The 55913-nt window shown below is 60.6% G+C and carries 57 protein-coding genes and 1 pseudogene (1 of these 58 running past the window's edge); 38 read left to right on the top strand and 20 right to left on the bottom strand.

Annotated elements, in window-relative coordinates:
* Together NJC38_RS18245 and NJC38_RS18240 are read left to right on the top strand one after the other, a co-directional pair.
* On the top strand, positions 1–1378 hold the 3' portion of the coding sequence (locus NJC38_RS18245; protein ID WP_045487825.1) for a PTS fructose-like transporter subunit IIB. Its footprint begins 359 nt before the window's first position; the window shows 1378 of its 1737 coding nt (coding positions 360–1737); its start codon lies beyond the left edge, outside the window; the stop codon is at positions 1376–1378.
* A gap of 124 nt (positions 1379–1502) precedes the next feature.
* Positions 1503–2444 (top strand): AEC family transporter, encoded by a 942-nt coding sequence (locus NJC38_RS18240; RefSeq protein ID WP_045487827.1) that lies wholly within the window; start codon positions 1503–1505, stop codon positions 2442–2444.
* A 29-nt stretch (positions 2445–2473) separates the two neighbouring features.
* Here NJC38_RS18240 and NJC38_RS18235 read toward each other — a convergent pair whose 3' ends face one another.
* The 5 genes from NJC38_RS18235 to gatC form a co-directional block, all read right to left on the bottom strand.
* Positions 2474–3520 carry a calcium/sodium antiporter gene (locus NJC38_RS18235; RefSeq protein WP_045487830.1) on the bottom strand — a complete coding sequence of 349 codons (1047 nt, stop codon included), beginning with the start codon at positions 3518–3520 and terminating at the stop codon, positions 2474–2476.
* 52 nt (positions 3521–3572) lie between these two features.
* Positions 3573–3941 carry a septal ring lytic transglycosylase RlpA family protein gene (locus NJC38_RS18230; protein ID WP_045487833.1) on the bottom strand — a complete coding sequence of 123 codons (369 nt, stop codon included), beginning with the start codon at positions 3939–3941 and terminating at the stop codon, positions 3573–3575.
* Between the two features lie 164 nt (positions 3942–4105).
* Positions 4106–5551: an Asp-tRNA(Asn)/Glu-tRNA(Gln) amidotransferase subunit GatB gene (gene gatB / locus NJC38_RS18225; RefSeq protein WP_045487836.1), complete on the bottom strand. Its 1446-nt coding sequence runs from the start codon at positions 5549–5551 to the stop codon at positions 4106–4108.
* Between the two features lie 12 nt (positions 5552–5563).
* The gene (gatA, locus tag NJC38_RS18220) at positions 5564–7015 is read right to left on the bottom strand and encodes an Asp-tRNA(Asn)/Glu-tRNA(Gln) amidotransferase subunit GatA (protein WP_253116329.1); all 1452 of its coding nucleotides are present in this window, start codon (positions 7013–7015) and stop codon (positions 5564–5566) included.
* Positions 7016–7029: 14 nt separating this feature from the next.
* Positions 7030–7317, bottom strand: a complete 288-nt coding sequence (gatC, locus tag NJC38_RS18215) for an Asp-tRNA(Asn)/Glu-tRNA(Gln) amidotransferase subunit GatC (RefSeq protein WP_045487841.1) — start codon at positions 7315–7317, stop codon at positions 7030–7032.
* 208 nt (positions 7318–7525) lie between these two features.
* Between gatC and mreB the strand changes: the two genes are divergently transcribed.
* The 8 genes from mreB to tldD all read left to right on the top strand — a co-directional run bounded on the left by mreB (position 7526) and on the right by tldD (position 19021).
* Positions 7526–8563 carry a rod shape-determining protein MreB gene (gene mreB / locus NJC38_RS18210; RefSeq protein ID WP_045487844.1) on the top strand — a complete coding sequence of 346 codons (1038 nt, stop codon included), beginning with the start codon at positions 7526–7528 and terminating at the stop codon, positions 8561–8563.
* A gap of 302 nt (positions 8564–8865) precedes the next feature.
* Positions 8866–9993 (top strand): rod shape-determining protein MreC, encoded by a 1128-nt coding sequence (gene mreC, locus NJC38_RS18205; protein WP_084709966.1) that lies wholly within the window; start codon positions 8866–8868, stop codon positions 9991–9993.
* Positions 9986–10477 (top strand): rod shape-determining protein MreD, encoded by a 492-nt coding sequence (gene mreD / locus NJC38_RS18200; protein ID WP_253116326.1) that lies wholly within the window; start codon positions 9986–9988, stop codon positions 10475–10477. The genes mreC and mreD overlap by 8 nt, the downstream gene beginning before the upstream one ends.
* 44 nt (positions 10478–10521) lie before the next feature.
* Positions 10522–11124: a Maf family protein gene (locus tag NJC38_RS18195; RefSeq protein WP_045487850.1), complete on the top strand. Its 603-nt coding sequence runs from the start codon at positions 10522–10524 to the stop codon at positions 11122–11124.
* Positions 11121–12578: a ribonuclease G gene (rng, locus tag NJC38_RS18190; RefSeq protein WP_045487853.1), complete on the top strand. Its 1458-nt coding sequence runs from the start codon at positions 11121–11123 to the stop codon at positions 12576–12578. The genes NJC38_RS18195 and rng overlap by 4 nt, the downstream gene beginning before the upstream one ends.
* 301 nt (positions 12579–12879) lie before the next feature.
* Entirely contained in the window at positions 12880–16701 is a 3822-nt protein-coding gene (locus NJC38_RS18185; protein WP_253116325.1) for a YhdP family protein, read from the top strand.
* A 32-nt stretch (positions 16702–16733) separates the two neighbouring features.
* Positions 16734–17579 (top strand): carbon-nitrogen hydrolase family protein, encoded by an 846-nt coding sequence (locus NJC38_RS18180; RefSeq protein WP_253116323.1) that lies wholly within the window; start codon positions 16734–16736, stop codon positions 17577–17579.
* Between the two features lie 2 nt (positions 17580–17581).
* The gene (tldD, locus tag NJC38_RS18175; protein ID WP_045487862.1) at positions 17582–19021 is read left to right on the top strand and encodes a metalloprotease TldD; all 1440 of its coding nucleotides are present in this window, start codon (positions 17582–17584) and stop codon (positions 19019–19021) included.
* A 163-nt stretch (positions 19022–19184) separates the two neighbouring features.
* Here tldD and yjgA read toward each other — a convergent pair whose 3' ends face one another.
* Positions 19185–19706 (bottom strand): ribosome biogenesis factor YjgA, encoded by a 522-nt coding sequence (gene yjgA, locus NJC38_RS18170; protein WP_045487864.1) that lies wholly within the window; start codon positions 19704–19706, stop codon positions 19185–19187.
* Between the two features lie 107 nt (positions 19707–19813).
* On the opposite strand from yjgA, the gene pmbA reads away from it, so the two are divergent.
* The 5 genes from pmbA to NJC38_RS18145 all read left to right on the top strand — a co-directional run bounded on the left by pmbA (position 19814) and on the right by NJC38_RS18145 (position 24249).
* Complete coding sequence (pmbA, locus tag NJC38_RS18165) at positions 19814–21160, top strand: metalloprotease PmbA (protein WP_045487867.1); 1347 nt, start codon at positions 19814–19816, stop codon at positions 21158–21160.
* Positions 21161–21384: 224 nt separating this feature from the next.
* Complete coding sequence (locus tag NJC38_RS18160) at positions 21385–21780, top strand: FagA protein (protein ID WP_253116321.1); 396 nt, start codon at positions 21385–21387, stop codon at positions 21778–21780.
* Positions 21773–23149 carry a class II fumarate hydratase gene (locus NJC38_RS18155; protein WP_045487873.1) on the top strand — a complete coding sequence of 459 codons (1377 nt, stop codon included), beginning with the start codon at positions 21773–21775 and terminating at the stop codon, positions 23147–23149. The genes NJC38_RS18160 and NJC38_RS18155 overlap by 8 nt, the downstream gene beginning before the upstream one ends.
* Positions 23150–23171: 22 nt before the next feature.
* Positions 23172–23627, top strand: coding sequence for a tetratricopeptide repeat protein (locus tag NJC38_RS18150; protein WP_045487876.1), 456 nt, complete (start codon positions 23172–23174; stop codon positions 23625–23627).
* A gap of 1 nt (position 23628) precedes the next feature.
* On the top strand, positions 23629–24249 hold the full coding sequence (locus NJC38_RS18145) for a superoxide dismutase (RefSeq protein ID WP_045487879.1): 621 nt from the start codon (positions 23629–23631) through the stop codon (positions 24247–24249).
* A gap of 279 nt (positions 24250–24528) precedes the next feature.
* Here NJC38_RS18145 and NJC38_RS18140 read toward each other — a convergent pair whose 3' ends face one another.
* The 10 genes from NJC38_RS18140 to NJC38_RS18095 all read right to left on the bottom strand — a co-directional run bounded on the left by NJC38_RS18140 (position 24529) and on the right by NJC38_RS18095 (position 31769).
* Positions 24529–24801, bottom strand: a complete 273-nt coding sequence (locus NJC38_RS18140; RefSeq protein WP_045487882.1) for an HPr family phosphocarrier protein — start codon at positions 24799–24801, stop codon at positions 24529–24531.
* A 15-nt stretch (positions 24802–24816) separates the two neighbouring features.
* Positions 24817–25674, bottom strand: a complete 858-nt coding sequence (rapZ, locus tag NJC38_RS18135; protein ID WP_045487885.1) for an RNase adapter RapZ — start codon at positions 25672–25674, stop codon at positions 24817–24819.
* A gap of 2 nt (positions 25675–25676) precedes the next feature.
* A complete protein-coding gene (gene ptsN, locus NJC38_RS18130) occupies positions 25677–26141 on the bottom strand; it encodes a PTS IIA-like nitrogen regulatory protein PtsN (protein ID WP_253116318.1) in 465 nt (154 codons plus the stop codon).
* A 12-nt stretch (positions 26142–26153) separates the two neighbouring features.
* Positions 26154–26462 (bottom strand): ribosome-associated translation inhibitor RaiA, encoded by a 309-nt coding sequence (raiA, locus tag NJC38_RS18125; protein ID WP_045487891.1) that lies wholly within the window; start codon positions 26460–26462, stop codon positions 26154–26156.
* A 114-nt stretch (positions 26463–26576) separates the two neighbouring features.
* Positions 26577–28070 (bottom strand): RNA polymerase factor sigma-54, encoded by a 1494-nt coding sequence (locus NJC38_RS18120; protein WP_253116316.1) that lies wholly within the window; start codon positions 28068–28070, stop codon positions 26577–26579.
* A 345-nt stretch (positions 28071–28415) separates the two neighbouring features.
* Positions 28416–29141: an LPS export ABC transporter ATP-binding protein gene (gene lptB / locus NJC38_RS18115; protein WP_253116314.1), complete on the bottom strand. Its 726-nt coding sequence runs from the start codon at positions 29139–29141 to the stop codon at positions 28416–28418.
* The gene (gene lptA, locus NJC38_RS18110; protein ID WP_045487898.1) at positions 29142–29687 is read right to left on the bottom strand and encodes a lipopolysaccharide transport periplasmic protein LptA; all 546 of its coding nucleotides are present in this window, start codon (positions 29685–29687) and stop codon (positions 29142–29144) included.
* Complete coding sequence (lptC, locus tag NJC38_RS18105) at positions 29674–30246, bottom strand: LPS export ABC transporter periplasmic protein LptC (RefSeq protein ID WP_045487900.1); 573 nt, start codon at positions 30244–30246, stop codon at positions 29674–29676. The genes lptA and lptC overlap by 14 nt, the downstream gene beginning before the upstream one ends.
* Positions 30247–30255: 9 nt before the next feature.
* Positions 30256–30780 carry an HAD family hydrolase gene (locus NJC38_RS18100; RefSeq protein WP_045487902.1) on the bottom strand — a complete coding sequence of 175 codons (525 nt, stop codon included), beginning with the start codon at positions 30778–30780 and terminating at the stop codon, positions 30256–30258.
* A gap of 14 nt (positions 30781–30794) precedes the next feature.
* Positions 30795–31769: a KpsF/GutQ family sugar-phosphate isomerase gene (locus NJC38_RS18095; protein WP_045487904.1), complete on the bottom strand. Its 975-nt coding sequence runs from the start codon at positions 31767–31769 to the stop codon at positions 30795–30797.
* Positions 31770–32050: 281 nt separating this feature from the next.
* Between NJC38_RS18095 and NJC38_RS18090 the strand changes: the two genes are divergently transcribed.
* From NJC38_RS18090 to hisC, 10 genes are all read left to right on the top strand, one after another.
* Entirely contained in the window at positions 32051–32860 is an 810-nt protein-coding gene (locus tag NJC38_RS18090) for an ATP-binding cassette domain-containing protein (RefSeq protein WP_045487906.1), read from the top strand.
* Entirely contained in the window at positions 32860–33657 is a 798-nt protein-coding gene (gene mlaE, locus NJC38_RS18085; protein ID WP_045487908.1) for a lipid asymmetry maintenance ABC transporter permease subunit MlaE, read from the top strand. The genes NJC38_RS18090 and mlaE overlap by 1 nt, the downstream gene beginning before the upstream one ends.
* The gene (gene mlaD / locus NJC38_RS18080; protein WP_045487911.1) at positions 33657–34124 is read left to right on the top strand and encodes an outer membrane lipid asymmetry maintenance protein MlaD; all 468 of its coding nucleotides are present in this window, start codon (positions 33657–33659) and stop codon (positions 34122–34124) included. Before mlaE ends, mlaD begins: the two co-directional genes overlap by 1 nt.
* Before the next feature lie 11 nt (positions 34125–34135).
* Positions 34136–34789: a phospholipid-binding protein MlaC gene (locus tag NJC38_RS18075; protein ID WP_253116312.1), complete on the top strand. Its 654-nt coding sequence runs from the start codon at positions 34136–34138 to the stop codon at positions 34787–34789.
* Complete coding sequence (locus NJC38_RS18070; protein WP_045487915.1) at positions 34786–35100, top strand: STAS domain-containing protein; 315 nt, start codon at positions 34786–34788, stop codon at positions 35098–35100. Before NJC38_RS18075 ends, NJC38_RS18070 begins: the two co-directional genes overlap by 4 nt.
* A gap of 107 nt (positions 35101–35207) precedes the next feature.
* Positions 35208–35447 carry a BolA family protein gene (locus NJC38_RS18065; RefSeq protein WP_045487916.1) on the top strand — a complete coding sequence of 80 codons (240 nt, stop codon included), beginning with the start codon at positions 35208–35210 and terminating at the stop codon, positions 35445–35447.
* 22 nt (positions 35448–35469) lie between these two features.
* Entirely contained in the window at positions 35470–36735 is a 1266-nt protein-coding gene (gene murA, locus NJC38_RS18060; protein WP_045487918.1) for a UDP-N-acetylglucosamine 1-carboxyvinyltransferase, read from the top strand.
* A gap of 151 nt (positions 36736–36886) precedes the next feature.
* Positions 36887–37522 carry an ATP phosphoribosyltransferase gene (gene hisG, locus NJC38_RS18055; protein WP_045487919.1) on the top strand — a complete coding sequence of 212 codons (636 nt, stop codon included), beginning with the start codon at positions 36887–36889 and terminating at the stop codon, positions 37520–37522.
* 124 nt (positions 37523–37646) lie between these two features.
* A complete protein-coding gene (gene hisD / locus NJC38_RS18050) occupies positions 37647–38993 on the top strand; it encodes a histidinol dehydrogenase (protein WP_253116309.1) in 1347 nt (448 codons plus the stop codon).
* A 2-nt stretch (positions 38994–38995) separates the two neighbouring features.
* Complete coding sequence (hisC, locus tag NJC38_RS18045; RefSeq protein ID WP_253116307.1) at positions 38996–40048, top strand: histidinol-phosphate transaminase; 1053 nt, start codon at positions 38996–38998, stop codon at positions 40046–40048.
* A 54-nt stretch (positions 40049–40102) separates the two neighbouring features.
* Here hisC and algW read toward each other — a convergent pair whose 3' ends face one another.
* The gene (gene algW / locus NJC38_RS18040; RefSeq protein WP_045487926.1) at positions 40103–41275 is read right to left on the bottom strand and encodes a Do family serine endopeptidase AlgW; all 1173 of its coding nucleotides are present in this window, start codon (positions 41273–41275) and stop codon (positions 40103–40105) included.
* Between the two features lie 166 nt (positions 41276–41441).
* On the opposite strand from algW, the gene NJC38_RS18035 reads away from it, so the two are divergent.
* The 3 genes from NJC38_RS18035 (at position 41442) to cysN (ending at position 45270) form a co-directional block, all read left to right on the top strand.
* Positions 41442–42200: a Nif3-like dinuclear metal center hexameric protein gene (locus NJC38_RS18035; RefSeq protein ID WP_253116305.1), complete on the top strand. Its 759-nt coding sequence runs from the start codon at positions 41442–41444 to the stop codon at positions 42198–42200.
* Positions 42201–42435: 235 nt separating this feature from the next.
* Positions 42436–43353 carry a sulfate adenylyltransferase subunit CysD gene (gene cysD / locus NJC38_RS18030; RefSeq protein ID WP_045487930.1) on the top strand — a complete coding sequence of 306 codons (918 nt, stop codon included), beginning with the start codon at positions 42436–42438 and terminating at the stop codon, positions 43351–43353.
* A 15-nt stretch (positions 43354–43368) separates the two neighbouring features.
* A complete protein-coding gene (gene cysN, locus NJC38_RS18025) occupies positions 43369–45270 on the top strand; it encodes a sulfate adenylyltransferase subunit CysN (RefSeq protein WP_253116303.1) in 1902 nt (633 codons plus the stop codon).
* 158 nt (positions 45271–45428) lie between these two features.
* Here the strand turns inward: cysN and NJC38_RS18020 are convergent, their stop codons facing one another.
* Positions 45429–45863 carry a DUF1043 family protein gene (locus tag NJC38_RS18020; protein ID WP_045487934.1) on the bottom strand — a complete coding sequence of 145 codons (435 nt, stop codon included), beginning with the start codon at positions 45861–45863 and terminating at the stop codon, positions 45429–45431.
* A 144-nt stretch (positions 45864–46007) separates the two neighbouring features.
* Here NJC38_RS18020 and NJC38_RS18015 point away from each other — a divergent pair, with 144 nt between their 5' ends.
* The 3 genes from NJC38_RS18015 (at position 46008) to zapE (ending at position 49171) form a co-directional block, all read left to right on the top strand.
* Entirely contained in the window at positions 46008–46637 is a 630-nt protein-coding gene (locus tag NJC38_RS18015; RefSeq protein WP_253116302.1) for a thioesterase domain-containing protein, read from the top strand.
* Between the two features lie 27 nt (positions 46638–46664).
* Positions 46665–48014: a tryptophan--tRNA ligase gene (locus tag NJC38_RS18010; RefSeq protein WP_253116299.1), complete on the top strand. Its 1350-nt coding sequence runs from the start codon at positions 46665–46667 to the stop codon at positions 48012–48014.
* 62 nt (positions 48015–48076) lie between these two features.
* A complete protein-coding gene (zapE, locus tag NJC38_RS18005) occupies positions 48077–49171 on the top strand; it encodes a cell division protein ZapE (protein ID WP_045487938.1) in 1095 nt (364 codons plus the stop codon).
* Between the two features lie 105 nt (positions 49172–49276).
* Here the strand turns inward: zapE and NJC38_RS18000 are convergent, their stop codons facing one another.
* Complete coding sequence (locus NJC38_RS18000) at positions 49277–50173, bottom strand: GlxA family transcriptional regulator (RefSeq protein WP_162484354.1); 897 nt, start codon at positions 50171–50173, stop codon at positions 49277–49279.
* 473 nt (positions 50174–50646) lie between these two features.
* Here NJC38_RS18000 and rplM point away from each other — a divergent pair, with 473 nt between their 5' ends.
* From rplM to NJC38_RS17965, 7 genes are all read left to right on the top strand, one after another.
* Entirely contained in the window at positions 50647–51075 is a 429-nt protein-coding gene (gene rplM / locus NJC38_RS17995; protein WP_045487943.1) for a 50S ribosomal protein L13, read from the top strand.
* 14 nt (positions 51076–51089) lie between these two features.
* The gene (rpsI, locus tag NJC38_RS17990) at positions 51090–51482 is read left to right on the top strand and encodes a 30S ribosomal protein S9 (RefSeq protein WP_045487946.1); all 393 of its coding nucleotides are present in this window, start codon (positions 51090–51092) and stop codon (positions 51480–51482) included.
* A 254-nt stretch (positions 51483–51736) separates the two neighbouring features.
* Positions 51737–52330, top strand: coding sequence for a ubiquinol-cytochrome c reductase iron-sulfur subunit (gene petA, locus NJC38_RS17985; RefSeq protein ID WP_253116297.1), 594 nt, complete (start codon positions 51737–51739; stop codon positions 52328–52330).
* Complete coding sequence (locus NJC38_RS17980; RefSeq protein WP_045487951.1) at positions 52330–53541, top strand: cytochrome bc complex cytochrome b subunit; 1212 nt, start codon at positions 52330–52332, stop codon at positions 53539–53541. The genes petA and NJC38_RS17980 overlap by 1 nt, the downstream gene beginning before the upstream one ends.
* Positions 53541–54320, top strand: coding sequence for a cytochrome c1 (locus tag NJC38_RS17975; RefSeq protein WP_253116295.1), 780 nt, complete (start codon positions 53541–53543; stop codon positions 54318–54320). Before NJC38_RS17980 ends, NJC38_RS17975 begins: the two co-directional genes overlap by 1 nt.
* 223 nt (positions 54321–54543) lie before the next feature.
* On the top strand, positions 54544–55161 hold the full coding sequence (locus NJC38_RS17970) for a glutathione S-transferase N-terminal domain-containing protein (RefSeq protein ID WP_253116293.1): 618 nt from the start codon (positions 54544–54546) through the stop codon (positions 55159–55161).
* Between the two features lie 17 nt (positions 55162–55178).
* Positions 55179–55598, top strand: coding sequence for a ClpXP protease specificity-enhancing factor (locus tag NJC38_RS17965; protein WP_045487960.1), 420 nt, complete (start codon positions 55179–55181; stop codon positions 55596–55598).
* A 76-nt stretch (positions 55599–55674) separates the two neighbouring features.
* Here the strand turns inward: NJC38_RS17965 and NJC38_RS17960 are convergent.
* Positions 55675–55913: pseudogene (locus tag NJC38_RS17960) on the bottom strand (IS630 family transposase); the annotation flags it as partial.

Here is a 55913-nt window from a genome sequence, read left to right as displayed (position 1 = left end):
GCGTATTGTGGCCATCACCGCCTGCCCGACCGGCGTGGCGCACACCTTCATGGCCGCCGAGGCCTTGCAACAGGCTGCCAAACGCCTGAACCACGAGCTGCAAGTGGAAACCCAGGGTTCGGTCGGTGCCCGTACCCCATTGAGCGCCGAGGCCATTGAGCAGGCCGATGTGGTGCTGCTGGCCACCGATATTGAAGTGGCCACCGAGCGCTTTGCCGGCAAGCGGATCTACCGCTGCGGTACCGGCATCGCCCTGAAGCAACCTGAGGCGATCCTCGGCAAGGCATTGAGCGAGGCGGTGGTCGAAACCCACGGTAAAGCCAGCGCGGCAGCGACCAAGAGCGAGGGTAATGGCGTTTATAAACACCTGCTGACGGGCGTGTCGTTCATGCTGCCGATGGTGGTGGCCGGCGGCTTGTTGATTGCCTTGTCGTTTGTGTTCGGCATCGAAGCGTTCAAGGAGCAGGGCACTCTGGCGGCGGCCCTGATGCAGATTGGCGGTGAGGCGGCGTTCAAACTGATGGTGCCGCTGCTGGCCGGTTACATCGCCTGGTCCATCGCCGACCGGCCGGGGCTGGCGCCGGGGATGATCGGCGGCTTGCTGGCCAGTACCCTCGGTGCGGGCTTCATTGGCGGGATCGTCGCCGGTTTTCTGGCCGGCTACAGCGCGCAGCTGATCAACCGTTATGCGCGTTTGCCGGCCAGCGTCGAAGCACTCAAACCGATTCTGATCATTCCGCTGCTGGCCAGCCTGTTTACCGGGCTGATGATGATCTACGTGGTGGGGCGGCCGGTGGCAGGGATGCTCAGTGCCTTGACCCAGTTTCTGGAAACCATGGGCACCGCCAACGCCATTTTGCTCGGTGTGGTGCTTGGCGCGATGATGTGCGTCGATCTGGGCGGGCCGATCAACAAGGCGTCTTATGCGTTCTCGGTCGGCTTGTTGGCATCGCAGAGCTACGCGCCCATGGCGGCGGCGATGGCGGCCGGTATGGTACCGCCGATCGGCATGGGCATCGCCAGCCTGCTTGCGCGGCGCAAGTTTGCCCAGAGTGAACGAGAGGCCGGCAAGGCGTCTTTCGTGCTGGGCCTGTGTTTCATTTCCGAGGGCGCGATCCCGTTTGCCGCCAAAGACCCGTTGCGGGTCATTCCGGCAAGCATCGCCGGGGGCGCACTGACCGGCGCCCTGTCGATGTATTTTGGCTGCAAGCTGATGGCGCCGCATGGCGGGCTGTTCGTGATGCTGATCCCCAACGCGATCAACCATGCCTTGCTGTACCTGCTCGCCATCGTTGCCGGCAGCCTGCTGACCGGTGTGCTCTACGCCATGCTTAAACGCCCGGATGTGGTCGAGTTGCGAGTGGCGCCGCAGAGCTGAGTTGCCGTGGCAATACAGGCGTCAGTCGTGTCGCGGCTGGCGCCTGCTTCTGTAAAACCCTGTCACATATGATGTCGTACTTGGCTTATCATTAGTCACCTAACGACGGGACGGGGTGTGGGGCATGCTGGCAATTTTTCTTGAAACACTCAATGTCACCGCCCCGGTGTTTGCGATGCTGTTCATGGGCGTGTTTCTCAAGCGTATCGGCGCCATTAATGACGGCTTCATCGTTACCGCTTCGTCGCTGGTGTTCAATGTCACCATGCCGGCGTTGCTGTTCATGGGCATTGTCCATGCTGATCTGAGCACCGCCCTGCAGCCTGACTTGCTGATCTTTTTCACGCTCTCGACCCTGTTGAGCTTCGCCCTGCTGTGGGGCTGGGCGATCTGGCGCATTCCGTTCGAAGACCGCGGCGTCTACGTGCAAGGCGCATTCCGTGGCAATAACGGCGTGGTCGGCCTGGCGCTGGCGGCGAGCATGTACGGTAGCCATGGCATCTCGGTCGGGGCGATCCTCGCAGCGATGGTCATCCTCTATTACAACGCGCTGTCGACCATGATCCTGGCGGTGTATAGCCCGGTGATCAAATCCGACCCGTGGAGCGTGATCAAGAGCGTCTTGTCCAACCCGCTGATCATCAGCGTAATCGTCGCTTCGCCGTTCGCCTACTACGGTGTGCGCCTGCCGACCTGGTTCGAAACCTCGGCCAACTATCTGGCGCAGATGACCCTGCCGCTGGCGCTGATCTGTATCGGTGGCACCCTGTCGCTGGCCTCGCTGCGCAAGAGCGGCAAAATGGCGGTTGGCGCGAGCCTGATGAAAATGGTCTGGCTGCCGCTGATCTGTACCCTGGCGGCCTGGGCTTATGGTTTCCGGGGCGCAGAGCTGGGCATTCTGTTCCTGTACTTCGCCAGCCCGACCGCAGCGTCGAGCTACATCATGGCCCGCTCGGCCAATGGCAACTACGAGTTGGCGGCAGCGATCATTGTGCTGACCACCCTGGCGGCCGCAGTGACCACCAACATCGGAATCTTCCTGTTGCAGTGGGGTGGCTGGATCTAGGCAGTTGCAGGCGGGGAGCGCCTGCGCTGCTATCGGTGTTGGCGCCACCAACTGCGCAGCATGCCGAGCAAGACCAGAGCGGTCAGTGTCGGCAGCACGAAGCGTAGCATCAGGCTTTCCAGGCGTTCGGCCTGCAGCGAGCCGGTGCTGAAGCCGATGATGTCCAGCCCGTAGAGTGCGTAGAGCGCCAGCAGCAGCAGGCCTTTGAGGCGGTCTATACGCAGCCCGGAATGCAACAGCGGCAGGCACAGTACCGTCACACCGAGCATGATCGGCAGGTCGTAGACCAGTGAGTTGGGCGAGACTGACAGCGGCTGTGGAGCGACCAGCGTGGTCAGGCCCAATACGCCGAGCAGGTTGAACAGGCTGCTGCCGATCACGTTGCCTACGGCGATGTCGCGTTCGCCGCGCAGGGCTGCGATCAACGAGGTGAGCAGCGCCGGGATCGAGGTGGCGACCGCCATCAGGGTCAAACCGATGATGCGCTCTGACAGGCCCAGGTGAATGGCGATCACCACGGTCGCCTCGACCAGCATATGGCCACCGCTGACCAGCGCCGTCAGGCCGGCGGCCAGCATCAGCAAGTGCTTGGCTGCCTGTGGCCGACGGCTCAACTGTTCGGTGCTCTGGTAATGCCCGTGTCGTGCGCCGTGGCTGGCCTGACGCAGGATGATCAACAGGCAGGCGGCAAGGCCCAGCAGCAGTATCACGCCGTCCAGCGTACTGATTTCACCGTTGCGTGCCAGTACGAACAGCAGCACGCAGGCGCCAATCAGCAAGGGTATATCGATACGCACCACCTGCAATGGCACACGCAAGGGGATGATCAGTGCACACAATCCCAGCGTGACCAGCATATTGAAGATATGCCCGCCGACCACGCTGCCCACCGCGATATCCGGGCTTGCCGTCAAGGCCGCCTGCAAGCCCACCGACAGCTGTGGTGCGCTGCTGCCCAGGGCCACGACGGTCAGGCCGATGATCAGCGCACGCACCTGTAACAGGGCGGCCAGGCCGACAGCGGCGCGTACCGACAAACCGGCACCGATCAATAGCAACAGCAGGCCGCTGGCCAATTGCAGCAGCAGTTGGGGGGGCAGAGCAATCAGATAGCTAATGGCAAGGCCCTCATTCCAGGCTCTGGATACGGACTTTGGCGGTTCCGCTGCGCAGCATGCCCAGTTGCTCGGCGGCTTCGCGGGACACATCGATCAGCCGGCCGCGGGTGTGCGGGCCACGGTCATTGATCCGCAGCACGACACTGCGTTCGTTGTTGAGGTTGGTGACTTTGACCCGGGTGCCGAAGGGTAACTGGCGATGCGCGGCGGTCAGGGCATGCTGGTCGAACGGCTCGCCGCTGGCGGTGCGCTTGCCATGGTGGGCGTTGCCGTAATAGGACGCGGTACCGATCTGGTCGTAACCGTGCGGGTCAATGGTGTGGCTGGCGCAGCCAGCCAGCAGGGAAAGCAGGGAACAGGCAATGAGCAATCGGCGCATGGAGATTATCCTTCTCGGGTTATTACGCCAGGCATGAGCCTGTATGGGCTGCAACAGATCACCCGTCTTGCAGGAGCGGCCGGGCGGCGATCCGCTTTAGCTGCGAAACCTTCGCGGCTAAATCCTTCGCGGCTAAAGCCGCTCCTGCGGGGGGTGACCTTGAATCAGCCTTCCAGTTTGGTCTTGAGCAGTTCGTTGACCTGTTGCGGGTTGGCTTTGCCTTTGGAGACTTTCATCGCCTGGCCAACGAAGAAGCCGAACATCTTGCCGCGCTTGGCCTCGTCGGCGGCGCGGTACTGCTCGACCTGTTCGGCGTTAGCGGCAAGCATCTCGTCGAGCATCGCCTCGATCGCGCCGCTGTCGGTTACCTGCTTCAGGCCGCGCTTGTCGATGACTTCATCGGCGCTGCCTTCACCATTGGCCATCGCTTCGAAGACCATCTTGGCGATCTTGCCGGAAATGGTGTTGTCGCGAATGCGCAGCAGCATGCCACCCAGTTGCTCGGCACTGACCGGCGACGCTTCGATTTCCAGGCCTTGCTTGTTGAGCAGGCTGCCCAGCTCGACCATGACCCAGTTGGCCGCCAGCTTGGCGTCACCGCTGATGCTGACCACCTGCTCGAAGTAATCGGCCTGCTCGCGGCTGCTGGCCAGTACGCTGGCATCGTAGCTGGACAGGCCGAACTGGCTCTGGAAGCGCTCGCGCTTTTGTTGCGGCAGCTCGGGCAGGGTGGCGCGGGTGGCTTCGATGAACGAGTCTTCGATAATCACCGGCAGCAGGTCCGGGTCGGGGAAGTAACGGTAGTCGTTGGCTTCCTCCTTGCTGCGCATGGCGCGGGTTTCGTCCTTGTTCGGATCGTACAGGCGAGTTTGCTGCACGACCTTGCCGCCGTCTTCGATCAGGTCGATCTGGCGCTGGATCTCGCTGTTGATGGCCTTTTCGATGAAGCGGAACGAGTTGACGTTCTTGATCTCGCAGCGGGTGCCGAACTCGACCTGGCCCTTTGGCCGGATCGAGACGTTGCAGTCGCAGCGCAGCGAGCCTTCGGCCATGTTGCCGTCGCAGATGCCCAGGTAGCGCACCAGCGCATGAATGGCGCGCACATAGGCGACCGCTTCCTTGGCGCTGCGCATGTCAGGCTCGGAAACGATTTCCAGCAGGGGCGTGCCGGCGCGGTTCAGGTCGATGCCGCTCATGCCGCTGAAATCTTCGTGCAGGCTCTTGCCGGCGTCTTCTTCCAGGTGCGCCCGGGTAATGCCGACGCGCTTGACCGTGCCGTCTTCCAGAGTGATGTCCAGGTGGCCCTTGCCGACCACCGGCAGTTCCATCTGGCTGATCTGGTAGCCCTTGGGCAGGTCAGGGTAGAAGTAGTTCTTGCGCGCGAACACGTTGTGCTGGCCGATCTCGGCATCGACCGCCAGGCCGAACTTCACCGCCATGCGCACGGCTTCTTTATTGAGCACCGGCAGCACGCCCGGCATGCCCAGATCAACCAGGCTGGCCTGGGTGTTGGGCTCGGAGCCGAACGTGGTGGCACTGCCGGAGAAAATCTTCGATTGGGTCAAAAGCTGGGTGTGGATTTCCAGCCCGATGACGACTTCCCATTGCATGTGATCTTCTCCTTAGAAGCCTTCAGGGGCGCGGGTGTGCCAGTCAGTGTTCAACTGATACTGGTGCGCGATGTTCAGCAGGCGACCTTCCTGGAAGTAAGGAGCGAGCAATTGCACGCCGACCGGCAGGCCGTCGACGAACCCGGCCGGCATCGACAGGCCTGGCAGGCCGGCGAGGTTGGCGGTGATGGTGTACACGTCTTCCAGATACGCGGCGACCGGGTCGCTGCTCTTGGTGCCGAGCTTCCAGGCCGGGTTCGGCGTGGTCGGGCCGAGGATTACGTCGACCTCGGCAAAGGCGTTCATGAAGTCGTTCTTGATCAGCCGGCGGATCTTCTGTGCCTTGAGGTAATAGGCATCGTAGTAACCGGCCGACAGCGCATAGGCGCCGACCATGATGCGGCGCTGCACCTCAGGGCCGAAACCTTCGCCACGCGAACGCTTGTACAGGTCGGTGAGGTCTTTGGGCTCTTCGCAGCGATGGCCGAAGCGCACGCCGTCGAAACGCGACAGGTTCGAGGATGCCTCGGCCGGCGCGATGACGTAATAGGCCGGGATGCCGTGCTGCAGATTCGGCAGGCTGATTGGCTTGACCACGGCGCCGAGCTTTTCCAGCTCCTTGACGCTGTCTTGCACCAGTTGCGCAATGCGCGGGTCCAGGCCAGCACCGAAGTACTCTTTCGGCAGGCCGATGCGCAGCCCCTTGAGCGAGTCGTTCAGGGTCGCGCTGTAGTCCGGCACCGGTTCATCGATGCTGGTGGAGTCTTTCGCGTCGAAGCCGGCCATGCCTTGCAGCAGCAGGGCGCAGTCTTCAGCGGTGCGGGCCAGCGGGCCGCCCTGGTCGAGGCTCGATGCGTAGGCAATCATGCCCCAGCGCGAAACACGACCGTAGGTCGGTTTCAGGCCGGTGAGGTTGGTCAGCGCAGCAGGCTGACGAATCGAGCCGCCGGTGTCGGTGCCGGTGGTCGCGGGCAGCAGGCGCGCGGCAACCGCCGCTGCGGAGCCGCCGGACGAACCGCCGGGTACGTGCTCAAGGCTCCAGGGGTTTTTCACCGCACCGTAGTAGCTCGATTCGTTGGCCGAACCCATGGCGAATTCGTCCATGTTGGTTTTGCCCAGCGTCACGGTGCCGGCTTTGGCGAGCTTTTCCACAACCGTGGCGTCGTACGGCGCCCGGAAGTTGTCGAGCATGCGCGAGCCACAACTGGTGCGCACACCCTGGGTGCAGAACAGGTCCTTGTGTGCCAGCGGGGCACCGAGCAGTGCGCCGGTTTCGCCGGCAGCACGCCGGGCATCGGCGGCCTGGGCCTGGGTGATGGCCAGGTCTTCGGTGACGGTAATGAAGCTGTTGAGCTGCGGGTCGAGCTTATTGATGCGCTCGAGCAGGTTGCGGGTCAGCTCTTCAGAGGAGAATTTCTTGTCGGCGAGTCCGCGGGCGATCTCGGCCAGAGTCATTTGATGCATGCAGGCGCTTTCCCTTACTCGATGACTTTCGGTACCAGATACAGGCCTTGCTCGACCGCTGGGGCGATGGCCTGGTATTCGTCGCGATGATTCTGTTCGGTGACGGCGTCTTCGCGCAGGCGCTGCGAGGCTTCCAGAGGGTGCGCCAGCGGTTCGATGCCGTTGGTGTCGACCGCTTGCATCTGGTCGACCAGGCCGAGAATGCTGTTAAGTGCTTCGGTGGTGCGTGGCAAGTCGGCATCGTCAAGGCCCAGGCGGGCCAGATGGGCGATCTTTTCCACGTCGCTGCGTTCGAGCGCCATGAGAATTCTCCAGTGGGGTGCGAAGGATCAGGGTCCATGCACTGATTGCGGAACACAACGGCGATTTTGCGGTCCTAGAACCTCAAACGCGCAGGGTCGTGCTCGGAAAAACAGCCAATTTAACATATTGGCTCCTTGCCCAAAATCCCTGTCGTTGTTAGAGTTTGCCGCACTTTTTTACCCACGCGTTCCCTAGGGTCCCCTTCCCATGTTCAAGAAACTGCGTGGCATGTTTTCCAGTGATCTTTCTATCGACCTGGGCACTGCCAACACCCTTATTTACGTGCGTGAGCGCGGTATTGTCCTGAATGAACCCTCGGTTGTTGCCATCCGCACCCACGGCAACCAGAAGAGCGTCGTCGCTGTAGGTACCGAGGCCAAGCGCATGCTGGGCCGTACTCCAGGCAACATTGCTGCCATTCGTCCGATGAAAGATGGTGTGATCGCCGATTTCAGCGTCTGCGAAAAGATGCTGCAGTACTTCATCAACAAGGTTCATGAAAACAGCTTTCTGCAGCCAAGCCCGCGCGTGTTGATTTGCGTTCCGTGCAAGTCCACCCAGGTTGAGCGCCGCGCCATCCGTGAATCGGCACTCGGTGCCGGTGCCCGTGAAGTGTTCCTGATCGAAGAGCCGATGGCCGCTGCCATCGGTGCCGGCCTGCCGGTTGAAGAAGCCCGCGGCTCGATGGTCGTCGACATCGGTGGTGGTACCACCGAAATCGCCCTGATCTCGCTCAACGGCGTGGTCTATGCCGAATCCGTACGGGTTGGCGGTGACCGTTTCGACGAGGCCATCGTGACTTACGTGCGCCGTAACTACGGCAGCCTGATCGGCGAATCCACTGCCGAGCGTATCAAGCAGGAAATCGGCACCGCGTTCCCGGGTGGCGAAGTCCGTGAAGTTGACGTTCGTGGCCGTAACCTGGCCGAGGGCGTGCCGCGTGCCTTTACCCTGAACTCCAACGAAGTGCTTGAAGCCCTGCAGGAGTCGCTGGCGACCATCGTTCAGGCGGTCAAGAGCGCGCTGGAGCAATCGCCACCTGAGCTGGCTTCGGACATCGCCGAGCGCGGCCTGGTGCTGACCGGTGGTGGCGCCCTGCTGCGCGACCTCGACAAGTTGCTGGCCCAGGAAACCGGCCTGCCGGTAATCGTTGCCGAAGACCCGCTGACCTGTGTGGCTCGTGGCGGTGGCCGCGCGCTGGAAATGATGGACAAGCACTCCATGGACCTGCTCTCCAGCGAGTGATTCGTCGGACGTGCGCCAGCCACTTTTTGGTGAGAGGGTGCTTACAAAGTCGGCGAACCAAGGCAATACAAGGCGAAATTGGCCGAAAAAGCGGAGTTTACTGTAGTAAATGAGCATTTTGAGGTCGATTTCAACGCAGTATCGCCGAGTGCAGCCATGTTGTAAGCATCCTCTTGCAGGTAGCCCTTGTGCGACCTGTGGGCGCGCCCAACGCGCTTTTCATCTGTCCAGGCTTCTCTTGCTCATGAACATCCGCCAAGCCAGGCCCGCACCTTCGAGCGAATGCCCGAAAGGAGTGGCCTATTAAACCGCTTTTCGCCAAAGGCCCTTCGCTGGGTGTGCGTCTGCTCGTGCTGGCGGTGCTGTCTGTAACGCTGATGGTGGTGGACGCCCGTTTCACCCTGCTCAAGCCGGTGCGCAGCCAGATGTCGCTGGTGCTGATGCAGGCTTACTGGGTCGTCGATTTGCCACAGCGTCTTTATCAGGGCGTTGCCTCGCAATTTGGCAGCCGCACCGAGCTGCTCGCCGAAAACGAAAAACTCAAGACTGAAGCCTTGCTGCTGCAAGGGCGCCTGCAGAAACTGGCAGCCCTGACCGAGCAGAACGTGCGGCTGCGCGAGTTGCTCAACTCCTCGGCGCTGGTCAACGAGAAAGTCGAGGTGGCCGAACTCATCGGCATGGACCCCAACCCGTTCACTCATCGCATCATCATCAACAAAGGCGAGCGCGACGGTGTGTTCCTCGGCCAGCCGGTGCTCGATGCCCGCGGGTTGATGGGCCAGGTGGTCGAGTTGATGCCTTATACCGCCCGGGTCCTGCTGCTGACCGACACCACTCATAGCATTCCGGTGCAGGTCAACCGCAACGGCTTGCGCGCTATCGCCAGTGGTACAGGCAACCCGGAGCGTCTGGAATTGCGGCATGTGGCCGATACCGCTGATATCAAAGAGGGTGATCTGCTGGTCAGCTCTGGCCTGGGCCAGCGCTTCCCGGCCGGTTATCCGGTGGCGACGGTCAAGGAAGTAATTCACGATTCCGGGCAACCGTTCGCCATTGTGCGGGCGGTGCCTACTGCCGCTTTGAATCGCAGTCGCTACCTGCTACTGGTGTTTTCTGACGGGCGTTCGCCTGAAGAGCGTGCCGCAGAGGCGGCCCAGGCCCAGGAAAGCCTGGACAGAAGCGAAGCCGCGGTAGCGCCTGCGACACCTGCCACTTACGCGCCGGTGCTGTCGAACATTCCGGGGGCGTTGTTGCCGTTCTACCCAGGCCCTATACCGGGCCTTGCGGCACCGGCCACGCACAGCACGCCGCAGCCGGCCAGCCCTGCGCCGGCCAGCAGTCGCCCGGCCGCCAGGCCGGCGGCGAGCCCACCGGCAGCGGCCCCCGCGAACAGAACACCGTCCACCTCCCGGGAGCCTATTGATGGTTAGTCATGTATCCGGGCGCAATGGCTGGGTGGTCTGGCTGACGTTCGCCATCGGCCTGTTGCTCAGTATCGTACCGTTGCCACAGTTCATGGAGTTCTTCCGGCCCATGTGGCTGGCGCTGTTGATGACCTTCTGGGCGCTGACTCTGCCGCATCGCATCGGCATGACCACCGCCTGGTTGCTGGGGCTGATGGAGGATGTGCTGTATGGCACCTTGCTGGGCCAGCATGCATTGATCCTGACGCTGATCACCTGTCTGGTCATGGCTTTGCAGCAGCGCCTGCGGATCTACCCGATGTGGCAGCAATGCCTGATCCTGCTGGTGGTCTATGGCGTCGCGCAACTGGCCCAGTTGTGGCTCAGCGCACTGACTGGCAATCGCCAGCCGACCCTGACCCTGGTCCTGCCGGCGCTGGTCAGTGCCTTGCTGTGGCCATGGATCAGCTATGGCTTACGCGGGCTGAGCAACCGCTTGAAAATCAATTAAGCCAGGCGCTCCAGGCGGGGCGTCGCTGACAAGGAGACGTCCTCATGCCACCTGTGCTTTACCTGGCTTCCGGTTCACCGCGACGTCGTGAGCTGCTGACCCAGATCGGCATCCCTTTCAACGTGCTGAGCGCGCAGATCGACGAAAGCCCTTTGCCTGATGAGCCACCGGCCAGTTATGTCGAGCGTCTGGCGCGGGGCAAGGCGGCGGCCGGCCTGGCCTTGCTCGACCATGAGCCTGCCTGTGTCATGGGCGCTGACACGGCAGTGGTGCTGGACGGTCGAATTCTTGGCAAGCCGCAGGATGAGGCCGATGCCTTGGCCATGCTGGCCGCCTTGTCGGGGCGTGAACACCAGGTACTCACCGCCGTGGCAGTGCTTGATCGGCAGCGCTGCGAAAGTCGCGTGGTGAGCAGCCAGGTGCGGTTCAGAGCGATCAGCGCCGACCAGGCGCGGGCTTATTGGTCCACCGGCGAGCCGCAGGACAAGGCGGGCAGCTATGCGATTCAGGGGCTGGCAGCCATATTTGTCGAGGCCCTGCACGGCAGTTATTCCGCGGTTGTCGGCTTGCCGTTGTGTGAAACAGCAGACCTGCTGGGGCTTTTCGGCATACCCTGTTGGCAAGGCCCGGAAGGTGAGCAGCCATGAGTGAAGAAATCCTGATCAATATCACCCCCATGGAGTCCCGTGTGGCGGTGGTCGAAAACGGTGTTCTGCAAGAGGTCCACGTCGAGCGCACCCAGCGTCGCGGCATCGTCGGCAATATCTATAAAGGCAAGGTTGTCAGGGTCTTGCCCGGCATGCAGGCTGCCTTCATCGACATCGGCCTGGATCGGGCAGCATTCATCCATGCCTCGGAAATCTCCCTGCGTGAAGGCTCGGCGGTCGAGCCGATCAGCTCGCTGGTGCATGAAGGCCAGAGCCTGGTGGTCCAGGTCACCAAGGACCCGATCGGCAGCAAGGGCGCACGCCTGACCACGCAGTTGTCCATTCCGTCGCGCTATCTGGTGTATATGCCGCGCACCGCGCATGTCGGCATCTCACTGAAGATCGAAGACGAGGGCGAGCGCGAGCGCTTGAAAAAGGTGGTCAGCGACTGCGTCGAGCAGGAGGGCATCAAGGAGGCCGGCGGGTTTATCCTGCGTACCGCTGCCGAAGGCGCCGGCGCCGACGAGATCCTCATGGACATCCGTTACCTGCGCCGCCTGTGGGATCAGATCGGCGAGCAGATCAAGACCATCAGCCCGCCCAGCGTCATCTACGAAGACCTGGGTCTGGCGTTGCGTACTTTGCGCGACCTGGTCAGCCCGCGGATCGAGAAGATCCGCATCGACTCGCGGGAAACCTTCCAGAAGACCGGCCAGTTCGTCACTGAACTGATGCCCGAGATCGCCGATCGCCTGGAGCACTACCCCGGCGAGCGACCGATCTTCGATCTGTACGGCGTCGAGGATGAAATCCAGAAAGCGCTGGAGCGCAAGGTGCCGCTTAAGTCCGGCGGCTACCTGGTGGTCGATCCGGCCGAGGCGATGACGACCATCGACGTCAATACCGGTGCTTTTGTCGGTCATCGCAACCTTGAAGAAACCATCTTCAAGACCAATCTGGAGGCGGCCACCGCCATCGCCCGGCAACTGCGCCTGCGCAACCTGGGCGGCATCATCATCATCGACTTCATCGACATGGAAGACGTCGAGCATCAGCGTCAGGTGCTGCGCACCCTGGAGAAACAGCTCGAACGCGACCATGCCAAAACCAACATCATCGGCATCACCGAGCTTGGCCTGGTGCAGATGACCCGTAAACGTACCCGTGAAAGCCTGGAGCAGATCCTTTGCGAGCCCTGCCACTGCTGTCAGGGGCGCGGCAAGCTGAAAACGCCGGAGACCATCTGCTATGAGATATTCCGCGAAATCCTGCGTGAGGCCCGGGCGTATCAGGCGGTCGGTTACCGGGTGCTGGCCAACCAGCGGGTAGTTGACCGTCTGCTCGACGAAGAATCGGGCAATGTCGCGGAACTTGAAGCCTTCATTGGCCGAACCATTCGCTTCCAGGTCGAGTCAATGTATTCCCAGGAACAATACGACGTTGTGCTGCTGTAGGAGCGGCTTTAGCCGCGACACGCGGACCCGGTGGGAAGAGCCGGCCGGCGCCCCGGTCTGCTCGCGAAGAGGCCAGTAAAGTCACAGCATCTGCTGCGAATGTACTGCCGTCTTCGCCAGCAAAGCTGCCTCCCACCGAGATTTGTGTACTTGACCGAACAGTATTGGCTTTAGCTGCGAACACCCTGCAAACAACCCGCCCAGCGTATCGATGCGAGTAACGTGTGACCAATGAGCAAACCTCGGCCCCGACTGCACTGGCCTGTATGAAACAACCGCCCATGCGACGGGTTTTCGTCTGATGGGGCGGGTGCCTGGCCTGTTGGCAACCCTGACGCGGTGGGGGCTGAGCCTGTGTGCCTTGCTGTTGGTCCTGGCGGCCCTGTACGTCAGCCTTGGCCGGCAACTGGTGCCCATGGTCGCCGAGTACCGTGCCGATCTTGAAAGCCGGGCCAGCAGCGCACTCGACATGCCGGTCAGCATTGGCAGCCTGGAAGGCCGCTGGAGCGGCTTCGCTCCGGTGTTGCTGGCCCATGATGTGATGGTTGGCTCAGGCGGCAATCAATTGCGCCTCGATCAGGTGCGGGTGGTGCCGGCGTTGTGGGCCAGCCTCAAGGCCCGCACGGTGCGTCTGGCGCATCTGGAAGTCAGCGGTCTGCAAGTGGTGCTCAGCCAGGCCGAGGACGGTCAGTGGCGCTTGCAGGGGCTGCCCGTCAAGGACGACACCCCGACCGATCCGGCGCAGGTTCTCAAGAGCCTGCAGCAGGTCGCGCATCTTTCGCTGCTCGACAGCCAGGTCACGGTGCAGCCGTTCCAGGCCAACCCGCTGACGTTCACCTACGTCAACCTGAGTCTGGCGAGCGGCAGCTGGCAGCAGCGCCTGGACGCCCGTTTGAATCTGCCAGATGGCCAGCCGCTGGCATTGAACGTAAAGGCCCGCGTCGATGCCAGCCGCTGGCGCGAAGCCCAGGCCGATGTCTATCTGAGCCTGCCACAGAGTGACTGGGCCAAATGGTTGCCCGGCAACCTGACCCGTGACTGGCATCTGCACACCCTGAAGGCCGGTGGCGAGTTCTGGCTGGGCTGGGACAAGGGCACAGTGCAGCGTGCAGCAGTGCGTCTCAATGCGCCGCAACTGGAAGGCGGTTACCAGCAGTACAAACCTGCGCGCATCGACAATCTGGCGCTCAATGCCTGGCTGGCGCGCAACGATCAGGGGATCCGGGTCACCCTCGGTTCGCTGGCCATGAGTCTGGGCGAGCAGCGCTGGGAGAGTCGGGTGCAGGTCCAGCAGCATCAGGCCCGGCCCGGCAGCGAGAATGAGGAGCGCTGGCATGTCGAGGCCGACCGCCTCGACCTGACCCCACTGACCCCGCTGCTTCAGGCGCTGGCACCGATGCCCGATGGTCTGCGCGAGGTGGTCAAGCGTCTGCAGGTCACTGGCGGGCTGCGCAATGTGTTACTCGACTGGCGACCGCAGGCTAGCGGTGACGAGCGGCTGAGCTTTGCCGCCAACCTGGACCGGGTCGGTTTCGATGCCTACCACGGCGCGCCGGCCGCCGGTAACGTCAGCGGGGCGATCAGCGGTGATCTGGGCAAGGGCGAGCTGCGTCTGGCCACGGATGATTTCATGCTGCATCTGGACCCGATTTTCGCCAAGCCCTGGCACTACCTCAAAGCCAATGCCCGCCTGACCTGGACCCTCGATCAGGAGCGTTTCACCCTGATTGCGCCGTACATCAAGGTGCTTGGCGAAGAGGGCAAGATTGCGGCGGATTTCTTGATCCGTATTCATCTCAAGCCCGGTCATGAAGACTATATGGACCTGCGCGTCGGGCTGACCGACGGCGACGGCCGGTTTACCGGCAAGTACCTGCCTGCCGTCCTCAGCCCGGCGCTGGACCACTGGCTGCGCACCGCCATTGTGGCGGGAGATGTCAGGGAAGGGTTTTTCCAGTACCAGGGCTCGTTGCACAAGGACGCCAGCGACACCGCGCGGGTGATCAGCCTGTTCTTCGATGTGGGCAATGCAACGCTGGACTTCCAGCCGGGCTGGCCGTTGCTGACCGGCATCGACGGCAAGGTGTATGTCGAGAACAGCGGGGTACGGATCAAGGCCAGCAAGGGCCAGCTGCTCGATACCCGGGTCAGTGAGGTGCGCGTCGAGGTGCCACATGCGCCCAAGGGCCAGCCCAGCCATCTGTTGGTCGACGGCAAGTTTGCAGGCAGCCTGGTCGACGGTCTGAAAATCCTCCAGAGCGCGCCGCTTGGTACGGCGGCGACATTTGCCGGTTGGCAGGGGCAGGGGCCGCTCAATGGCAGCCTGAAACTGGACATCCCGCTGGAGAAGGGCCTGGAACCGAAGATCCTGGTGGATTTTGCCAGTGAGGGCGCGCAACTCAAACTGGCCGAGCCGGTACTGGACCTGACCCAGCTCAAGGGCGAGTTCCGTTTTGACAGCGCGCGGGGGTTGTCTGGCAAGGGTATCAGTGCTCAGGCGTTCGGTCGTCCGGTTACCGCCGAGATTACCGCTGAAGGCAAGCCAGGCGCGAACGTCACGCGCATCACTGCCAATGGCCAGATTGCCTTGAAGCGTCTCACCGACTGGCTGAGCTTTACCCAGCCGCTGCCGGTGTCGGGCGATATTCCTTACCAGTTGCAGTTGCTGCTCGATGGCGCGTCGACGCCGCTGTCGATCACTTCAAGCCTGCAAGGATTGGCAGTGGATCTGCCGGCCCCGTTCGGCAAATCCCGTGATGAAGCCCGCCCCAGTGAATTGCGGATGACCCTGCAAGGCAGCGAGCGGCGCTATGATGCGGCCTATGGTGAACTGGCCAATCTGGCCTGGGCGGCGCCGGCCAGCAACCCGGCACAAGGGCGTGGCGAGCTGTTTATCGGCAAGGGCGGCGCAGTGGTGCCCCAGGCCAAAGGCTTGCGGATTACCGGCAGCCTGGCGGAACTGGACCTCAGCCCCTGGCAGGACGTTGCCCAACGCTACAGCGGCAACGACCCCGGCGGCAGCGCCCGACAGACCCTTGGCGGTGTGGATCTGCAGGTCGGCAGGCTGACCGCCATGGGCACCACCCTGGACCAGGCGCGGGTTCAGTTGGAGCGCAATGCTGCCGCCTGGCGATTGTCGCTGGACAGTACCCAGGCCAAAGGCAGTGCGCTGTTGCCCGATGCCAAAAACGCGCCGATCGACATCGCCATGCAGTATGTACGCTTGCCGGCGCCCGATCCTGACGCGCCGGTGGTGGATAACCCGCCTGACCCGCTGGCGGAGGTTGACCCGCGCAAGATTCCGGCACTGGACGTCAATATCAACCAGCTATTCCAGGGCCAGCAACTGGTCGGCGCCTGGGCGCTGAAGATCCGTCCGACACCGACAGGCCTGCGCTTGAGCGATCTGAGCCTGGGGCTCAAGGGCCTGTTGCTGGAAGGCGAGGGTGGCTGGGAAGGCGCGCCAGGGACCAGCAGCAGTTGGCTCAAGGGGCATATGGCGGGCAAGAATCTGGGCGATGTGCTCAAAGCCTGGAATTTCGCTCCGACCGTGACCAGTCAGACGTTCGATCTGGACATCGACGGGCGTTGGCCCGGTTCGCCAGCCTGGGTCGGCCTGAAGCGTTACTCCGGCAGCCTGGATGCGACGTTGCGCAATGGTCAGTTCGTCGAGGTCGAGGGCGGTGCGCAAGCGTTGCGGGTGTTCGGCTTGCTGAATTTCAACTCCATCGGTCGTCGCCTGCGGCTGGACTTCTCCGACCTGCTGGGCAAGGGCTTGAGTTACGATCGGGTCAAAGGTCTGTTGGTGGCCAGCGACGGTGTCTATGTGACACGCAAGCCGATCACCCTGACCGGTCCGTCGAGTAATCTTGAGCTGGACGGCACCCTGGATATGGTCAAGGATCGGGTCGATGCCAAGCTGCTGGTCACTCTGCCGGTTACCAACAACCTGCCGATTGCCGCGCTGATTGTGGGTGCACCAGCCATCGGCGGTGCATTGTTTATCGCAGACAAACTGTTGGGCGATCGTGTAGCACGCTTTGCCAGCGTCCAGTACAAGGTCGAAGGTCCCTGGAAGGAGCCGAAGATCACCTTCGACAAACCGTTCGAGAAGCCTCAGTAACCGCATTGCCGGAAAGGACTCAGGAGCAAGCCATGACATTTGCCGTCATTCAGATGGTCAGCCAGAGCGACATTGCAGACAACCTGCGCCAGGCCCGGCGCTTGCTGGAGCAGGCGGCCGGGCAGGGCGCCCGGCTGGCGGTGCTGCCAGAAAACTTCTCGGCACTGGGCCGGCGTGACGCCGCCGCCATCGGCCGTGCCGAGGCGTTGGGCGATGGTCCCATCCTGCCATGGTTGAAACAGGCCGCCCGCGACCTCAGGTTATGGATAGTCGCCGGCACCTTGCCGTTGCCGCCCGAGGGGCAGCCCGAGGGCAAGGTCACCGCCTGCTCGCTGCTGATCGATGAACACGGCGAACAGGCCGCGCGCTATGACAAGCTGCACCTGTTCGATGTGGATGTTACTGACAATCGCGGGCGCTACCGTGAGTCTGATGACTATGCTCATGGAGCCAACGTGGTGGTGGCCGACACGCCGGTAGGCCGGCTGGGCTTGAGCGTATGTTACGACCTGCGCTTTCCCGAGTTGTACACCGCCTTGCGTGAAGCGGGCGCTGAGTTGATTACCGCACCTTCGGCGTTCACCGCCGTGACCGGTGCGGCGCACTGGGAGGTCCTGATTCGCGCCCGCGCGATCGAGACCCAGTGTTACCTGCTGGCAGCCGCCCAGGGCGGCGTGCACCCCGGCCCACGGGAAACCTGGGGCCAGGCCGCGATCATCGACCCTTGGGGGCGGGTGCTGGCCGAGCAGGACAAAGGCGAAGCCGTGCTGCTGGCGCAGCGCGACAGTGAAGAACAGGCGTCCATACGGGCGCGGATGCCGGTGTCCAGTCACCGGCGCTTTACAGTGCAGGACGCGGTGCGGCCTGCTTCGGAGTGAATATGAGTGACGTGTCCTCAGTCAGCGAACACCTTCTGGCCCCTGGCGGGTTGAGCCTGGATAACCTGCAAGCGGTGCTGGGCGAGCTGGCCGGGCCGGGAATCGACGCAGCCGATCTGTACTTCCAGGGCATCATTTCCGAGTCCTGGGCGCTGGAGGACGGTATCGTCAAGGAAGGCAGCTTCAACATGGACCAGGGCGTGGGCGTACGTGCCCAGTCGGGAGAAAAAACCGGTTTTGCCTACAGCAACGCCATCAATCTGGAAGCCCTGACGGCCGCCGCAGGCGCCGCCCGCTCGATCTCCCGTGCCGGTCAGCAGGGCCGGGTCCAGGCCTTCACTGCCCAGGATGTGACTCGCTTGTACGCGGCGGACAACCCGCTCGAAGTGCTCAGCCGTGCGGAAAAAGTCGAGTTGCTCAAGCGCATCGACATCGCCACCCGGGCCCTGGACCCGCGCATTCAGCAAGTGTCGGTGAGCATGGCCGGGGTCTGGGAGCAGATTCTGGTCGCCGCCGCCGACGGTAGCCTGGCGGCCGATGTGCGGCCGCTGGTGCGCTTCAATGTCAGCGTGATCGTCGAGCAGAACGGCCGCCGCGAACGCGGTGGTCACGGTGGCGGCGGACGTACCGATTACCGCTACTTCCTCAATGAAGACCGGGCCATGGGCTATGCCCGTGAAGCGCTGCGCCAGGCGCTGGTCAACCTCGAAGCGGTGCCGGCTCCGGCTGGCACCCTGCCGGTGGTGCTCGGCTCGGGCTGGTCCGGTGTGCTGTTGCACGAAGCCGTTGGCCACGGTCTGGAAGGCGATTTCAACCGCAAGGGCAGCTCGGCCTACAGCGGCCGGATTGGCGAAATGGTTGCATCCAAACTGTGCACCATCGTCGACGACGGTACCCTGGCAGGTCGCCGTGGTTCGCTGAGCGTCGATGACGAAGGCACCCCGACCCAATGCACCACCCTGATCGAGAACGGCGTGCTCAAGGGCTACATGCAGGACAAGCTCAATGCACGGCTGATGGGCGTGGCGCGCACCGGTAATGGTCGTCGTGAGTCCTACGCGCACCTGCCGATGCCGCGCATGACCAACACCTACATGCTTGGCGGGCAGAGCGATCCACAGGAAATCATCGCCTCGGTGAAAAAAGGCATCTACTGCGCCAACCTTGGCGGCGGTCAGGTCGACATCACCAGCGGCAAGTTCGTGTTTTCTACCAGCGAGGCGTACCTGATCGAAGACGGCAAAATCACTACGCCTGTCAAGGGTGCGACCCTGATCGGCAACGGTCCGGAAGCCATGAGCCGGGTGTCAATGGTCGGTAACGACCTGAAACTGGACAGTGGTGTCGGGACCTGTGGCAAGGATGGGCAATCGGTGCCGGTTGGCGTGGGGCAGCCGACCCTCAAGCTCGATGCGATCACTGTTGGCGGCACCGGAGCCTGAGGGCACTTCTAAAAACTACCTGCGTTGCCATCGCGGCGTTAAAAACAGGCTCACAATGCTCATTGACAACCAGTCAACTCCGCTTGCTCGCCTGTTTTTGCCTTGCGCTGGCGGCCTCGCCTACGTTTTTAGAGGCGCCCTCAAGGGCAGGAAAGGACGGGAACTAACGCAGGCCGCGTTGCAGCTCGTCCAGCTCGCGGATGTACTTGAAGATCTTGCGGCTGGAGGCTGGCGGTTTGTTGCGTGCCACCTCGTGCTGGGCCTGGCGGATCAGCGAACGCAGCTGCTGGCGATCGGCTTCGGGGTACTCGACGACGAATTTTTCCAGGTCGCCGTCGTCACCGCCAATCAGCCGGTCACGCCAGCGTTCAAGGGCGTGAAAGCGCTCGTTGTACTGACGGGTCGAGCTGTCGAGCTGGTCCACCAGCGCCAGAATGGCCTCCTGGTCCTGATCGCGCATCAGCTTGCCGATGAACAGGATGTGCCGTTTACGGGCGGCGTGGGCCGTGTGCTTGTGGGCCTCGGCCAGGGCCTTGCGCAAGCCGTCGGTCAGCGGCAGCTTGTCGAGCAGGTCGGGTTTGAAGGTGGTCAGGCGTTCGCCAAGCTCGACCAGAGCCTGCATCTCGCGTTTTACCTGGGTTTTGCTTTTCTCCCCGTCGAGGGAGTCGTCGTAAGAATCAACCATGGGGGCCGTCCGCAAATAAACGGCGCCATGATAACCACTCGGGGGCCGCTTGTCCGGTCCGCTCGGTATACGGGCCGTGCCGAAAGCAGAATTTGATGGAGAAAGTCATGAGTGCAACCCAAAGCGTCGGCCCGCAGGCCTTGTCGGCCCTTGAGCAGCAGGTTGAGCAGATCATTGCCGAAGCCCGGCGTCAGGGCGCCACGGCCTGCGAAGTGGCGGTATCCGTGGACCAAGGGTTGTCGACCTCGGTGCGTCAGCGCGAAGTCGAGACTGTGGAATTCAATCGCGATCAGGGCTTTGGCATCACCCTGTATGTCGGCCAGCGTAAAGGGTCGGCCAGCACCTCGGCAGTCGGCCCTGAAGCGATCCGTGAAACCGTCGCCGCAGCGCTGGCGATTGCCGAACACACTTCCGAAGACCAAAGCTCCGGGCTCGCCGATGCGGCGTTGATGGCTCGCGAGGTAAAGGATTTCGACCTTTACCATGCCTGGGATATCACCCCGGAACAGGCCATCGAAAAAGCGCTGATCTGCGAAGCGGCAGCATTTGATGCCGACAAGCGGATCAAAAACGCCGATGGCACCACGCTCAATACCCATCAGGGCTGCCGTGTGTACGGCAACAGCAACGGCTTTATCGGCGGTTACGCCTCGACCCGGCATAGCCTGAGTTGCGTGATGATCGCCGAAGATGGCGGCCAGATGCAGCGCGATTACTGGTATGACGTCAACCGTCAGGGCTCTTTGCTGAGCGATCCGGTAAGCATTGGACGCAAGGCTGCCGAGCGCGCAGCCAGCCGTTTGGGCGCGCGTCCAGTACCCACTTGCGAAGTACCGGTCCTGTTCAGCGCCGAACTGGCCGGCGGGCTGTTCGGCAGTTTCCTGGGCGCGATCTCTGGCGGTAACCTGTACCGTAAGTCCTCTTTCCTTGAAGGCGCGCTGGGCCAGCGGCTGTTCCCTGAGTGGCTGACCATCGATGAACGGCCGCACCTGATGCGGGCAATGGGCAGCGCCTCGTTCGATGGTGACGGCCTTGCTACCTACGCCAAACCATTTGTCGAAAATGGCGACCTTGTGTCGTATGTGCTGAGCACCTATTCAGGTCGCAAACTGGGTATGCCCAGCACCGCCAACGCTGGCGGGGTGCATAACCTGTTCGTCAGCCACGGCAGCGAAGACCAGGCGGCACTGATCCGGCGTATGGGTCGTGGCCTGCTGGTCACCGAACTGATGGGCAGCGGCCTGAACATGGTCACCGGCGACTACTCGCGCGGTGCGGCCGGCTTTTGGGTGGAGAATGGCGAGATCCAGTTTGCCGTTCAGGAAGTGACGATTGCCGGCAACATGCGTGACATGTTCAGGCAGATCGTCGCCGTTGGCAGCGATCTTGAACTGCGCGGCAACATCCGCACCGGCTCGGTCCTGATCGAGCGCATGACCGTCGCAGGTAGCTGATAAACCACCGGTAGGAGCGACCTTGGTCGCGAATCCTCCAGACGCCCCATGTTTAACGTCTGCTGAAGATTCGCGAGCAAGCTCGCTCCTACCGATGTTCCCTCCCGAGTCGCTGCATACCCGCTGCTTTTTCCCCCTGAAATATCTATGGCGCACTCAGGGGGTTGTCTTGATTCTTAATCTCATTCAATAATGACTATCATTTCTTGGCTGGATGATGGGTCATGGGATCAGTGCTGCATGAACTACCTTATCTGGAGAACTGGCGTGAGCTGGGTCTGCGGATTCGTTGTGCGCTTGATCCTGACGAGCCGCGCCTGATCGAGCATTACCTCGCCGAAGGGCGCTATCTGGCGCGCTTTACCGCCACCCCCAAAGCGCTGGTCGCGCAATCCACGTTCCGGCTGTTGCTGGACACCGCCCGTGACACCGTACTGCCGTGGCATTGGCGCTGCCTGTGCCTGGACCAGGCCTGGCGGCCGTTGCGCGATCTCAAACTGTTGGCTGCAACCCAGGCACAGCGTCACCAGTGGGATGCCTGTGTGCATGAGCTGGCGACCTGTGTGCTGCAACCGTCAATTTCTCTGACTGAACTGGTGCAAGGATATTCCGATGAGTAATACCCGTATCGAACGCGACAGCATGGGTGAACTGCAGGTCCCGGCCGAGGCCCTGTACGGCGCTCAGACCCAGCGTGCGGTAGACAACTTTCCGATCAGCCAGCAGCGCATGCCCAAGCAGTTCATCCGCGCCTTGCTGCTGGCCAAGGCCGCTGCTGCCAAGGCCAACCTGGAGCTTGAACAGATCAGCGAAGGGCAGAGCAAGGCGATTGTTCAGGCCGTCAATGATCTGCTGGGCGGCGATTTCATGGTGCATTTCCCGGTGGACATATTCCAGACCGGCTCGGGCACCAGTTCCAACATGAACGCCAACGAAGTGATCGCTACTCTGGCAACGCGCATCCTGGGCGACACGGTCAATGCCAACGATCACGTCAACTGTGGCCAGAGCAGCAACGACATTATCCCCACCACGATCCACGTCAGTGCTGCACTGGCGCTGCACGAGCATCTGCTGCCAGCGCTCAATCACCTGCTGCAAGTGACCGAACACAAGGCCGGCCAGGTGCATCAGTACGTCAAGACCGGCCGTACTCACCTGATGGACGCCATGCCAGTGCGCATGAGCCAGGTGCTCAACGGTTGGGCCCAGCAAGTGCGCGCCAATGTCGAACACTTGCAGGCGTTGCAACCGGCCCTGCAGTCACTGGCTCAGGGCGGCACGGCGGTGGGCACCGGTATCAACGCCCATCCGGAGTTTGCCAAGCGTTTCAACGCCCACCTCAGTGCACTGAGTGGCGTGAGCTTTACGCCGGGCAAGGACCTGTTTGCCCTGATCGGCTCGCAAGACACGGCCGTGGCCGTGTCGGGCCAGCTCAAGGCCACTGCCGTGTCGCTGATGAAAATAGCCAACGACCTGCGCTGGATGAATTCCGGCCCACTGGCGGGCCTGGGTGAAATCGAACTGCAAGCCTTGCAGCCCGGTTCGTCGATCATGCCGGGCAAGGTCAACCCAGTGATTCCTGAAGCGACCGCCATGGTGGCTGCTCAGGTCATCGGCAACGATGCAGCCATCACCGTAGCGGGCCAGTCAGGCAACTTCGAACTTAACGTAATGCTGCCGATCGTGGCTTCGAATCTGCTCAGCAGCATTGAGCTGTTGGCCAACTCCAGCCGCCTGTTGGCCGACAAGGCCATCGCCAGTTTCAAGGTCAATCAGGAAAAACTGCAGGAAGCGCTGTCGCGCAACCCGATTCTGGTGACCGCGTTGAACCCGATCATTGGTTATCAGAAAGCCGCTGAAATCGCCAAGAAGGCGTATCAACAAGGCCGGCCGATCATCGATGTCGCGCTGGAACATACCGACCTGCAACGCAGCCAGCTGGAAGTGTTGCTCAACCCTGAAAAACTCACCGCTGGCGGTATCTGAGCCGGCGCTCTGGAGGTAGACCATGCAGCATTGGAAACGCATCATCGAACAAGCCAATCGCTGTTTCAATCTCGGCGAGTGGGTTGAAGCTCGTGAGTTATACCTCCAGGCCCTGGCGCTGGCCCAGGTGCTGTTCGAGCGCTGGGCCGACCCCGACGAAGCGGTCGCCGCCTACGTCATCTCGCACCACAATCTGGCCGATCTACACTTGAGCCTGGGGCAGCCTGAAGAAAGTGCCGAGTACCTTTGCGCGGTGCATCAACGGTTGTTACAGGCCATTCAGGATTCGCGTCTGCCCGAGACGCTGCGCCAGGCGGCGCTGCGCCATAGCAACAAGACCTACGCCGAGCTGTTGAGCTTCATCAGCGAACATGGCGAGTACCCGCGCACCAACAGATTGCTGAACAGCGCCGGCGAACACAGCCGTTCGTCGCTGCATCACCATTCAGCCACTGGCCAATACCAAGGAGTCCATTGAAATGACCTATAGCCTGCCTGCCTTGCCTTACGCCTACGATGCGCTGGAACCGCACGTCGATGCGCAAACCATGGAAATCCACCACACCAAACACCATCAGACCTACATCAACAACATCAACGCGGCCCTGGAGCAGCCTGAATACGCCCAGTACAAAGAACTGAGCGTCGAGGACCTGGTGCGCAAGATCGCCAGTCTGCCAGAGGCTCTGCGCCCGGTGGTCAAGAACCATGGCGGTGGCCATGCCAACCACTCGCTGTTCTGGACCGTGATGAGTCCTGAAGGTGATCGCGAGCCCAAAGGCGAGCTGGCCAGTGCCATCGATGCGCAACTGGGCGGCTTTGCAGCGTTCAAAGAGGCCTTCACCAAGGCTGCTACTGTCCAGTTCGGCAGTGGCTGGGCGTGGCTGAGCGTTACCCCGGAGAAAAAGCTGGTGGTCGAGCACAGCGGCAACCAGGACAGCCCGTTGATGCACGGCAATACGCCGATTCTTGGCCTGGATGTCTGGGAGCACGCTTACTACCTGAAGTATCAGAACAAGCGGCCGGAGTACATCGCTGCCTTCTACAACGTCATCAACTGGGCTGAAGTGGCGCGCCGTTACGCTGCTGCGCTGGCCTGATCAACCCTTTGAGTCCTCAAGGCACGTCATGAGTCTGGAAATGTCGGTTACCAATCGTGTTCGCCTGTTTCGTCTGGCCTTCGGAAGCCTGCTGCTTCTGGGAGGGATTGCCTTGCTGACAGTCCAGGCACTGGACTGGGTGACACGTTTGTCCCTGGCATAAAGCCTCAGGCGCCCTGTGCCAGGACAGGGTGGCTGTGGTGGTGGCGGTCTTGCAGGCAATAAAAACGGGGCGCTTATGGCGCCCCGTTTTTGTGTCCGGCTTTGTCATGCGGCAGATTATTCGCCTTCATCAAAATAATTGTTGATCAGCGCTACCAGCCCTTCCAGTGCCTGATCTTCCTGCTCGCCTTCAGTGAGCAGGTGAATTTCGGTGCCCTTGCCGGCGGCCAGCATCATGACGGCCATGATGCTCTTGCCGTCGACCATGCTCTCCGGAGTGCGGCCAACCCGGATCTGGCAGGGGAACTTGCCGGCGACGCCGACGAACTTGGCAGCAGCCCGGGCATGCAGGCCCAGTTTGTTGATAATGGTGATTTGACGAGCGGGCATCGCTGTGGAAGTCCTTCAACTGAGGTCGCGGTGACGAACCTGAACGTTCTTGAGTGATTGTTGCAGGACCTGGCCCAGGCGTTCGGTCAGGTAGACCGAACGGTGATGCCCGCCGGTGCAGCCGATGGCGACGGTCACGTAGGAGCGGTTACTGGCAGCAAACCGCGGCAGCCACTTGTTGAGGTGGGCGAAGATGTCCTGAAACATCTCTTCCACATCGGGCTGGGCCGCGAGGTATTCGGCTACCACCGGATCAAGCCCCGAATGCTCGCGTAGCTCCGGCTTCCAGTAGGGGTTGGGCAGGCAGCGCACGTCGAACACCAGATCGGCGTCCACCGGCATGCCACGCTTGAAGCCGAACGACTCGATCAGGAAAGCCGTACCGGGCTCGGGCTTGTTCAGCAGGCGCAGCTTGATGGTGTCACGCAACTGATAGAGGTTCAGGTGCGTGGTGTTGATCTTCAGGTCGGCCAGATCAATGATCGGCCCCAGCAGTACGCTTTCGTCACGTATGGCTTCGGCCAGCGAGCGCTGCGAGTTGCTCAGCGGGTGGCGTCGCCGGGTTTCCGAGAAGCGTTTGAGCAGGGTGGCGTCGTCGGCGTCCAGATACAGCACATCACAGTGGATGTGCCGGGCGCGTACCTCATCGAGGATCTGCGGGAAGCGGGTGAGGTGGCTGGGCATGTTGCGTGCGTCGATGGACACAGCCAGTAGCGGCTCACTTTGTTCGGTATTGAGCAACGCGCGTTCGGCCAGTTCAGGCAGCAAGCCTGCCGGCAGATTGTCGACGCAGTAGAAACCGTTGTCTTCGAGCATGTCGAGCGCGGTGCTCTTGCCCGAACCGGAGCGGCCACTGACGATGATCATGCGCATGCTCACCGGCCTTTCAGTTCATCCAGCACGGCTTGATGAAGCGCCTCACCGCTGGTTGCCGCGCGCAGGCGCTCACGCACTTCGGCGCGGTCCAGCATGCTGGCGATCTGGCGTAACAGCTCCAGATGTTCATCGGTGGCAGCTTCGGGAACCAGCAACACGAACAGCAGATCGACCGGTGCGCCATCAATGGCGTCAAAATCAACCGGCGCTTCCAGGTGCAGGACGGCGCTCACCGGCGCGCTGCAGGCGGCGAGGCGGCAGTGAGGAATGGCAATGCCGTTGCCAAAGCCGGTCGAACCGAGCTTTTCGCGGGCGACCAGACTCTCGAATACGGTTTGAGTATCCAGCGTAGGTACTTCGCTGCCAATCAGGTTGGCAATCTGTTCGAGTACACGTTTTTTACTGCCCCCCGGCACGTTAACCTGGGAACGGCCGGGGGTCAGGATGTCTTCAAGTGGGATCATGGATTGGGTGTGTTAGCGAGCGGTCGCACCTTTGAGGATGCTTTGCTGCTTTTCCTTATGCTTGAGCAATTGTCTGTCGAGCTTGTCGGTGAGCAGGTCGATGGCGGCATACATGTCGTCATGCTCGGCGTTGGCCACGACCTCACCGCCATGAATGTGCATGGTGGCTTCGATTTTCTGTTTCAGTTTCTCGACGGTCATGGTGACCTGGACATTGGTGATCTTGTCGAAATGTCCTTCGAGTTTTTTGAGTTTGAGCTCCACATATTCGCGCAGGGGCTTGGTCACTTCCAGTTGATGTCCACTGATATTGACTTGCATACAGCTTTCTCCTTTGCCTGTGCATAAAGGGGCAGGTCGACTACCTGCCTCTGGAACGCTGTGGCGCTCACCCGGCATCGACCCCAAACGAGGTCGTGCCCGGTAGCCGGTCAGTCACATCAGCCGCTTGCGTTCGCTCGATGGCGCAATGCCCAGCGATTCGCGGTACTTGGCGACGGTGCGACGGGCGACCTGAATGCCTTGTGCTTCCAGTAAACCAGCGATCTTGCTATCACTCAATGGCTTTTTCTGATTTTCCGCAGCAACCAGTTTCTTGATGATTGCGCGGATGGCTGTGGAGGAGCATTCACCGCCTTCGGAAGTGCTGACATGGCTGGAGAAGAAGTACTTCAACTCGTAGATGCCGCGCGGGGTATGCATGAATTTCTGGGTGGTGACCCGGGAAATGGTCGACTCGTGCATGCCAACCGCTTCGGCAATATCGTGCAGCACCAACGGCTTCATGGCCTCATCGCCGTATTCGAGAAAGCCGCGCTGGTGCTCGACGATCTGGGTGGCCACCTTCATCAGGGTCTCGTTGCGGCTTTGCAGGCTCTTGATGAACCAGCGCGCTTCCTGCAACTGGTTACGCATGAAGGTGTTGTCGGCGCTGGTATCGGCGCGGCGCACGAAGCCGGCATATTGCGGATTGACGCGCAGGCGCGGCACCGCTTCCTGGTTCAGCTCTACCAGCCAGCGGTCGGTGTCCTTGCGCACGATGACGTCCGGCACCACATATTCCGGCTCGCTGGATTCGATTTGCGAACCCGGGCGCGGATTGAGGCTTTGCACCAGCTCGATGACCTGGCGCAGCTCATCTTCCTTGAGTTTCATGCGCCGCATCAGTTGCGAGTAGTCGCGGCTGCCCAACAAGTCGATGTAGTCGCTGACCAAGCGCTGCGCTTCAGCCAGCCAAGGGCTCTTGGCCGGGAGCTGGCGCAATTGCAGGAGCAGGCATTCGCTGAGGGTGCGCGCACCGACACCGGCCGGTTCGAACTGCTGGATACGGTGCAGGACGGCTTCGATCTCGTCGAGTTCGATGTCCAGTTCAGGATCGAAGGCTTCCAGAAGTTCTTCCAGAGGCTCTTCCAGGTAACCCTGGCCATTGATGCAGTCGATCAGGGTGACAGCGATCAGGCGATCGGTGTCGGACATCGGCGCGACATTGAGCTGCCATAGCAAGTGGCTCTGCAGGCTTTCACCGGCCGATGTGCGGGTTGTGAAGTCCCACTCGTCATCATCACTGCCGGGCAGGCTGCTGGCGCTGGTCTGGTAGATGTCTTCCCACGCCGTGTCGACCGGCAGCTCGTTGGGAATACGCTCGTTCCAGTCGCCTTCTTCAAGGTTGTCCACGGTCGTGGCGGTTTCCTGGAAGCTTGGCTCCGGCTGTTCGCTGGCCGGCTTGTTTTCGATATTGTCCGCCATCGGGTCGGAATTATCGAAGTCGTCGCCTTCTTCCTGGCGCTCCAGCATGGGGTTGGATTCCAGCGCTTCCTGGATTTCCTGCTGCAGGTCCAGAGTCGATAGCTGAAGCAAGCGGATAGCCTGTTGCAGCTGCGGTGTCATCGTCAGCTGCTGGCCCATTCTCAAGACTAGCGATGGTTTCATGGCAGTTGCTCAACACCTTCATTCGCCGGCGCGGGGAGCGCCATCCACTACAGGGCATCGGTAGCTGTCGTGGGAAAGTGTCGGCAGGTTGCTAGCCTCGGATGCAGTCATCGGACCTGGAGAGCGGGCTCGAAAACACGCATTTACCCGTAGCTGATTGGCTTGGGAAAAACCGTGACTTTCGAGTGCTTTCGTCTTGCCTTGGCTGCGCTCGCTACGCTTTCTCACGGCCTCTGATCGATGCCGCCTTTATTAAGCAAGTTATATGCCTGAATTCTAAAGACTTGCCTAGAGCATCAGGACAAATAATCTGTTGTCAACAGCCAGTGTGTAACCAAGGGAGGTCTACAAACGGAACTCGTGGCCCAGGTACACCTCTTTCACCAGCTGGTTGGCCAGGATGGTTTCTGCATCGCCTTCGGCAATCAGCTGGCCGTCGTTGACGATGTAGGCGGTCTCGCAGATGTCCAGGGTCTCGCGCACGTTGTGATCGGTGATCAGTACGCCGATGCCCTTGGCCTTGAGGTGGTGAATGATCTGCTTGATATCACCCACGGAAATCGGGTCTACCCCGGCGAAAGGCTCGTCGAGCAGGATGAACTTGGGGGCCGTGGCCAGCGCGCGGGCGATCTCTACGCGGCGACGCTCGCCGCCGGAGAGGCTCATGCCGAGGCTATCGCGGATATGGGTGATATGGAATTCCTGCAGCAGGCTTTCCAGTTCGGAGCGGCGTGCGGCGGCGTCCAGTTCCTTTCGGGTTTCCAGAATCGCCATGATGTTGTCGGCCACGGTCAGCTTGCGGAAGATCGAGGCTTCCTGTGGCAGATAACCGATACCGGCGCGTGCGCGACCGTGCATGGGTTGGTGGCTGACATCGAGGTCATCGATCAGCACTCGACCCTGATCGGCCTGGACCAGGCCGACGATCATGTAGAAGCAGGTGGTCTTGCCGGCGCCGTTAGGGCCCAGCAGGCCGACGATCTGCCCGCTGTCAATGGACAGGCTGACATCGCGTACGACCTGGCGGCTCTTGTAGCTCTTGGCCAGATGCTGGGCTTTAAGCGTCGCCATTTACTGGGCCTTCTGCTGCTGTTCGGGTTTCTTTTTCGGCTGGATGACCATGTCGATGCGCGGACGTGGCGCAGTGACCTGGCTGCCGGTAGCGCGGCCGGCACTGACGACCTGGCGCACGGTGTCATAGACGATCTTCTCGCCTTCTGACGTGTTGCCGTCGTTGATGACCTTGGCCTTGTCGATCAGCACGATGCGATCCTGTGCTGCGTAGTACTGGATGGTCACTGCATAGGCCTGGACGATGGGCTTGTCCACCGAAGGCTTCTGCTCGTAGTAGGCCAGGTTGCCGACCGAGGTGAACACGTCGACTTCACCCTGGGCGTTACGGGTGATGGTCACGGTGTTTCCGGTGATCTTCATCGAGCCCTGGGTGATGATGACATTGCCCTTGTAGGTGGCGATGCCTTTTTTGTCGTCCAGCTGCGCGTCATCGGACTGAATGTGGATCGGCTGATCACGGTCAGTTGGCAGGGACCAGGCGCTCGCGCTTCCCAGTGCTGCGCTCAGGCCGAGCAAGAAAGGAAGGGTTTTAACGAGCCTCATACTGTCCTCTTACTTTGGACAGCAGGTCCATCCTGCCGTCTTTCAAATATGCTTTCATCCCTACAGCCGTGCTGACACCGCCGCCGGCGTCGATTCTAACGGCTTGCTCGGTCTGCGCATATTGCTTCTGTGGGAATACAGTCATTCGACTGCTGGTAATGATGGTCGCGCGCTGCTTTTCATCGGTGCGGGCAACGCGAACGTTGTCGATCAGTTCGACCTGCTCGCCACCGGGCGATACTTCGCCACGGGCGCTCTGCACGTGCCATGGAAAGGCCGTGCCACGGTACATGTTCAGGTCCGGGCGGGTCAGCAGGGTGACATCGCTGGCCTTGACGTGCTCGACCTTGTCGGCGGTCATCTCGTACTGCACCTTGCCGTCGGGCAGGTACTGTACGCTGCGCGCATTGATCGCGTAGTAGTCGATGGCAGTCTCGTCGGCCTTCACGGCCGGCTGGTCCATGAAGCTTTCCGGACTGACGTTCCAGTAGCCGACGGCGGCCAGCAGCAACGCCAGCACGCCAAGGATCAGGAAAGTACGAATCTTCTTGCTGAGCATAAGTGGTGTCTACAGATAGGCGGCATGGGCCGCTTCAAGGTTGTTCTGCGCTTCAAGAATAAGCTCGCAGAACTCGCGGGCTGCGCCTTCGCCACCGCGTGCACGGGTCACGCCATGGGCGTGCTGACGCACGAAAGTGGCGGCATTGGCCACAGCCATACCCAGCCCTACGCGGCGAATCACCGGCAAGTCTGGAAGATCATCACCCAGATAGGCGACCTGTTCGTAACTCAGGTTCAGTTCAGCGAGCAGTTGATCAAGCACCACCAGTTTGTCTTCGCGGCCCTGATACAGGTGGGCAATGCCCAGATTCTTCGCCCTGCGCTCGACCACCGGGGTCTTGCGCCCGCTAATGATAGCCGTTGTAACGCCTGAGGCGATGAGCATCTTGATGCCCTGGCCGTCGAGGGTGTTGAAAGTCTTGAATTCGCTGCCGTCTTCCAGGAAGTAGAGGCGCCCGTCAGTGAGGACGCCGTCCACATCGAAAATGGCCAGCTTGATGCCTTTGCCACGCTGCAGCAGTTGCTCGGTCATTGCGTTGTTCTCCATTACATCACCCCCGCACGGACCAGGTCCTGCAGGTTGAAGGCACCCACCGGGTGGTCTTGCCCATCGACCACGATCAGTGCGTTGATCTTGTGGTCTTCCATGATCTTCAGCGCTTCTGCGGCGAGCATTTCGCCGCGTACGGTCTTGCCGTGTACGGTCATGACCTCGTCGATGATCGCCTCGCGAATGTCGGTGGCACGATCCAGGGTGCGGCGCAGGTCACCGTCGGTGAAAATCCCGGCCAGTTTGCCATCGGCTTCGACGATCGCGGTCATGCCCAGGCCTTTGCGGGTCATCTCCAGCAGGGCATCGCGCAACGAGGTGCCGCGCGCCACTTTGGGCAGGGTGTCGCCGCTGTGCATCACGTGTTCGACCTTGAGCAGCAGGCGCCGCCCCAGCGCACCGCCCGGATGCGAAAAGGCGAAGTCTTCGGCGGTAAAGCCACGGGCCTCCAGCAGTGCAACGGCCAGCGCATCGCCCATCACCAGTGCCGCCGTGGTCGAGGAGGTCGGCGCCAGGTTGAGCGGGCAGGCCTCTTGGGCGACATGCGCATTGAGATTGACGTCGGCGGTCTTCGCCAGCGTCGACTCAGGGTTGCCAGTCAGGCTGATCATAGTGATGCCCAGGCGCTTGATCAGCGGCAGCAGGGTCACGATCTCGTGAGTCGTTCCAGAGTTGGACAGGGCGAGAATGATATCGTCACGAGTGATCATGCCCATGTCGCCGTGGCTGGCTTCGGCCGGGTGGACGAAAAACGCCGGGGTGCCGGTGCTGGCCAGGGTCGCCGCGATCTTGTTGCCAATGTGTCCGGACTTGCCCATGCCGACCACCACAACCCGGCCCTTGCTGGCCAGAATCAGCTCGCAGGCGCGCACGAAATCGGCGTCGATGTGTCCCAGGAGACTGTCGATCGCGTCTATTTCGAGACGGATGGTGCGCTGTGCGGATTGGATAAGGTCGCTGGATTGGCTCATGTCTGGATCGGTCAGCCTGGGAAAAGGCGGCGATTATAGCGGTATTGTCGATCCGGCTCACGCTCTGATCGTCGCAGTCATTCTTTAACGATGAGTCGGCTCAAGCGACTCAGTGTCTTAAGTGTTGTAACGGCATGTGAGTACAGGCGGTGGACGTCGGTTCCGTACTTGGGTGGCACGCAGCAGCGGTGGTATAGTTCGCGGCTTGTCCGGCCCGCCAGTATCGACGCTCCCGGCGCGGAGCAGGCTCGGCAGGTGTGGCCGTATTGCAAGGAGTTCAGATGAGTGCCGATGACGCGTACGCGGTCGAATTGAAGGGTGTCACCTTCAAGCGCGGTGCCCGCAGCATTTTCAACAATGTTGATATTCGTATTCCCAAAGGCAAGGTCACCGGCATCATGGGGCCTTCCGGTTGTGGCAAAACCACCTTGCTGCGCCTGATGGGCGCGCAGTTGCGCCCTGACGCAGGCGAAGTGTGGGTCAACGGCCAGAACCTGCCGCAGCTGTCGCGCGGCGATCTGTTCGATGCGCGCAAGCGCATGGGGGTGCTGTTCCAGAGTGGCGCGCTGTTTACCGACCTTGATGTGTTCGAGAACGTCGCGTTTCCTCTGCGTGTCCACACCGAGCTGCCGGACGACATGATTCGCGACATCGTACTGCTCAAACTGCAGGCGGTGGGGCTGCGCGGCGCTGTCGAGCTGATGCCCGATGAGCTGTCCGGCGGCATGAAGCGTCGGGTCGCGCTGGCCCGGGCGATTGCCCTCGATCCGCAGATTCTCATGTATGACGAACCGTTCGTCGGTCAGGATCCCATCGCCATGGGGGTTCTGGTTCGCCTGATTCGCCTGCTCAACGATGCGTTGGGCATCACCAGTATTGTGGTTTCCCATGATCTGACTGAAACCGCCAGTATCGCCGACTACATCTATGTAGTGGGTGACGGCCAGGTGCTGGGGCAAGGTACGCCGCAGGAACTGCTGGCGTCGGACAACCCGCGCATCCGTCAATTCATGACGGGCGAGCCGGACGGTCCTGTGCCTTTTCATTATCCGGCAGCGGATTTTCGCGACGATCTTTTGGGGACGCGCTGATGCGCAACAAATCAATCATCGAGCGTGTGCGCCTGCTTGGGCGCGCAGCCATCGACGTCATCACCGTGCTGGGGCGTTCCGGCATCTTTCTGTTCAATGCCTTGCTGGGGCGCGGCGGTATCGGCGGCGGTTTTCAATTGCTGGTCAAGCAACTGTACTCGGTCGGGGTGATGTCGCTGGTCATCATCGTCGTCTCGGGCGCGTTCATCGGTATGGTTCTGGCGCTGCAGGGCTTCAGCATCCTGACCAAGTACGGTTCCGAACAGGCGGTCGGGCAAATGGTTGCCCTTACCCTGTTGCGTGAGCTGGCGCCGGTCGTGGCGGCGCTGCTGTTTGCCGGTCGGGCCGGCTCGGCGCTGACTGCCGAGATCGGCAATATGAAATCCACCGAGCAACTGTCGAGCCTGGAAATGATCGGTGTCGACCCGCTCAAGTACATCGTTGCCCCGCGACTGTGGGCCGGCTTTATTTCATTGCCGGTGCTGACCATGATCTTCAGTGTGGTCGGTATCTGGGGCGGCTCCTGGGTCGCCATCGACTGGCTGGGAGTCTATGAAGGTTCTTTCTGGTCCAATATGCAGAACAGTGTTTCTTTCACTGACGATGTGCTCAATGGCCTGATCAAAAGCGTCGTATTTGCCTTGGTAGTGACATGGATCGCGGTTTTTCAGGGTTACGATTGCGATCCTACTTCCGAAGGGATCAGTCGTGCCACGACCCGTACCGTGGTCTACGCCTCACTGGCGGTGCTGGGCCTGGACTTTATTCTGACCGCCTTGATGTTTGGAGATTTCTGATGCAAAACCGCGCCATCGAAACCGGTGTCGGACTGTTCCTCCTGGCCGGCATCCTGGCCTTGCTCCTGCTGGCCCTGCGGGTCAGTGGTCTGAGCGCCAGTGCGACCAGCGACACCTATAAACTTTACGCGTACTTCGACAATATTGCCGGTTTGACTGTCAGAGCCAAGGTAAGCATGGCCGGTGTCACGGTGGGCCGGGTGACGGCGATCGATCTGGATCGCGATACCTTCACCGGGCGCGTGACGCTGGAAATCCAGAAGTCGGTGGATAACCTGCCGACCGATTCCACGGCATCGATTCTGACTGCGGGCCTGTTGGGCGAGAAATACATCGGTCTGAGTGTGGGAGGGGACGAGGCCCTGCTCAAGGATGGCGGTACGATCCACGACACCCAGTCGTCGTTGGTGCTCGAAGACCTGATCGGTAAATTTCTGCTCAACACCGTGAGTAAAGAAGCCAAATGAGGAGCTTTTCCATGATCTCTATTTTGCGTCGCGGTCTGCTGGTCCTGTTGGCAGCATTGCCGATGCTGGCCAACGCAGCGGCTGCGCCCTCTGCCCACGACCTGATCAAAGGCACTACGGATCAGTTGCTTGGCGACCTGTCGGCCAACAAGGAGCAGTACAAGGCCAACCCGAGTGCTTTCTATGATGCGCTCAACCGCATTGTCGGGCCGGTGGTGGATGCCGATGGCATTTCACGCAGCATCATGACCGTCAAGTATTCGCGCCAGGCGACGCCTGCGCAGATGCAACGCTTCCAGGAGAACTTCAAGCGCAGCCTGATGCAGTTCTATGGCAACGCATTGCTGGAGTACAACAATCAGGGCATCACCGTAGCGCCGGCCAAGGATGAGAGTGGCGAGCGCACCAGCGTCGATATGCAGGTCAAGGGCAACAACGGTGCGGTCTATCCGGTTTCCTACACCCTCGAGAAGATCAATGGTGAATGGAAAGTGCGCAACGTGATCATCAACGGCATCAACATCGGCAAGCTGTTCCGTGACCAGTTCGCCGATGCCATGCAGCGCAATGGCAATAATCTGGACAAGACTATCGATGGCTGGGCCGGTGAAGTGGCCAAGGCCAAGGAAGTCACCGACGAAGCTTCGCAGAAGGCGGCGCAATGACCGAGTCGGCGGTGCGTCTTGTCGGCGCCGGCGAGCTGCGTCTGGTCGGTGTGCTCGACTACAGCACCGGTCCGCAGTTACGCAAGCAGGGCGCGGCGCTGATCCGTTCCAGCAGCCTGCCGACACTGGTCATTGATTGTTCGGGTGTCAGCCACTCCAGCAGCGTCGGCCTGGCGCTGCTGCTGGGTTTCATGCGTGATGCGCAAAGTGCCGGCAAATCGGTCAGCGTTCACTCCATGCCAGCGGACATGCGCAAGATCGCCGAGGTATCGGGCGCCAGTGCGCTGTTTGACAATCATTCTCCCGCCTGACCTTATGCAGCCCTCTGTCTGCGTAAACCCCGGGCGGGGTTCGCATAGCGGGGGCTTTTTTGTATCATGGCCGACCCGCGCGCACAGAGCGCCGATCGAGGTTAAGCATGCAGGCTGTCGAAGTAAAAAGCTTCCTTGAAGCAAAATTGCCCGGAATCAAAGTGGAAGTCGAAGGCGAAGGCTGCAACTTCCAGCTCAATGTCATCAGTGATGAGTTGGCTGCCCTGAGTCCTGTCAAGCGTCAGCAACAGATCTACTCCCATCTCAATCCCTGGATCGCTGATGGCAGCATCCATGCGGTTACGATGAAATTTTTCAGCAGCGCGGCCTGGGCCGAGCGCGCCTGACCCTACCGGTGTCGAGATTGCAATGGATAAATTGATTATTACCGGCGGCGTCCGTCTGGACGGCGAAATTCGTATTTCCGGGGCCAAGAACTCGGCGTTGCCGATTCTTTCTGCAACCCTGCTCGCCGATGGGCCTGTTACGGTCCAGAACCTGCCGCATCTGCACGACATCACCACCATGATCGAGCTGTTCGGTCGCATGGGTATTGAGCCGGTGATCGACGAGAAGCTCAGCGTCGAGATCGACCCGCGCACCATCAAGACCCTGGTCGCGCCGTATGAGCTGGTCAAGACCATGCGCGCCTCGATTCTGGTGCTCGGCCCGATGGTCGCCCGCTTCGGTGAAGCTGAAGTGGCCTTGCCGGGCGGCTGCGCCATTGGTTCGCGTCCGGTTGACCTGCACATCCGCGGCCTGGAAGCCATGGGCGCGATCATTGACGTCGAAGGCGGTTACATCAAGGCTCGCGCCCCGGAAGGCGGCCTGCGTGGCGCACATTTCTTCTTCGATACCGTCAGTGTGACCGGTACCGAGAACATCATGATGGCCGCCAGTCTGGCCAAGGGCCGCACAGTGCTGCAGAACGCAGCCCGTGAACCTGAAGTCGTCGACCTGGCGAACTTCCTGATCGCCATGGGTGCCAACATTCAAGGTGCCGGTACCGACACCATCACCATTGACGGTGTCGAACGTCTGCATTCGGCCACCTACAAGGTGATGCCGGACCGTATCGAGACCGGTACGTACCTGGTGGCTGCGGCAATCACCGGTGGCCGGGTCAAGGTCAAGGACACTGATCCGACCATTCTCGAAGCGGTCCTGCTCAAGCTGCAGGAAGCGGGCGCCGAAGTGACCACGGGTGACGACTGGATCGAGCTGAACATGCATGGTCGCCGTCCTAAAGCTGTCAATGTACGTACCGCGCCGTATCCGGCGTTTCCGACCGACATGCAGGCCCAGTTCATCTCCCTCAATGCCGTTGCCGAAGGCACTGGCGCAGTGATCGAGACGATCTTCGAAAACCGCTTCATGCACGTTTACGAAATGCACCGCATGGGCGCGCAGATCCAGGTCGAAGGCAATACCGCGATCGTCACCGGCACCGAAGTGCTCAAGGGCGCTCCGGTCATGGCCACCGACCTGCGTGCTTCGGCCAGCCTGGTGATCTCGGCGCTGGTTGCCGAAGGTGACACGCTGATCGACCGTATCTACCACATCGACCGTGGTTACGAGTGCATCGAAGAGAAGCTGCAGTTGCTGGGCGCGAAAATTCGTCGCGTACCGGGCTGACCTGCACGGCCCCGATGTTTCAACCATCGGGGCCGTGGTTTGACGACTGCGAGATTTCCATTACCCGGTTGCGCACTGACGGCGTGTATCGGGTAAGCTCTGGGGCTTGCCGCCAGGGCATGAGCTTCCTGATAAGGACCCGAGTTTTCCCATGCTGACCATCGCACTGTCCAAGGGCCGTATCCTTGACGACACCCTGCCGCTTCTCGCTGAGGCGGGCATTGTGCCGACCGAGAATCCGGACAAGAGCCGCAAGCTCATCATTCCCACGACCCAGGACGATGTTCGTCTGCTGATCGTGCGTGCCACCGATGTGCCGACCTATGTCGAGCATGGCGCGGCAGACCTGGGCGTCGCCGGCAAGGATGTGCTGATGGAATACGGCGGCCAGGGTCTGTACGAGCCTCTGGACCTGAACATTGCCCGTTGCAAGCTGATGACCGCTGGCGCGGTAGGTGCTCCAGAGCCCAAGGGGCGGCTGCGGGTGGCGACCAAGTTCGTCAACGTCGCCAAACGCTACTACGCCGAACAGGGTCGTCAGGTCGACATCATCAAGCTGTATGGCTCTATGGAGCTGGCTCCGCTGATCGGCCTGGCCGACAAGATCATCGACGTCGTCGACACGGGCAACACCCTGCGTGCCAACGGTCTTGAGCCTCAGGAAATGATCGCGACCATCAGCTCGCGTCTGGTAGTCAACAAAGCGTCGATGAAGATGCAACACGCCCGCATCCAGTCGCTGATCGACACCCTGCGCAAGGCTGTCGAGTCGCGACACCACGGCTGACCTGATCACGCGATATTGCATCGCGTCCAGCTATCCGTGTCATAGCCAGATTTCTCAGGTGCCAGCGCGGATAGCTTGGTAGCTTATGGCTCCTGAGCATCCGCCAATAACAGAGACCCTCGCTATGACCACGTCCACTGCAATACGCCGACTCGATGCTGCCGATGCGGATTTCGCCCGACATCTGGATCATCTGCTGAGCTGGGAAAGTGTGTCTGACGACTCGGTCAATCAGCGTGTACTGGATATCATCAAGGCCGTGCGTGAGCGTGGTGACGCCGCGCTGGTCGAGTTCACCCAGCGCTTCGATGCCCTGCAAGCCGGCTCAATGGCCGATCTGATTCTGCCCCGCGAGCGTCTGGAACTGGCCCTGACCCGCATCACGCCTGCTCAGCGCCAGGCGCTGGAAGTGGCTGCCGAGCGGGTGCGTAGCTATCACGAAAAGCAGAAGCAGGACTCCTGGAGCTACACCGAAGCCGACGGCACGGTGCTGGGCCAGAAGGTCACGCCGCTGGATCGTGCCGGTTTGTATGTGCCAGGCGGCAAGGCGTCCTACCCCTCATCGGTCCTGATGAACGCGATCCCGGCCAAAGTGGCCGGAGTGGCAGAGGTGGTCATGGTCGTGCCGACCCCGCGTGGCGATATCAACGAACTGGTACTGGCGGCTGCCTGTATCGCCGGTGTGGATCGGGTGTTCACCATCGGCGGCGCCCAGGCTGTGGCGGCGCTGGCCTATGGCACTGAAAGTGTGCCGCCAGTCGACAAGATCGTCGGCCCCGGCAATATTTATGTGGCCACTGCCAAGCGTCACGTATTCGGTCAGGTCGGCATCGACATGATCGCCGGCCCCTCCGAGATTCTGGTGGTCTGCGACGGTCAGACCGATCCGGACTGGATCGCCATGGACCTGTTCTCGCAAGCCGAGCACGATGAAGACGCCCAGGCCATCCTGGTCAGCCCGGACGCTGAATTCCTCGACAAAGTGGCGGCCAGTATCGAGAAGCTGCTGCCGACCATGGATCGTGCCACCATCATCGAAACCTCGATCAATGGCCGTGGTGCGCTGATCAAGGTTGCCGATATGCAACAAGCCATCGATGTGGCCAACCGCATCGCCCCGGAGCACCTTGAGTTGTCGGTTGAAGACCCGCAGGCCTGGCTGCCGCAGATCCGCCATGCCGGTGCGATCTTCATGGGCCGCCACACCAGCGAAGCACTGGGTGACTACTGTGCCGGTCCCAACCATGTGTTGCCGACTTCCGGCACCGCCCGTTTCTCGTCGCCGCTGGGGGTTTATGACTTCCAGAAGCGTTCGTCGATCATCTTCTGTTCGCCGCAGGGCGCCTCGGAGCTGGGCAAGACCGCTTCGGTACTGGCTCGTGGCGAATCGCTCAGTGGTCATGCGCGCAGCGCCGAATACCGTATTACCGATACCGGCTTCAAGCCCGGGCTTAGCGAGCAAGGCGAGTAAACATGAGCAAATTCTGGAGTCCTTTCGTCAAGAGCCTGGTGCCTTATGTGCCGGGCGAGCAACCCAAGCTGAACAAGCTGGTCAAGCTCAACACCAACGAAAACCCTTACGGCCCCTCGCCAAAGGCGCTCGAAGCCATGCGCGCCGAACTCGGCGATGGCCTGCGTCTGTATCCGGACCCTAACAGCGACCTGCTCAAGCAAGCGGTGGCGGCTTACTACAAGGTGCAGCCCAATCAGGTGTTCCTGGGCAACGGCTCCGACGAAGTGCTGGCGCATATTTTCTATGGCCTGTTTCAGCACGACCAACCGCTGCTGTTCCCGGACATCAGCTACAGCTTCTATCCGGTTTACTGCGGCCTGTATGGGATTGCCCATGAAACCGTAGCGCTGGACGAGCAGTTCCAGATTCGTGTGCACGATTATGCGCGGCCCAACGGCGGGATCATCTTCCCCAACCCGAATGCGCCTACCGGCTGCCTGCTGGCGCTGGAAGCCATTGAGCAAATCCTCAAGGCCAGCCCGGATTCAGTTGTGGTCGTGGACGAAGCCTACATCGACTTTGGTGGCGAGACCGCCATCAGCCTGGTGGACCGCTACCCGAACCTGCTGGTGACCCAGACCCTGTCCAAGTCACGTTCGCTGGCCGGGCTGCGGGTCGGCCTGGCGGTCGGCCATCCTGATCTGATCGAAGCGCTGGAGCGGGTCAAGAACAGCTTCAACTCCTACCCGCTGGATCGTCTGGCGATCGTGGGCGCCACTGCGGCGTTCGAAGATCAGGCGCATTTCAATACCACCCGCAACGCGGTGATTGCCAGTCGCGAAGCCTTGGTCGAGCAGTTGCAGGGCAAGGGCTTTGAAGTTCTGCCTTCGGCAGCCAACTTCATCTTCGCCCGTCACCCGCAGCATGATGCCGCAGGCCTGGCGGCGAAAGTGCGTGAGCAAGGGGTTATCGTGCGGCACTTCAAGCAGGAGCGGATTGCCCAGTTCCTGCGCATTACCATTGGCACGCCAGAGCAGAACCAGGCGTTGCTGGATGCGTTGAGCGATATCTGAGTGTCATCGGCCTTGGCCGCGAACCAGCAGGTTCGCGGCCAAGGCCGACACGGGTTATTGCGCGTTGGCGGCCGGGGTGTGGGCCGGGGCTGGAGCCGGTGGTGGACGAATCCCCACTTCTGCGGTCAGGCGCAGTTCCTTGTTATTGCGCAGCACATTGATCGCGATCTTTTCCTTTGGTCGAGCGCGGGCCAGCTGATTCATGGCGCGACGTCCGTCGGTGGCCACTTCATCATTGATGCTCAGAATGATATCGCCCAGTTGCAGGCCGGCCTTTTGCGCCGGGCCGTCGCGAAATACCGCAGATACCACCACGCCCTGACGGCCTTTGAGGCCATAGGACTCGACCAGATCGGCGGTCAGGTTCTGTACTTCAATGCCCAGCCAGCCGCGGATCACCTGACCATGCTCGATGATCGACTTCATCACATCGATCGCCAGTTTGGTCGGGATCGAGAAACCGATGCCTTGCGAGCCGCGTGACTCGGTAAAAATCGCGGTGTTGATGCCGATCAGGTTGCCGTTGGCATCAACAAGTGCGCCACCGGAGTTGCCGGGGTTGATCGCCGCGTCGGTCTGAATGAAGTCTTCGTAGGTATTGAGGCCCAACTGGTTGCGCCCGGTGGCGCTGATGATGCCCATGGTGACGGTCTGGCCGACGCCGAACGGGTTGCCGATCGCCAGTGCAACGTCGCCGATGCGAATGTTGTCAGAACGGGCAATGGTGATGGCCTGCAGGTTTTTAAGATCGATCTTGACTACTGCCAGGTCGGTTTCCGGATCGTTGCCGATGACCCGCGCCACGGTCTCACGACCGTCCTTGAGTGCCACGATGATCTGATCGGCGCCACTGGTTACGTGGTTGTTGGTGAGGATGTAGCCTTCCGGGCTCATCAACACGCCAGACCCCAGGCTCGATTCCATGCGCTTCTGTTTGGGCTGGTTGTCGCCGAAAAAGCGCCTGAATTGCGGGTCTTCGAACAGCGGGTTGGCCGACTTGTTGATCAGCCGGGTGCTGTACAGGTTGACCACCGCCGGTGCGGCAGCGCTGACCGCGTCGGCATACGACGAAGGGCCCTGCACAATCTGGGTGGATTGCGGTGCCTGTTGCAAATTGACGTCCAGACTGGGCAAACCGACCCATTGAGGAAAACGCTGGATGACCAGCAGGGCGACCAATACGCCTGCGAGCAATGGCCAGCCAAAATAGCGCAGTGCCTTTAGCATTGAGAGAAGATCCTGGGAGTGACAGGCGCAGAATTTATTAGCCGGGCTGCGCCATAATGGCGGGCATTATACGAGCACCGCAGGCGCTGTCTCGTATTACTCACGCAATTTAAGGTATCTATGTTGTGCTGACCGCGATACCGAACCGTTCATCGAGGAATCTTTCATGGCCGTAGCCCTCACCACCCTGGTTGAAGAAGCCGATCGCTACCTCAACAGCGCCCGGATCCAGGACTATTGCCCCAACGGCCTGCAGGTCGAAGGGCGCCCACAGGTCATGCGTATTGTCAGTGGTGTAACCGCCAGCCAGGCGTTGCTCGATGCCGCTGTCGAGGCCCAGGCCGATCTGGTTCTGGTCCATCATGGTTACTTCTGGAAAGGCGAGAATCCCTGCGTGGTGGGGATGAAGCAACGTCGCCTGAAGACCCTGCTCAGGCATGACATGAGCCTGCTGGCTTATCATCTGCCATTGGACGTGCACCCGGAAGTGGGTAACAACGTGCAGTTGGCGCGGCAACTGGATATCACGGTCGAAGGGCCGTTGAATCCCGCTGACCCCAAGGTGGTGGGGCTGGTCGGTTCGCTGGCCGAGCCGGTCAGCGCCCGTGACTTTGCCCGGCGCGTGCAGGAGGTACTGGGCCGCGAGCCGTTGTTGATTGAGGGCGACCGGATGGTGCAGCGCGTCGGTTGGTGTTCTGGCGGTGGCCAGGGCTACATTGACCAGGCGGTGCTTGAGGGGGTTGATCTGTACTTCAGCGGCGAAGCCTCCGAGCAGACGTTTCATAGCGCTCAAGAGAACGGCATCAGTTTCATTGCCGCCGGCCATCATGCCACCGAGCGTTACGGCGTGCAGGCACTGGGTGATTATCTGGCGCGGCGCTTTGCGCTGGAGCACATTTTCATCGACTGTCCCAACCCGGTCTGAGCCGCGACCCAGAGCGCGATGGTCAGGCAACCGGCTCGCAGGTCCAAACCGGCGGCTATATGGTTAGATCGTTTCGATCTATTGTGCTCACTGAAGTGCGGTGGTCGTGCATGATAAAGTGCGCGGCTCGAATACGGCCCGCCGGCCGCCACTGGACCGGGTCTGCCATTAAACGCGCCTTGTCGCGCGTGGTTGGTGCAGGCCTGACCACAATACATGCAATCCGTGAGTAGCCATGGTTGACAAACTGACGCATCTGAAACAGCTGGAGGCGGAAAGCATCCACATCATCCGCGAGGTCGCCGCCGAGTTCGATAACCCGGTGATGCTGTACTCGATCGGCAAGGACTCGGCCGTGATGCTGCATCTGGCACGCAAGGCCTTTTTCCCTGGCAAGCTGCCGTTCCCGGTGATGCACGTCGATACCCAGTGGAAATTCCAGGAGATGTACAGCTTCCGCGACAAAATGGTCGAGGAAATGGGCCTGGAACTGATCACCCATGTCAACCCGGAAGGGGTTGCCCAGGGAATCAACCCGTTCACCCACGGCAGTGCCAAGCACACCGACATCATGAAGACCCAGGGCCTCAAGCAGGCGCTGGACAAGCACGGTTTCGATGCCGCCTTCGGTGGCGCGCGCCGCGACGAAGAAAAATCGCGGGCCAAAGAGCGCGTTTACTCGTTCCGCGACAGCAAGCATCGCTGGGACCCGAAGAACCAGCGCCCGGAGCTGTGGAACGTCTACAACGGCAAGGTCAACAAGGGCGAGTCGATCCGCGTTTTCCCGCTGTCGAACTGGACCGAGCTGGACATCTGGCAGTACATCTACCTCGAAGGCATCCCGATCGTGCCGCTGTACTTCGCCGCCGAGCGTGAAGTCATCGAGAAGAACGGCACCCTGATCATGATCGACGACGAGCGCATCCTCGAGCACCTGTCCGAGGAAGAAAAGGCCCGTATCGTCAAGAAGAAGGTGCGCTTCCGTACTCTGGGCTGCTACCCGTTGACGGGCGCCGTCGAGTCCGACGCCGAAAGCCTGACCGACATCATCCAGGAAATGCTCCTGACCCGGACGTCCGAGCGTCAGGGCCGTGTCATCGACCACGATGGCGCAGGCTCGATGGAAGACAAGAAACGTCAAGGCTACTTCTAATTTCAGGGTTACTCCATGTCGCACCAATCCGATTTGATCAGCGAAGACATCCTCGCTTATCTGGCGCAGCACGAGCGTAAAGAGCTGCTGCGTTTCCTTACCTGCGGTAACGTCGACGACGGCAAGAGCACCCTGATCGGGCGTCTGCTGCACGACTCCAAGATGATCTACGAAGACCATCTGGAAGCCATCACCCGCGATTCGAAGAAGGTCGGCACCACCGGCGAAGAAATCGACCTGGCGCTGCTGGTCGACGGTCTGCAGGCCGAGCGCGAGCAGGGCATTACCATCGATGTGGCCTACCGCTACTTCTCGACTGCCAAGCGCAAGTTCATCATTGCCGACACCCCGGGCCACGAGCAGTACACCCGCAACATGGCCACCGGTGCCTCGACCTGCGACCTGGCGATCATTCTGGTCGACGCCCGTTACGGCGTGCAGACCCAGACCCGCCGCCACAGCTACATTGCCTCGTTGCTGGGCATCAAGCACATCGTGGTCGCGATCAACAAGATGGACCTCAAGGGCTTCGACGAGCAGGTTTTCGAGTCGATCAAGGCCGACTACCTGAAGTTCGCCGAGGCGATCAACCTGACCCCGAGCAGCCTGCACTTCGTGCCGATGTCGGCGCTCAAGGGCGACAACGTGGTCAACCGCAGCGAGCGTTCGCCGTGGTACACCGGCCCCGCGCTGATGGAAATCCTCGAAACCGTCGAGGTGGCCGCCGACCGCAACTTCACCGACCTGCGTTTCCCGGTGCAGTACGTCAACCGTCCGAACCTGAATTTCCGTGGCTTTGCCGGCACCCTGGCCAGCGGCATCGTGCACAAGGGTGACGAAGTCGTGGTGCTGCCGTCGGGCAAGAGCAGCCGGGTCAAGTCCATCGTCACCTATGAAGGCGAGCTGGAGCAGGCCGGTCCCGGCCAGGCCGTGACCCTGACCATGGAAGACGAAATCGACATCTCGCGTGGCGACCTGCTGGTGCATGCCGACAACGTGCCGCCGGTCACCGACCAGTTCGACGCGATGCTGGTCTGGATGTCCGAAGAGCCGATGCTGCCGGGCAAGAAATATGACATCAAGCGCGCTACCAGCTACGTGCCGGGCTCGATTGCCAGCATCACCCACAAGGTCGATGTGAACACCCTTGAGCACGGCGCCGCCAGTGCGCTGCAGCTCAACGAGATCGGCCGGGTCAAGGTTGCCCTCGATGCCTCCATCGCCTTGGACGGTTACGAAAGCAACCGCACCACCGGTGCGTTCATTGTCATCGATCGCCTGACCAATGGCACTGTTGGTGCCGGCATGATCATCGCGCAACCGGTGTTGCCACACGGTGGTAATGGCCAGCACGGCAAGCAGGCTCACGTTTCTACTGAAGAGCGCGCCCTGCGTCTGGGCCAGCAGCCTGCCACTGTGTTGTTCAGCGGCCTGTCTGGCGCCGGCAAGAGCACTCTGGCCTATGCCGTGGAGCGCAAGCTGTTCGACATGGGCCGTTCGGTCTATGTGCTCGATGGTCAGAACCTGCGTCATGACTTGAACAAAGGGCTGCCGCAGGACCGTGCCGGACGTACCGAGAACTGGCGTCGCGCCGCCCATGTGGCGCGCCAGTTCAACGAAGCCGGCCTGCTGACCCTGGCCGCGTTCGTTGCGCCGGATGCCGAAGGCCGCGAGCAGGCCAAGGCGTTGATCGGCAAAGAGCGTCTGGTGACGGTCTACGTGCAGGCTTCGCCAGGCGTCTGCCGTGAGCGTGACCCGCAGGGGCTGTATGCCGCCAATGGCGATAACATTCCGGGCGAGTCGTTCCCGTACGACGTGCCGCTGGACGCCGATCTGGTGATCGATACCCAGCGCGTGAGTGTGGAAGAGGGCGTCAAGCTGGTACTGGACGTGCTGCGTAGCCGCGGCGCGATCTGATGCCCTACTGAGGCACGGTAGGAGGCTCTGCTGGCGAAGACGGTGGTACATCCACCATGGATTCGCCGGCTGGCCACTCCCATCGTATCGCTGACACTGCACCAAAGAAAAAGCCCCCGGCCTTGCGGCGCGGGGGCTTTTTCATAACGGCGTACAGGTTACTTTTTCAAGCCGTAATGCTCATCCAGCATGCCAGGGGAGTTTGGCGATTTGGGTGCGTAGTCTTTGGGCGCTTCGGTATCGCGTGGCGGAGTCAGCCGATCGCGTGGTGCGTGATGCGCCTCTGGGTGCATGGCGGCCAGCAGACGTTGACGGGTCAGCTCGTCCAGTGCCAGGCGGTTGGCGCCTTCAGCGAGGTGCTCCTGGACTTCCTGATACTGCTGGGTCAGCTTCTGAACCAGATTAGCCGTGCTGTTGAAGTGAGTGACCACCTCGTTCTGATAGGTATCGAAACGCTCCTGAACCTCATCCAGCTGACGCTGGGTGCTGTTCGGAACGGTGTTGGGCAGCAGACGTGCGACCAGGAAACCAATGACGACACCGGCAACCAGGGCAAGAGTCGGCAACAACCAAACTAAGAGCGAGTGTTCCACGAGTCCTTCCTCTATAAACGGCTTTGCATTACGTTAACGGCTGGAACCTGCGCTGTATAGCCGCGACGCGTCGCCGATATGCCAGGCACAGACAATCAGCTAGACGAGTTTACCCATTTCGGGGTCACGGAGTTCTTCACCGCTATGCGCGAAACCCCTGTTTTCATTGACGGCCCGCAGGGCCAGCTCGAAGCACTTTATCAGGACCTGCCCGATGCGAAAGGTGTGGCGCTGATTTGCCATCCCAACCCGGTGCAGGGCGGCACCATGCTCAACAAGGTGGTTGCCACCTTGCAACGTGCTGCCCGCGATGCCGGCTTGAGCACCTTGCGCTTCAATTATCGTGGAGTGGGCGCCAGCGCCGGCACTTCAGTCGCTGGCACCGAGGAAGTCGACGATGCCCGCGCCGCCGCTCGCTGGCTGCGCACGCAGCAGCCTGAGCTGCCGCTCACCGTGTTTGGTTTCTCTTTTGGTGGGTATGTCGCCGGATCGCTGTGCGGCGAGCTGGAGGCCCGTGGCGAGGCTCTGGAGCGTGTGTTTCTGATCGCACCGGCGGTGTCGCGCTTCAAGGATCACGACGCCCTGCCGCAGCAGGCGCCGCTGACCGTTATCCAGCCTGACGCCGACGAAGTCATTGCGCCTGCGCTGGTGTATGACTGGTCGGCGCTGTTGCCGCGCCCCCATGAGCTGCTGAAAGTGGCAGAATGCGGACACTTCTTCCACGGCAAGCTGACGGATCTGAAGGATCTGGTCATGCCCCGGCTCTCGAATTGATGCACTTCACTGATTAAGCGACCTGCCATGACCACTCGTATCCTGACCGGTATCACCACCACCGGCACTCCCCATCTGGGCAACTATGCCGGCGCGATTCGTCCGGCGGTTGTCGCCAGCCGCCAGCCTGGCGCCGATTCGTTCTACTTTCTGGCCGACTATCATGCCCTGATCAAGTGCGACGACCCGCAGCGCATCCAGCGTTCGCGCCTGGAGATTGCCGCCACCTGGCTGGCGGCCGGTCTGGATCCTGAGCGGGTGACTTTCTATCGGCAGTCGGACATCCCGGAAATCCCCGAGCTGACCTGGCTGCTGACCTGTGTCGCGGGCAAGGGCCTGCTCAACCGTGCTCACGCCTACAAGGCGTCGGTCGACAAGAACGTCGAAAACGGCGAAGACCCCGACGCCGGGGTGACCATGGGCCTGTTCAGCTACCCGGTGCTGATGGCGGCCGACATCCTGATGTTCAATGCGCACAAGATTCCGGTCGGTCGTGACCAGATCCAGCATGTGGAAATGGCCCGCGACATCGCCCAGCGTTTCAACCACCTGTTTGGCAACGGCAAGGATTTTTTCGCCTTGCCTGAGGCGCTGATCGAAGAAACGGTGGCGACCTTGCCAGGCCTGGACGGGCGCAAGATGTCCAAGAGCTACGACAACACCATCCCGCTGTTCAGCAGCGCCAAGGACCTCAAGGACGCCATCTCGCGCATCGTTACCGACTCGCGGGCGCCGGGCGAGGCCAAAGACCCTGATAACTCGCACCTGTTTACCCTGTATCAGGCGTTTTCCACCGCCGAGCAAAGCGCAGCGTTCCGTAGTGAACTGCTCGACGGTCTGGGCTGGGGCGAGGCCAAGAGCCGTCTGTTCAATCTGCTCGAGGAGCAGTTGAGCGAACCGCGGGAGATTTACCAGGGCTTGATCGCCCGCCCTGCCGACCTGGAAGACATTCTGCTGGCGGGCGCGCAAAAGGCCCGTCGCACTGCCACGCCATTCCTTGAAACCCTGCGTGAAGCCGTGGGCCTGCGTTCGTTCCGTTCGGTGCAGCAGAGCGCCGACAGCGGCAAGAAAAAGGCCGTCAAGGCGGCACGCTTCGTGAGCTTCCGCGAAGACGACGGCAGTTTCCGTTTCCGCCTGCTGGCTGCTGACGGTGAGCAACTGTTGCTGTCGCGCACTTTTGCCGACGGCAAGGCGGCCGGTGCGGTCAGCAAACAGCTGCAACAGGGCGGTGCGCTGGATATCCGCGCCGAGGCCGACCGTTTCAGTCTGTGGCTGGACGATGCCTGTGTGGCTGACAGCCCGGTGTTCAAGGATGCCGTGGCCCGCGATGCGGCCATCGAAACCCTCAAGTCGGCGTTGGCTCCTCAACAGGACTGATTGCCATTCCTCGGGGCCGTCGCTAAAGTGTCGGCCCGCTTTTATTGCCCTGCTGACCAATTATGACGCCTCTGGAACGATATCAAGCCGATCTGAAACGCCCGGACTTCTTTCATGATGCCGCTCAGGAAAACGCTGTGCGTCACCTGCAGCGCCTGTACGACGATTTGATTGCCGCCCAGAACAGCAAGCCCGGCCTGTTCGGCAAGCTGTTCGGCAAGAAGGAGCCGGAGATTGTCAAAGGCCTGTATTTCTGGGGCGGTGTAGGTCGGGGCAAGACCTATCTGGTCGACACCTTCTTCGACGCGCTGCCGTTCGAGCAGAAGATGCGCACGCACTTTCACCGCTTCATGAAGCGCGTGCACGACGAGATGAAGACCCTCAAGGGCGAGAAGAACCCGCTGACCGTGATCGCCAAGCGTTTCTCGGAAGAAGCGCGGATTATCTGCTTCGATGAATTCTTCGTGTCTGACATTACCGATGCCATGATTCTTGGCACGTTGATGGAAGAACTGTTCAAAAATGGCGTTTCGCTGGTGGCGACCTCCAACATCGTGCCGGACGGTCTGTACAAGGACGGTCTGCAACGGGCGCGTTTCCTGCCGGCCATCGCGCTGATCAAGCAGCATACCGAGGTGGTCAACGTCGACAGTGGCGTGGACTATCGCTTGCGTCATCTGGAGCAGGCCGAGCTGTTTCACTTCCCGCTCGACGAGGCCGCAGAGCAGAGCCTGCGCGCCAGCTTCAAGGCGTTGACGCCCGACTGTGCGCAGACCGTCGAAAACGACGTGCTGATGATCGAAAACCGCGAAATCCGCGCACTGCGGACCTGTGACGATGTCGCCTGGTTCAACTTCCGCGACCTGTGCGACGGCCCGCGCAGCCAGAACGACTACATCGAACTGGGCAAGATCTTCCACGCCGTGCTGCTCAGCGATGTGGAGCAGATGAGCGTGACCACCGACGACATCGCCCGGCGTTTCATCAACATGGTCGACGAATTCTACGATCGCAACGTCAAGCTGATCATCTCGGCCGAAGTCGAGCTCAAGGACCTGTACTCCGGTGGTCGCCTGAACTTCGAATTCCAGCGCACCCTCAGCCGCCTGCTGGAGATGCAGTCCCACGAATTCCTGGCGCGGGCGCACAAGCCCTGAAAGCAGTCGCAAGCTTCAAGCGGTAAGCTGCAAGAAGGAGCAAGAGCCGCACACGGTCTGCCTTGTTTCTTCTTGCAGCTTGAAGCTTACCGCTTGTAGCTGCTTCTACGCCGCCTGCTGGAATTGCTGGCGATACTGATTCGGTGAAAGCTCTGTGTGCTGGCGAAACAGCCTGGCGAAGAAACTGGCGTCGTCGTAGCCCACTTCGTAGCTGATGGTCTTGATGCTCTTGCGCGTGGCCGAGAGCAGTCCTTTGGCTGTTTCGATGCGTAGCCGTTGCAGGTAGTGCAGCGGTTTGTCGCCTGTGGCTCCCTGAAAGCGGCGCATGAAATTGCGAATGCTCATGCCGTGTTCGCGGGCCACGTCCTCGAAACGGAACTTGTCGGCGAAGTGTTCTTCGAGCCAGTGCTGGATTTGCAGGATGATCATGTCCTGGTGCAGCTTCTGACCGCCAAAGCCGATCCGCCCCGGCGAATAATTGCGCCGTACCTCATACAGGATGTCGCGGGCCACGGCCTGGGCCACGTTGGCGCCGCAAAACCGCTCGATCAGGTAGATATACAGATCGCACGCCGAAGTGCTGCCGCCTGCGCAATACAGGTTGTCAGCATCGATGATGTGTTTGTCCTGATTGAGCAGCACTTTCGGAAACCGCTCGGTGAACTCATTGAAGAACCGCCAGTAAGTGGTCGCTTCCTTGCCGTCGAGCAGGCCGCTGGCCGCCAGCCAGAACACACCGCTGGCTTCGGCGCACAATACTGCGCCTCTGGCATGCTGTTCGCGCAGCCATGGCAGTACCTGCGGATAGCGCTGGCAAAGTGCATCGAAGTCATCCCAGAAGGCGGGCAGCACAATGATGTCGCTGGACTCCAGGCCGCCGTCGACCGGCAGCATGACATCGCTGAAGCTGTTGACGGGCTGGCCGTCGGGGCTGACCAGGCGGATTTCGAAGGCAGGCTTGATGCCGTGGCCCAATTGTTTGCTGTAGCGCAGGCTGGCCAGATGGAAGAAATCCTTGGCCTGCATCAGGGTTGAGGCGAACACCCGGTCAATCGCCAGGATGCTCACACGCCGCAATACGGCGCAGGGTTGTATCGGCATGATCTTTGTTCTTATAGGTAATAGTGGTCAAACAACGGCTGGATCGTCTTATGTTTTGCCGGTCCTGTCCAGCCTGAAGCACCCCCTGTAACAATAACCACCAAGGCTCTGGCCCGCCGCTCATGTCCGGTGGTGAGGACAGGACGAAATTCCGGTTGAGCTTCTTGTTGCAGCCTGTATAATTCGCCACCTCTTGGTTGCGGGAGTGATGCCCCGTCGCTAAAGAATCTGCCGTATGCGGACGCGCTGACCCGAGCCCCCGATAGCGTCTGTTTCCGGCTGACTCCGGCTGGCCTGTTTGGCTTGTCAGAGAATGCACTATTCAGTAAGCTCCGCCGTCTATTTTTTTCAGGCGGCCCCTGAGGCTATAAAGAATGAAAACTTTTACTGCTAAACCGGAAACAGTTAAGCGCGACTGGTTCGTCGTCGACGCTGCTGGCCAGACCCTGGGTCGTCTGGCCACCGAAATCGCGAGCCGTCTGCGTGGCAAGCACAAACCGGAATACACTCCGCACGTTGACACTGGCGACTACATCGTCGTGATCAATGCCGAGCAGATCCGTGTTACTGGTGCCAAGTCTTCCGACAAGATCTACTACTCTCACTCCGGTTTCCCGGGCGGGATCAAATCGATCAACTTCGAAAAGCTGATCGACAAGGCTCCTGAGCGCGTGATCGAGACCGCGGTTAAGGGCATGCTGCCTAAGAACCCGCTGGGTCGCGACATGTACCGTAAGCTGAAAGTCTATGCGGGCGCTGTTCACCCTCATACTGCTCAGCAGCCCCAAGAACTGAAGTTTTAACGGAATAGTTGATTATGTCGGCGACTCAAAATTACGGCACTGGCCGTCGCAAGACCGCAACCGCTCGCGTTTTCCTGCGTCCGGGCACTGGTAACATCTCGATCAACAACCGTTCGCTGGACGTGTTCTTTGGCCGTGAAACTGCCCGCATGGTAGTTCGCCAGCCACTGGAACTGACCGAGACCACCGAGAAATTCGACATCTACGTCACCGTTATCGGTGGCGGCGTAAGTGGCCAGGCTGGCGCAATCCGCCACGGTATCACTCGCGCCCTGATGCAATACGACGAGTCGCTGCGCAGCTCCCTGCGTAAAGCCGGCTTCGTTACTCGCGACGCCCGTGAAGTTGAGCGTAAGAAAGTCGGTCTGCGTAAAGCGCGTAAGCGTCCGCAGTACTCGAAGCGTTAATTCGCTTTTACGCCTCAAAAAGAACGCCCGCTTCTTCGGAAGCCGGGCGTTTTTTTATGCCTCTCATTTAGCTGTGTGGCAAATCGCCTCATTGTTGTAAGTCAATGTTTACAGCTATTCCTACCTTTTGAGGGGTCTTAAGACCTTGTTGACAGAAGGGGCTTTATTTACCATCCCGGCCACTTGGCAATGACTAGATTTTATCGTGCAGGTCTCTGATCAATCAGAGGCTGCAGTGGACGGGAGAGGGCGGAATGAGCAATGACGGCGTCAATCCAGGCCGGCGTCGCTTCCTGGTTGCAGCGACTTCGGTAGTCGGGGCAGCAGGGGCGGTAGGGGCTGCGGTCCCGTTCGTGGGGTCGTGGTTTCCCAGTGCCAAGGCCAAGGCCGCAGGCGCACCGGTGAAGGTCAATATCGGCAAGATCGAGCCGGGGCAGCAGATGGTCGCCGAATGGCGCGGTCAGCCGGTGTTCATTCTGCGCCGAACGCCGCAGATCCTCGCTGAGTTGGGCAAGCGTACTGCGCAGCTGTCGGACCCTGAGTCCAGGGCCTCGGTGCAGCCCGGATATGTCGACCAGGCGTTGCGCTCGATCAAACCGGAAATCCTCCTGCTGGTCGGCCTGTGTACCCATCTGGGGTGTTCGCCGACCTTTCGTCCTGAAGTCGCGCCAGCCGACCTGGGTGCTGACTGGGTGGGCGGTTACTTCTGCCCCTGCCACGGATCGCGCTACGACCTGGCTGGGCGGGTCTACAAGGCGCAGCCTGCACCATTGAATCTGCCGGTGCCGCCGCACAGCTACGAGTCCGAGACGGTCATTGTCATCGGCGTCGATCAGGAGAAAGCGTGATGAGCAAATTCATGGCATGGATCGATGCGCGGTTCCCGGCAACCCGGATGTGGGAAGAGCATCTAAGCAAGTATTACGCACCCAAGAACTTCAACTTTTTCTATTTCTTCGGCTCGCTGGCGTTGCTGGTGCTGGTCAACCAACTGGCCACCGGTGTCTGGTTGACCATGAACTACACGCCGACCGCCGAAGATGCCTTCGCGTCCGTCGAGTACATCATGCGTGATGTGGAGTACGGCGCCATCCTGCGTCTGCTGCACTCCACCGGGGCTTCGGCATTCTTTATCGTGGTCTACCTGCACATGTTTCGCGGCCTGCTGTACGGCTCGTACCAGAAGCCTCGTGAGCTGGTGTGGATCTTCGGTATGTTCATCTATCTGGCGCTGATGGCAGAGGCGTTCATGGGCTATCTGTTGCCCTGGGGGCAGATGTCCTACTGGGGGGCGCAGGTGATCATCTCGCTGTTCGGTGCCATTCCTTTTATCGGCGATGCGCTGACCGAGTGGATTCGTGGCGATTATCTGATCTCCGGCATCACCCTCAACCGCTTCTTCGCCTTGCACGTGGTGGCCCTGCCGATCGTGATTCTCGGCCTGGTGGTCCTGCATATCCTGGCGCTGCATGAAGTCGGTTCGAACAATCCTGACGGCATTGATATCAAGAAGCTCAAGGACGAGAACGGCGTTCCGCTGGACGGTATTCCGTTTCATCCGTATTACACGGTCAAGGATATCGTTGGTGTTGCGGTGTTTCTCTTTGTGTTTTGCACCATTGTGTTCTTCTTTCCGGAAATGGGCGGTTACTTCCTGGAAAAGCCCAATTTCGAAGCGGCCAATCCGTTCAAGACTCCGGAGCATATTGCGCCGGTCTGGTACTTCACGCCGTTCTACGCAATCTTGCGCGCGATCCCGGACAAGCTCATGGGCGTTATGGCAATGGGCGCTGCGATTGCTGTGCTGTTTGTCCTGCCGTGGCTGGACCGCAGCCCGGTGCGTTCGATGCGTTACAAGGGCTGGCTGAGCCGGGTTTGGCTGGCGGTGTTCTGCGTGGCGTTTGTGACGCTGGGGGTGCTGGGGGTGTTGTCGCCTACCCCGGGGCGCACATTGCTGTCGCAGATCTGCACCTTCCTGTACTTCGCGTATTTCATTCTGATGCCGTTCTATACCCGGCTCGAAAAAACCAAACCGGTTCCAGAGAGGGTGACAGGCTGATGAAAAAGCTATTCGCTGTATTGATGCTGGCTTGCCTGCCCATGCTGGCTCTGGCGGCCGGAGCGGGTCTGAAGCTGGAGCCGGTCGACATCGACGTCTCCGACAAGGCTGCGCTGCAGGACGGTGCGCGCACGTTCGTCAACTACTGCATGGGCTGTCATGGGGCCAAGTATCAGCGCTATGAGCGTGTGGCGGACGATCTGGGTATCGCGCACGAAACCATGTTGCAGATGCTGGTGTTTACCGGTGCCAAAATCGGTGACCATATGAAAAGCAGCATGCGCGCCGAAGACGCCAAGGCCTGGTTCGGCGCCGAGCCGCCCGACCTGACCCTGGTGGCGCGGGTGCGCGGTACCGATTGGCTATATAACTACTTGCGCTCGTTCCATGAAGACCCGTCGCGACCTATGGGGGTCAACAATCGGGTATTCCCTAATGTCGGTATGCCCAATGTGCTGGCCGGTCTGCAAGGGCGTCAAGTTATCGGTTGCAAGCAGGTGGCGCTGGAAGTGGACGGCAAGAAGCAATATGACCCGTTGAGTGGTTCACCGCTGACCCATGAGGCATGTGATCAACTGACCGTGATTGCGGGCACGGGCAGTCTCAACCCGGAGCAGTTCGATGAGAAAGTCCGCAATCTGGTGACGTTCCTGGCCTACTCGGCCAACCCTGTAAAGCTTGAGCATCAACGGATCGGCACCTGGGTGCTGTTGTACCTCGCGTTCTTCTTTGTATTTGCCTGGCTGTTGAAGCGCGAGTACTGGAAAGATATTCACTGATCGGCGGGTTTTAGCCGTCAACCTGCGCGTCCCTGAGTGACTGTATTAAGAGAATCGCCGCAGTGCGGGTATAGTAGCGGGCCAGGATTGCAGATTTACCATCGGTAAATAAGCTATCTTGTGGCCCGCAACTGCTCGCTGCTGCTGACGATCACTTACTCAGGCATTGCGGGGCGCGTTTGCATTTGTATTACATAAATTTCTACAAGCGAGGAGGATCACCATGGGCGTGACCAATCGGTTGGCCTGTTATTCCGACCCCGCCGACCACTATTCCCATCGCGTACGTATCGTGCTCGCCGAGAAGGGCGTTGCTGCCGAGATCATCGATGTGGTGGCTGACCGGCTGCCTGCGCAATTGATCGAGGTGAATCCTTACGGCAGCCTGCCGACTCTGGTCGATCGGGACCTGGCGTTGTACGAGCCGACGGTGGTGATGGAGTATCTGGAAGAGCGTTATCCGCATCCGCCCTTGATGCCGGTCTATCCGGTGGCCAGAGCCAATACCCGGTTGCTGGCCCACCGGATCCAGCGTGACTGGTGTGCGCTGGTGGATCTGATCCTGGATCCGCGTAGCAAGGAAGGCGAGCGGGTACAGGCGCGCAAGGAGCTGCGCGAGAGTCTGACAGGTGTCTCTGTGTTGTTTGCCGAGAAACCTTTTTTTCTCAGTGACGAGCAAAGTCTCGTCGATTGCTGTCTACTGCCCATACTCTGGCGTTTGCCGATATTGGGTATTGAATTGCCGCGGCACGCCAAGCCGTTGCTCGATTACATGGAGCGCCAGTTCGCGCGCGAAGCATTTCAGGCAAGCCTGTCTGCTGCTGAACGTGAAATGCGCTAAGGCTTAAGGAGCCGTTGATGAACTCCAGTCGCCCTTATCTGATTCGTGCTCTTTACGAGTGGATTGTAGATAACGATTGTACCCCGCATATCCTGGTCAATGCCGAGTATCCGTCGGTGCAGGTCCCCCAGGGCTTTGCCAATGATGGCCAGATTGTCCTGAATGTCTCCCCCAGCGCCGTGCGGCAGATGCACATGGACAACGACGCAGTCAGCTTTGAAGGCCGCTTTGGTGGTGTTCCCCATACCCTGTATGTGCCTGTCGGCGCGATTCTGGGCATCTATGCCCGGGAGAATGGCCAGGGTATGGTCTTTGACATGGAGCCGGCTCTGGAAGAGCGTGATGTCGAAGAGATCGAAATGGATGAAGAGACTTCACCCCCTGACAGCGAGCCGCCACGCCCCAGCGGCAGGCCAAGCCTGAAAGTGGTGAAATAAAAAAAGGCGATCCGGTGGATCGCCTTTTTTATCTCTGTGCGCAGCTAGTGTGGTGTTTCACAAGTAGGGCGAAAAACTACTTACCCAATGCTTTTGCTGCACGCGCTACGGAACCCAGGATCTCGTTCGCTTTTTTGTGCCAGCGAAATGGCTTCGGATTCTGGTTGTAGGTTTCCAGGTAGTACTCAATTGAGGCCTCTAAATCCTTCACGCTGACATGAGCCTGGCGCTTGATCCATTTCTCGCTCAGTGTTGAGAAGAAACGCTCCACCAGATTCATCCATGAGGCAGACGTGGGGGTGAAATGGATGCTGT

This window comes from Pseudomonas sp. 21LCFQ010, assembly GCF_024129905.1.
Classification (GTDB): Bacteria; Pseudomonadota; Gammaproteobacteria; order Pseudomonadales; family Pseudomonadaceae; genus Aquipseudomonas.
This window is presented reverse-complemented; position numbering and strand designations above follow the sequence as displayed.

Coding starts and splice junctions, on each gene's coding strand:
- NJC38_RS18015 (WP_253116302.1), top strand. CDS start 46,008: ATGCGCGAAACCCCTGTTTTCATTGACGGCCCGCAGGGCCAGCTCGAA.
- NJC38_RS18180 (WP_253116323.1), top strand. CDS start 16,734: ATGACATTTGCCGTCATTCAGATGGTCAGCCAGAGCGACATTGCAGAC.
- NJC38_RS18145 (WP_045487879.1), top strand. CDS start 23,629: ATGACCTATAGCCTGCCTGCCTTGCCTTACGCCTACGATGCGCTGGAA.
- rapZ (WP_045487885.1), bottom strand. CDS start 25,674: ATGCGCATGATCATCGTCAGTGGCCGCTCCGGTTCGGGCAAGAGCACC.
- hisD (WP_253116309.1), top strand. CDS start 37,647: ATGACCACGTCCACTGCAATACGCCGACTCGATGCTGCCGATGCGGAT.
- mreB (WP_045487844.1), top strand. CDS start 7,526: ATGTTCAAGAAACTGCGTGGCATGTTTTCCAGTGATCTTTCTATCGAC.
- NJC38_RS18065 (WP_045487916.1), top strand. CDS start 35,208: ATGCAGGCTGTCGAAGTAAAAAGCTTCCTTGAAGCAAAATTGCCCGGA.
- mlaE (WP_045487908.1), top strand. CDS start 32,860: ATGCGCAACAAATCAATCATCGAGCGTGTGCGCCTGCTTGGGCGCGCA.
- algW (WP_045487926.1), bottom strand. CDS start 41,275: ATGCTAAAGGCACTGCGCTATTTTGGCTGGCCATTGCTCGCAGGCGTA.
- NJC38_RS18160 (WP_253116321.1), top strand. CDS start 21,385: ATGGGATCAGTGCTGCATGAACTACCTTATCTGGAGAACTGGCGTGAG.
- NJC38_RS18195 (WP_045487850.1), top strand. CDS start 10,522: ATGCCACCTGTGCTTTACCTGGCTTCCGGTTCACCGCGACGTCGTGAG.
- NJC38_RS18120 (WP_253116316.1), bottom strand. CDS start 28,070: ATGAAACCATCGCTAGTCTTGAGAATGGGCCAGCAGCTGACGATGACA.
- NJC38_RS18090 (WP_045487906.1), top strand. CDS start 32,051: ATGAGTGCCGATGACGCGTACGCGGTCGAATTGAAGGGTGTCACCTTC.
- petA (WP_253116297.1), top strand. CDS start 51,737: ATGAGCAATGACGGCGTCAATCCAGGCCGGCGTCGCTTCCTGGTTGCA.
- NJC38_RS18035 (WP_253116305.1), top strand. CDS start 41,442: ATGGCCGTAGCCCTCACCACCCTGGTTGAAGAAGCCGATCGCTACCTC.
- NJC38_RS17970 (WP_253116293.1), top strand. CDS start 54,544: ATGGGCGTGACCAATCGGTTGGCCTGTTATTCCGACCCCGCCGACCAC.
- gatB (WP_045487836.1), bottom strand. CDS start 5,551: ATGCAATGGGAAGTCGTCATCGGGCTGGAAATCCACACCCAGCTTTTG.
- rng (WP_045487853.1), top strand. CDS start 11,121: ATGAGTGAAGAAATCCTGATCAATATCACCCCCATGGAGTCCCGTGTG.
- NJC38_RS18095 (WP_045487904.1), bottom strand. CDS start 31,769: ATGAGCCAATCCAGCGACCTTATCCAATCCGCACAGCGCACCATCCGT.
- NJC38_RS18140 (WP_045487882.1), bottom strand. CDS start 24,801: ATGCCCGCTCGTCAAATCACCATTATCAACAAACTGGGCCTGCATGCC.
- cysN (WP_253116303.1), top strand. CDS start 43,369: ATGTCGCACCAATCCGATTTGATCAGCGAAGACATCCTCGCTTATCTG.
- NJC38_RS18155 (WP_045487873.1), top strand. CDS start 21,773: ATGAGTAATACCCGTATCGAACGCGACAGCATGGGTGAACTGCAGGTC.
- NJC38_RS18075 (WP_253116312.1), top strand. CDS start 34,136: ATGATCTCTATTTTGCGTCGCGGTCTGCTGGTCCTGTTGGCAGCATTG.
- NJC38_RS18185 (WP_253116325.1), top strand. CDS start 12,880: ATGGGGCGGGTGCCTGGCCTGTTGGCAACCCTGACGCGGTGGGGGCTG.
- lptA (WP_045487898.1), bottom strand. CDS start 29,687: ATGAGGCTCGTTAAAACCCTTCCTTTCTTGCTCGGCCTGAGCGCAGCA.
- lptC (WP_045487900.1), bottom strand. CDS start 30,246: ATGCTCAGCAAGAAGATTCGTACTTTCCTGATCCTTGGCGTGCTGGCG.
- yjgA (WP_045487864.1), bottom strand. CDS start 19,706: ATGGTTGATTCTTACGACGACTCCCTCGACGGGGAGAAAAGCAAAACC.
- pmbA (WP_045487867.1), top strand. CDS start 19,814: ATGAGTGCAACCCAAAGCGTCGGCCCGCAGGCCTTGTCGGCCCTTGAG.
- NJC38_RS17980 (WP_045487951.1), top strand. CDS start 52,330: ATGAGCAAATTCATGGCATGGATCGATGCGCGGTTCCCGGCAACCCGG.
- gatA (WP_253116329.1), bottom strand. CDS start 7,015: ATGCATCAAATGACTCTGGCCGAGATCGCCCGCGGACTCGCCGACAAG.
- rpsI (WP_045487946.1), top strand. CDS start 51,090: ATGTCGGCGACTCAAAATTACGGCACTGGCCGTCGCAAGACCGCAACC.
- NJC38_RS17975 (WP_253116295.1), top strand. CDS start 53,541: ATGAAAAAGCTATTCGCTGTATTGATGCTGGCTTGCCTGCCCATGCTG.
- NJC38_RS18070 (WP_045487915.1), top strand. CDS start 34,786: ATGACCGAGTCGGCGGTGCGTCTTGTCGGCGCCGGCGAGCTGCGTCTG.
- cysD (WP_045487930.1), top strand. CDS start 42,436: ATGGTTGACAAACTGACGCATCTGAAACAGCTGGAGGCGGAAAGCATC.
- murA (WP_045487918.1), top strand. CDS start 35,470: ATGGATAAATTGATTATTACCGGCGGCGTCCGTCTGGACGGCGAAATT.
- NJC38_RS18230 (WP_045487833.1), bottom strand. CDS start 3,941: ATGCGCCGATTGCTCATTGCCTGTTCCCTGCTTTCCCTGCTGGCTGGC.
- mlaD (WP_045487911.1), top strand. CDS start 33,657: ATGCAAAACCGCGCCATCGAAACCGGTGTCGGACTGTTCCTCCTGGCC.
- rplM (WP_045487943.1), top strand. CDS start 50,647: ATGAAAACTTTTACTGCTAAACCGGAAACAGTTAAGCGCGACTGGTTC.
- raiA (WP_045487891.1), bottom strand. CDS start 26,462: ATGCAAGTCAATATCAGTGGACATCAACTGGAAGTGACCAAGCCCCTG.
- mreD (WP_253116326.1), top strand. CDS start 9,986: ATGGTTAGTCATGTATCCGGGCGCAATGGCTGGGTGGTCTGGCTGACG.
- hisC (WP_253116307.1), top strand. CDS start 38,996: ATGAGCAAATTCTGGAGTCCTTTCGTCAAGAGCCTGGTGCCTTATGTG.
- gatC (WP_045487841.1), bottom strand. CDS start 7,317: ATGGCGCTCGAACGCAGCGACGTGGAAAAGATCGCCCATCTGGCCCGC.
- zapE (WP_045487938.1), top strand. CDS start 48,077: ATGACGCCTCTGGAACGATATCAAGCCGATCTGAAACGCCCGGACTTC.
- hisG (WP_045487919.1), top strand. CDS start 36,887: ATGCTGACCATCGCACTGTCCAAGGGCCGTATCCTTGACGACACCCTG.
- NJC38_RS18010 (WP_253116299.1), top strand. CDS start 46,665: ATGACCACTCGTATCCTGACCGGTATCACCACCACCGGCACTCCCCAT.
- lptB (WP_253116314.1), bottom strand. CDS start 29,141: ATGGCGACGCTTAAAGCCCAGCATCTGGCCAAGAGCTACAAGAGCCGC.
- NJC38_RS18100 (WP_045487902.1), bottom strand. CDS start 30,780: ATGACCGAGCAACTGCTGCAGCGTGGCAAAGGCATCAAGCTGGCCATT.
- tldD (WP_045487862.1), top strand. CDS start 17,582: ATGAGTGACGTGTCCTCAGTCAGCGAACACCTTCTGGCCCCTGGCGGG.
- ptsN (WP_253116318.1), bottom strand. CDS start 26,141: ATGATCCCACTTGAAGACATCCTGACCCCCGGCCGTTCCCAGGTTAAC.
- NJC38_RS17965 (WP_045487960.1), top strand. CDS start 55,179: ATGAACTCCAGTCGCCCTTATCTGATTCGTGCTCTTTACGAGTGGATT.
- NJC38_RS18150 (WP_045487876.1), top strand. CDS start 23,172: ATGCAGCATTGGAAACGCATCATCGAACAAGCCAATCGCTGTTTCAAT.
- NJC38_RS18240 (WP_045487827.1), top strand. CDS start 1,503: ATGCTGGCAATTTTTCTTGAAACACTCAATGTCACCGCCCCGGTGTTT.